Source organism: Streptomyces capitiformicae (assembly GCF_002214185.1).
Taxonomy (GTDB): Bacteria; Actinomycetota; Actinomycetes; order Streptomycetales; family Streptomycetaceae; genus Streptomyces; species Streptomyces capitiformicae.
This window is the reverse complement of the sequence record NZ_CP022161.1, coordinates 2886489-2944159: the sequence shown is the minus strand read 5'-3', so window position 1 is coordinate 2944159 and position 57671 is coordinate 2886489. Positions and strand designations below refer to the sequence as shown.

The window sequence follows — 57671 nt, the reverse complement described above, 5'->3', positions numbered from 1 at the left end:
CCCTTCCTCGCAGCCCTGCGCTACAAGCCCACCGGCCTGAGGAAGCGCGCCGACTGGGAGCACGTCTGGGACCTCCAGCGCCAGGAAGACGCCGCCCCAGACGAGCCCGCCAAGCGGAGGATCCGGGACTCGATCCCCGTACCGCCGAAGTACGCGTCGGCCGACTTCCTCAAACCGTCCTACTGGCGTGCCCGCGGAAAGCTGGACGTACCGAAGGAGCGGTTCATCTCCTACGCCACGGGCTCGATCTCCGGCACTCCGGACCTGTTCGGCTGGGCGGGCTGGGACCACCGTGAGCAGGCCCAGGCCCTTAGTACGTACTTCACGAACCACGACGAGCTGTCCGACGAGCAGATGACTCCGCTGCTCGCCGGCCTCCTCGAACTCCAGCCCTGGCTCACCCAGTGGCACGACGAGTTCGACCCGCTGTACGGCGGCTCCCCCGCGGCCTTCTTCGCGGGCTACCGAGCAACCAAACAGGGCGAACACGGCCTGACCGACGACGACTTGCGTGCCTGGCGTCCCGGGAAGCCAACCAAGGGCTGATCACCCGACGTGCCCTGTCCTCACCCGCCCACGGTCGGGACGGGACAGGGCACACCCAAGCCACGAAGGCCTCCGTCAGCTCTTCGACTCGTTGCCCGCGTCGTCGGGAGTGATGGGATGATCGCTACCGCTGGCGGGTGCGGCTGTGGCGCGTACACGTACACAACGGTGAGGCCTGGCATGTCCTCGCGTGGTTCGAGTCGGGTCCGGTAGACGACCGTGTCGCCGATACCCTGCACCAGGCCGCGCCGGATGCCGAGCTTGGGTTTGACCTCCAGCTCCTGCCACAGCTCTTCGAGAGCCTGCTGGGCGACCAGACCGAGCACTTGGAGGCGCGCTTTGCCGCCGAGGCCGTGATCACGGCGATGACTCGGCCCACTCCTGGTTGCCTTTCTTGATCTCGGCGATCAGGCCGAGCCCCTCCAGCAATGCATCGTCGAACTCAGGGTCACTGGACGCACGGATGCTGCCGGCATACGTCTTGATGACGTCGGCAATCTGGTGGAGGTCGGTGGCGGTGGAAGCGTCCAAAGCGCGCGCAAGGTCGGCCTCGAAGCTCTCGGCGTCCCCTGGGAAGCCACGCCCGTCCCGCAGGGCGGCGCGAATGTCGGCCACGGTCCTGAGCGGAGGCGATGATGCGTGCGGTCTCTCGGTGTGCTGCGCACTCATGAGTCCTCCTCGGGCCAGGTATGCGCTTACGACCATAGTCGCGCTCCCGGATCGATCACGAGCTGGACGGCCATACTCATGAGTCCTCGCCCTGGCGTACGGCCAGCGGCTCGGTCGCCTGGACACGCAGCGCCGGACCTTCGTCCAGGCCCAGCACCACGGCGGGGTTACCTGCGTCGCGCTGTTCACCCCGCACGCTGACGACCACACGCCACTCCCCCCGCACCCTCACCCGCTGTCCGGGCCGCACCATGACCGCCGCGACCTCTCTCGCAACGGGCTCGGCCACGATGTCCGGTGCCTTCAGCTCAGCCCACACGGTCTTCCCGAGCCCACCCACGCGCTCATCAACTCCCCAGCGGTGAGCCAACGCCTCCACGAGCAACAGCCCGCGCCCGCCAGGCTCGTCATCACCAGGCGCCTGCACTTCAGGCCTGCCTGAGCCCGCGTCGCTGACCTCAAGCCTCAGAAGCCCGTCCTCCAGGGATCGCGCGATCCGTACGCCCACCTGTCGGTCACTCGGCACACGTACACGCAGCGCATTGGTCACCAACTCCGAGAGCAGCAACTCTGCGTTGTCCAGGACATCTTGGTCAGCACCCCAGTCACTGAGCACGGCGTGCAGCATGGCACGAGCCCGAGGGACGCTGGCGCGACTCCGAGGGAGTCGACAGGTGATCTCGTAGGTGGATGCGCTGGCCTGCTTGGTCATGGCGACCCCCGAGGGTTCGGCGACAGTGGCGAAGTCTCCCCGCACTGCAGCCCCGGTTGGCGCTGCGTGCCTGCTCCATCAGACTGACCGTCCAGAAACTCAACTCGCAACGTTGACAGACAGATTCGAATCTTTTCTCATCCTTTCGAGTGAGACCAAGAAGCAAGAGGACACGTCTCTGCTACAAGAGAGCTCATGAGCATGCGCGGTACGACCGACCGACCTTCCACCGTTCTAGGGCGACAGTTGGGCGACGAGTTGCGCAGGTACCGAGAGGCTGCGGGCCTGTCCACGATCGGGGCCGCGGAGGCACTCGACTGCACCAAGGGCAAGATCAGCCGCATGGAGAACGGCCGCGTCCTGGTACGCACTCCAGATGTAGTCGCCCTACTGCACGCATACGGGATTACTGACCCCGAAACTCACGAGCGCCTCACCGTCCTCACGCGAGCGGCCAACCGCCGGCGCCGCCAAGGCTGGTGGCATCAGTACGGGTCCGTGCTCGGTGAGACTTATCGCGACCAGATCGAGATGGAGGCCATCTGCGACAGCATTCGGACGTACCAAGTCCAGCTGATTCCCGGGCTCTTGCAGACCGCGGAGTATGGACGCGCGGTAACGGTCGCTTCGCGCGCCTGGCAGACACCTGAGGAGATCGACCAGTTCGTTCAGGTGCGGCTCGCCCGACAGGAACGGCTCACTGGCGAAGACCCTTTGGAGCTCTGGGCCGTACTCGCCGAGGGTGTTCTGCACCAGCAGGTCGGAGGGCCAAGCGTGATGCGCGACCAGCTCGACCACTTGGCACGTATGGCCGAGCAGCCCAACATCACCGTTCAGGTGCTGCCGTTCTCTCGCGGAGCGCACTCAGGTATGTTCGGGCCGTACCTGCTGCTGAGCTTTCCGCAGATGGCATCGCTCGACCTCGTTCTGACAGAGACGCCGACCGGCAACATGTGGATGGAGCAGGAGCCTGAAGTCGCTCGCTACCGCGCACTCTTCGACGACGCACGGACGGGGGCACTGCCGCCAGCGGAATCACTCTCGCTGATCCAACGTGTAGCCAAGGAGTATCAGTCATGAGCCATGAGCCTGGTATATCGCTGAGCGTAGAAGCGGTGTGGCGGACGAGCAGCTACAGCGGCGGACAGGGCGACTGCGTTGAAGTCGCCAACAACATCCCCACCCTCGTCCCCGTCCGCGACAGCAAGCGCCCCACCGGCCCAGTGATCGCCTTCACTCCCCACGCCTGGACCGCGTTCCTCGACCACCTGCGTTGAGCGGCGCTCATGCGGTGAGGCGTGGGCCCCAGCCGGGGCGTACGCACCTCACCCCATGCCGCGATCCCGCTCCCTGAACCGCCACAGACGCGTGCCCCTCACGCCCCGGGCGGGCGCCATTGCCCCGATGTGAAAGCGCTCAACAGCTGTCGGCTGGCAACCGTGAACGGGTGGTCGGGGCCCAGGCCGCGTTCCCGCCTGGCCACGACATCCGTCATCAGCTCGATCCCCGCGTCCACGTGGCCAAGCGCGGCCTGAGTCCGGGAGAGGAGCTGCTGAGCCGAGAGCGCGATCGGGTAGTCGGGGCCGAAGCGCCGCCTGTAAGCCTCGGTGACCAGTTGTATCTCCTGGTCGGCCTCGTCGAAGAGGCCCAGCAGGTACAGCGCCCAGGCGCGGTTGTGGCGGGCGCCCAAGGTCACCGTGTGGTCCGGGCCAAGGAACCGGACGCATTCCGAGGGCAGGTGAAGCAACGTGCCGTCTTCCTCAGTGACGACCTCGGAGGCGGACAGCAGTACCAGAAGGCTTGAGCGGGAACGCAGAGTCAAAGGGTGCGTGGGGCCCAGCGTCGTGCGTCGGCCGACGATCGTGGACCGGAGAAGGGAGAGGGCATCGTCCCGTCTGCCGAGATTTCCGAGCACGAGTTGAAGGCCATGGCCGCTGTCCAGGGTGTCGGGATCGTTGGCCCCGAACAGACGCTCCTGAGCAGCGCGGACGCGCTCGAGCAGCAGCTCGGCCTCGGTATACCTACCCAGACGAAAGAGCGCCCGGCCGGCCCTGGAGCGGGTGGCCAGCACGAGTCGGTGCTCCGCGCCGAGCCGCCGCTCGCTGAGGTCCGCTGCGGCTCGGGCGGTCTCCCAGGCGGAGAGGTAGTCTCCAGTGCGGTGCAGGGCGACGGACAAGCGGTTCGCCACGGCCAGTGCGTCAGCCAACGTCGGCGGGTCGTCGATGCGGCGCAGTAAGGCGAGCGCGTGGGGAACGAGCAGCCGGAGCAGCGGATCGTAAGGGCCCGCGTCGGGGAGACCGGGCACGGCTGCGTCGAGCAGTCGGACGGCTGTGGTGTTGAGAAGCGGCACCTTTTCCACCGGAGTCGCCGCCGCGACGCTGTCGAGCAATACCCCATGGCTCTGCGCGCAACGCACACCGATGTCGACCAACTCGGTCAACGATTGGTCGAGCAGTGCTCTCAGGGCGGTCTCGCAACGCGCGCGGGGAAGAACATCGCTGATATCGGCATGGTTCAGCAGAGACAGCGGTAGCGGTTCGGGAGCGAGGCGAGCCAACAGCCTCAGTAGCGTGGCCGCTTCGGGCAACCCTCGCGCCTCGAACGCGTCGAGGGTCAGTTGCCACGTCAGGCCGACCAAGTGCCGTGGATCCTCCCCGGACAAGGCATCGGCTCCTTGATCGATGAGTTCGACGCGTTCCCCCTCGTCGAGATGGCGCCCGTAGGTCTCCATCGTCCAGGGATCGAGCACCTGTTGGGAAAGGAAACCGCCTGCCAGCGTGAGAGCGAGCGGCAACCGGCCGAGCCGTTCCGCGATCTCCGCCGCCTCCTCCTGTGTGCCGCTGTGCGGGGCGAGGTCACGCAGCACCTGCGCGGCGTCCTCGCGCGGCAGTACGCCGATGTGCTGCAGCTCTGCCCCCGGCCACCAGCGGGCGGCCGACCGGCGTGTGGTCACCACGACCGTGCCGCGTGGACTGGTGCGCAGCCAGCTGCCGTCACGAAGGATCTCGGGTTGGTCGGCGTTGTCGAGTACCAGAAGCCAGGGCTCGGCGGAGCGGTCGAGATACTGCCAGACGAGGTCGGCGGCGGGACGGAGTCCGTTGCGGGCGGCCAGCAGTTCGCCGTCACCGGCACCTCGGTCGGCGGCGACGGCGAGCATGCCGGCGCGCAGGCTCGCGCGGTCGGAAGCACTGACCCACAGGCCCACCCTGCCGCACTCGTCAACGGCCAGCTGGAAGAACGTGTAGGCAACCGCGGTCTTGCCGCAACCGCCCATGCCGTACAGCACGTAGGCCTCACCGCCCCGGCCCTCCCGCACACCTGCTCGTAGACGTTCCAGCACTTCGAAGCGATCACGCAGAACGGCCGGAGGCCGGCCGACCGCCGGACGGCGAACCGAGTCGGGGCCGCTGGGCGTGGCCGCTTCATCGCCGTAGTGGTGGTGTTCGCTGATGTGCTGGTCACCCGACGCTTGGTAGACACGGCCACGGTCCTCGGCATGGCCGTCCATCGCGCCTGTCATCGCTCCGCGATGTGCTGGTCTCGCCCCGCCTGATAGATCCGGGCCTGGCCGGACGCGCTTGCGTGCTGGGTGACCACAGGGCCGGTCGAGCCCCTCGGATCAAGTTCGTCGAGGAGTCCGCGTAGTTCCACAGCGGCGCCGGGCTGGGCGGCGAGCAGGCGCCGAAGCCGCCCCTGCCACTCCAGGTGCAGTTCGCTGAGCGTCTCCTGGTCGTCGGCCTCTCCGGCCGCCAGAGCGTCTTCGCGGGTGGCTTCCAATTCAGCGGCGACAGCCTCGGCACGGTGCGGCTGCATTCGGCGCCACAGTTGCGTGATCCCGTCTCGGGTCCGATGCCAGGCGTCAGTTGTCATCAATGTGACCAGTGCGACTCCCGCGCTCTGCGCGAGTAAGGCCGTCTCCGGGTCCACAGTTCCCCCTGAATAAAATTTTCCGGATTTTCTGACTATATGCCGAATAGCCAGAATCTATCACTCTTTGATACCTTGTCGTTTCGTGACCACTTATCGTCGCACTCTCGAGCCTGATGGGACAACAAGAGGCCGCACGCGCCCTCTTCAGTAAGTCCATTTTTGACGTGGTCAAGCCGATACGTTGAGCGCTACAGTAATGACACTCTGGCCCAATCGAGGGGGCGATGGCCATGACCAGGCCGTGGGAAGCCGATCTGACCACGACATTCAAGCGGCGCCTGGGGAAATCACCGCAGGAGTTGGGAAACACGACCGATAATCCCGACTGCCCCGACATCTGGGAACTCGATAACGGGGACATCGCCGTCATCGGCCGGGACCTTACGGAGTCCCTGGGCAGGAAACTGCCGACAGGGGTCTCCATCGGAGCGGACGAACGACTCGTGGTCGTCCCAAGGAACATGTTGATTTCAGCGAAACCGGACATCCCGAATGTTTGACTCCTTTCCGAGTGGCGTTTCCGAACGCATGGATCGCCCCACGTACCACGCGGACTTCCGCCGGGTCTACGAGAGCGGAATTCGCCAATTGAGCAAGCTCGAACGAGGACAGAACTTCAAAGAACGCGGATTCGCCAGCTGGGAAGCCTTCGCCGTCGGAGAATGGGACCGTGCAGTGTCCCTCATCCAGGAGAAACGCGATGGCTACGCACAGCAGTTCCGCGAGGCGGCACGGCTGAACATTCTGGGGCGCCGTCTTCGCGTGGTGGAGTTCCCGGTGACCCCGTACGTGCAATGGGAGCTGTTCGTCCTGCGTCTGCGCGTGGAGCTGGGCGACAACATCAAGGTGCTCGATGCCCGCAAGATCTCGGACATCGAGAAGGACCACCCTGTTCCGGAGGTGGTGATCCTCGGAGACGTCGTCATGTACGAGGTGTGCTACGACGATGACGGGAACGCGGCGGGAGCCAATCGCTTCGCCGATCGAGCACTGATCCGGGAAACGCTGTCCGGATTCGATGCGCTGTACGAGCGCGCGGAAGACTTCCACGACTTCTTCGGCAGGGAGATCGCTCCCCTTGCCCCACCCGTAGTCGCCTACTGAGCCGAGCCGACCGCACGCGGCCAGGTCCACACCCCCAGCGCGACTGTCCAGCCAGCGCCCTCATCAGGCGCCCCTTCGCGTCCAGCCGACCGCAGCATGCCCGATGTATCCAGTTCATTGCTCCACGCAATGGTTCCGTTACTCTGATTCTCCATACTATGGTTCACTTGAGTATGTTCAGCACGAGCAAACTCGAAGGTGACCCATGCCAGGCTTCGTAGGCCGCACATCCGAGCTGGCCACCCTGAACCGCCACCTCGCCTGGGTGCGCGACGGCCGGGGCGACCAGCGCGGCCGGGCCCTGCTGCTCCGCGGCCGGCGTCGGGTCGGGAAGTCCCGGCTCGTCGACCTCTTCTGTGAGCGCGCCCAGGTGCCCTACGTCGTCCACCAGGCCACCCGAGGCGAGGATGCCCAACGGGAACGGGCCCGCTTCCTCGCCGAGGTCCAGCACTCCTCGCTCCCCGACACCGCCCTCCTCGCCGGCGTCACCACCGTCGCCGAATGGGACACCGCCCTGCGCCAGCTCGCCGCAGTACTCCCGGACGACGCCCCCAGCATCGTCGTACTCGACGAGCTGCCCTGGATGCTCGAAGGCGACCCGGTTCTCGAAGGCACTCTGCAGACCGTCTGGGACCGGGTGCTGAGCCGGAAGCCCGTGCTGCTCATCCTCATCGGCAGCGACCTCGCCATGATGGAACAGCTCTCCGCCTACGGCCGCCCCTTCCATCAGCGAGGGGTCGAGATGGTCCTCGCACCCCTCTCCCCCGCCGAGGTCATGGCCATGACCGGGCTCCCGGCCGCCGACGCCTTCGACGCCCATCTGATCACCGGCGGTCTGCCCCTCATCTGCCAGGAGTGGCGGGAAGGCGAGAGCCGCACCGACTTCCTCACCCGCGCCCTCGACGACCCCACCTCCCCCCTCCTCGTCTCCGCCGAGCGGGCACTGGCCGCCGAATTCCCCACCGCCCTCCAGGCCAGGCACGTGCTCTCCGTGATCGGCAGCGGTGAGCGGACCTTCGGAACCATCGCCGCGAAAGCCGGGGCAGCCGACCGACCGCTCCCGCCCGGCTCGCTCAACCCGGCCCTGCGCACCCTCGCGGACAAGCGGCTCATCGCCGTCGACACCCCGCTCTCCACCCACCCCGGAGACCGCGACCGCCGCTACCGCGTCGCCGACCCCTACCTCCGTTTCTGGCTGGCCTTCCTGGAACAGGGGATCCCGGAGATCGAGCGCGGGCGCAGCCGGATCGTGGTCGAGGCGATCGAACGCGGTTGGACCTCGTGGCGCGGGCGGGCGATCGAACCCGTCGTGCGGGAGTCGTTGGCCAGGCTGCTCCCCGACGAAACGTGGCCGCACGTCCGGGAAGTGGGCGGCTGGTGGCCCCGTACCAACAACCCCGAGGTCGACCTCGTGGGGGCGGACCGGTCGCCGGCGCGCGAGATCGGGTTCGTCGGCTCGATCAAGTGGCACGAGCGCGGCTCCTTCGACCGCCGCGCGCTGGCCTCGCTGGCCAGGGACGCCCTCGCCGTACCCGGTGCCGACGAGGACACCCCGCTGGTCGCGGTGTCCCGCTCCGGGTTCACGGTGGACGGGCTGGCGGCGACGTACGGGCCCGAGCGGCTGATGGAGGCGTGGGCTTCCGCTGCGTGAGCTCCCTCCCCCATGTCAGACACGCCCGATACGATCGAAGGCCGTCCCCACGTGTGAACAGTGGCGGACGGTTGCTTCCGGGGCAGCGAGCGGTGCGGGCACCGCTCGCCGTTCCGGTCGACGGGGGACGCGCCGCGCTGCCCGGTGGACGTAGACGTAGTACACGGCAAAACAGGAGACGCGAGACAGAGATGGCCCCGACCGCCGCCACGGCCCCCCTCCTCCGCGATGTCATCGACATCAAGACGTCCATCTCCACGTCCGACTTCGTCCTGAAGCTGGCCGAGGCCGTCACCAAGGAGGGCGCTGAACGGGCGCTGCGGGACTACGTCGTCACCGAGCGCCTTCTCGAAAACTTCGACGAGGCGCTGAGTCTGATCAAGACCGCGCTGGACGGGCAAACGTCGAAGGCCGCGTACCTGCACGGTTCATTCGGTTCCGGTAAGTCGCACTTCATGGCCGTGCTGCACGCCTTGCTCAGGGGTGATCAGGCCGCGCGTGCCCGGACCGACTTCGATCCGGTGCTGGCCAAGCACGAGTGGCTGAGCACCGACGGGAAGCGGTTCCTTCTCGTGCCGTACCACATGCTCGGGGCCAAGTCCCTGGAGCAGCGGGTGCTCGGTGGGTACGTCAGCCATGTCAAGGCGCTGCATCCCGAGGCGTCCACTCCGCAGGTCTACCGGACCGACTCCCTCTTCGCGGACATCCGCGCGCTGAGGGATCGTATGGGCGACGACAAGTTCATCGAAGGGCTCGCCGGAGCCGCGGCTGACGGAGACAGCGCCGATGCCGACGACGAGTGGGGGGACTCCTTCGCCTGGACCCCGGCGCTCCTCGAGACCGCCCTCGCCGCCGAGGAACTGGACGGCGCCGAGGCCAACCTGAACCTGGTCAACCCGACCACCCCGGCCGAGCTACGCGCCAAGCTGGTGCACGACGCGAGCACCAGCTGGTTCCCCGGCTTCGCGCAGAACGCCGCCGAGGACGAGCACGGCTTCATCTCGCTCGACGCCGGCCTCGCTGTCATCGCCGAGCATGCGAAGTCCTTGAATTACGACGGACTCATTCTGTTCATGGACGAGCTGATCCTCTGGCTCGCCAACCGCATCCACGATCAGAAGTTCGTGTCCCGCGAAGCCGACAAGATCACCAACTTCGTGGAGGGCGCTGACTCTCGCCGCGCCATCCCCATCGTGTCGTTCATCGCGCGGCAGCGCGATCTTCGGGAGCTGGTCGGCCAGGAGGTCTCCGGGGCGGCCGAGACTGCCATCCAGGACAGCCTCAATCTGGCCTCCGGTCGCTTCGACAAGATCACGCTGGAGGACCGCAACCTCCCGCAGATCGCCCACGCCCGCCTCCTGAAGCCCAAGGACGCGGAGGCCGCCGCCAAGCTCGACGCGGCGTTCGCGAAGATCAAGCGGGTCGGGCCGCAGGTATGGGACGTGCTGCTGGGCTCCGACGAGGGGACGACCGGCGCCGACGAGGCGTCGTTCCGGCTGACCTATCCCTTCTCGCCTTCGTTCATGGACACCCTGGTCCACATCTCCTCGGCGCTGCAGCGCTCCCGTACCGGTCTGAAGTTGATGGGCCAGCTGCTCGCCGACCACCGCGACGACGCGACGCTGGAGCAGCTCATTCCGCTCGGCGACCTGTATCCGGTCATCGCCGACGGCGGCGACCGGCCGTTCGTCGACAGCCTGAAGGTGGAGTTCCAGGCCGCGGACAAGCTGTACCGCACCAAGCTGCGGCCTTATCTCCTGGCGATGTACGACGTCTCGGAGGAGGACATCGAGCGCTATCGCCATCGGCGCGAGACGATCACCGAGCAGGGACTCCTCCAGCGGTGCAAGGCGTTCGTGGGCGACGACCGGCTGATGTGCACGCTCCTGCTGTCCGCGCTGGCGCCCAGCGTGCCCGCGCTGCGCGACCTGACGATCCGGCGGCTCGCAGCCCTCAACCACGGCTCGGTCATCTCCCCCATTCCGGGCGCGGAGGTCGGCGCGATCCAGTCCAAGGTCGACGAGTGGGCATCGCGCTTCGCGGAGATCAAGCCCACCGGCACCAAGGTCAACCCTGGCGTACGGCTCGAGTTGGCCGGCGTGGACGTGGATTCCGTCATCGCCAACGCCAACGTCAACAACAACCGCTCCAACCGCCGTGCCCTCGCCAAGCGACTCCTCGCCGAGGAACTGGGCATCGACCTCCAGGAGCGGCTTACCGCCGACGAGTTGAAATTCGTGTGGCGTGGTTCGAACCGCACGGTGGAGGTCATCTTCGGCAACATCGCCGACCACGACGACCTGCAGGACCACGACTTCGCCCCCAGCCAGGACGGGCTGTGGCGGATGATCATCGACCTGCCGTACGACGAGGGCGAGTACGGACCGCGGGAGGACGCCAACCGCATGGCCGAGCTCCGCCGGCTTCCCGGCCATCGGCCACGGACGGTGGGGTGGATCCCCACGCATCTGTCCGCAGGCCGCTTCCAGGACTTCCAACGACTCGTCGTCATCCACTACGCCCTCGCCGACCAGCGGCGCTTCGACACCAGCTACGCGCAACACCTGAACGCCGACAACCGGGCTCGCGCCAAAGCACTGTTGGAAGACCAGCGCGAAACCCTCACCAAGACGGTGAAGGCGGCCTTCAAGCAGGCCTACGGCCTTGCGGCCAAGAAGCCCGGCGACGTCAACCCGGACTTCAACGACCATCTGGAACCGCTGCCCGACGTACCGGATCTGCGCGTCTCCATCGGACAGTCGCTGCATGACGCGGTCCGGCACGTGGCGGGCAAGCTGCTGGCCCACCAGTTCCCCGCGCACCCGGACTTCGACCCGGACGGCACGGGTAGCGTTGTCAAACTCGCCGACGCGCGGGCAGTGTTCGGGTACATCCGCGCTGCAGCGGAGGCCGGTGAACGGCAGGCCGAGATCCCGGCCAAGGAGCGTCCCCTCATGCGGCGCATCGCCGCGCCGCTGGGGCTCGGCCAGCAGAAGGAGGCCTACTTCCGGCTGTCCACTCGCTGGCCGGAGCACTTCGCCCTCCAGGCGCGCGGCGAGGCCGGGCCGGGTGACCTCAGCGTCGTACAACTCTCCGAGTGGATCGACCGTCCCGCGCCGATGGGGCTGGAGCCGTTCCTCGCCAACCTGGTCATCGCGTCGTACGCGGAGATGGACGACCGGGTCTGGGTACGGGCAGGTGCCCTGCTCGACCCCTCGCCCGAGCTCTCGGCGATCAAGCCGCAGGACGCTCTGCGTTCCCAGCCGCTGCCGGAGGAAGGCGTCTGGGAGGAGGCGGGGCGCCGCTATTGGGAGATCTTCGGCGAGGAGCCCCCCAGGCTGCGCCGGGGCCGGATGGTCGGGCAGTTCGCCCGGCGGATCATGGAGCGGGCCCGCACGTACCAGCCGCACGCGGCCGATCTGGTGGCGCAGTTGGAAAAGCACGCGACGCTGCTCGGCCTGGACGGCACCGACGAGTCCGGCCGACTGGCGATCGCCCGCCGGGCCCGGGACCTGCTGGATGAACTGCGCGGGCTGGATCAGGGTGCGGCCGGCGGTTCCGCGGCGGCCAAGCAGGTCATCTCCGCCTTCGCCGGCTTCGATCTCGGCGACGTGCCGACGAGCCGCTACGGTGCGTCGATCAAGCAGGCCGAGGCCGTCGCGGCGGCCCTGGCCACCGCGGCCTGGGACATGCTCAAGCTCGCGCCCAACTACGGGCCGCAGGGTGAGGCGGTGCTGGAGGAGTTGCGCGGCGCGGCGCGTGTCGATCAGCGCACCAAGGACCTCAAGGACGCTCTGCGGGAGGCACGGCGCGCCATCGTCGCCGTCATCGAGCGCAGTCAGGCGCAGACCGCTGACCCGCGTAGGGCATACACCGCGCCGACGCCGGCCGAACCACTCACCAAGCCCGACGCAATCAGTCTGAGCACCGACACCAGCCAACCGCCCGTGCCTTCAACCCACCCTGACACCGGCGGCGGACGACGTGCGGGACGCCGCTCGGGCGGGGGCCGGACCACGGCCTCCCGTGCGCTGGCCGAGTTGAGGGCCGAACTGGCCGAACTGGCGGCTGCCGAGCCGGACGTAGAGATCGAGATCAGCTGGCGGGTCGTGGAATGAGCGGAAGGCAGCGGGCGAAGAAGGTGTGGAAACAGTGAGCACGACAGCCGTGACCACCACCAGCGCGGTCCGGCTCAACGCCGCGACCATCACCCAGTACCTGGCATCGCAGCCCGGTCTCGGGCCGGGCAAGCGTCGGGTCGTACTGCTGCGGGCCGCGCCCTCCTGGGACGGGCCGCACGAGCTGCCCTGGGGTGAGCGGCGGCGGGCCACGGTGGCAGCGGCGCCTTCCCCTCTCGGCGTGTACGAGTTGCTCCTTGCGCACCAGAAGCCGTCGTCCACCGGGCCCGATGTGCTGGTAGTGCTCACCGACCGTGAGGAGGCAGAACTCGGGCCCGATCTGCTGGCCAAGGTGCACCGGCAGCGGGTCAACGCCGTCGACACCTGGGACGTCGTTCGCGAGGCGTTCGGTGCGAGCGCCTCCGACCACCGGTTGTTCGAGGAGAACTGGGCTGCCGAGGCGCTGCTGGACGCCGCTCCGCCGCACGGCGGATGGCCGAAGCTGGCGGGCGGCGTCCTGTCGCGGCGCGAGGCGCTGACCTCGCTCGCCCTGCGCAGGCTGGGAATCGGCCGCTACGACCCGGACGCCGAAACCTCCCGCTCCGTGGCGGGAGTCGGTGACGAACTGGACATCCACACCCTGCTGCGATGGTCCCTGGTGCCTGGCGGCCCGGAACGGCTCATGGCGCTGCGAGCCCCAGAGCGAGACGGGCTCGTGCAGTTCCTCGGCGAGGAGGAGCAGGCCTGGCACGCTGGGCAGGCCCTCCTCGCCCTCGTGACGGCGGAACACGGTTCGGACGCGGTCGCGTTCGGACTGGTCTGCGCGGCGCTGTGGGGGCACGCCGACGCCGCCGCGGACGCGGAGGACTACCGGGCCCGTGGGCGAGCCGAGCGCTGGTTCGGAGAGGATCCGCCAGCCCAGGGTGAGCACCTGGATACGCTCGCCGCGGCCTTCGGACGGTCCTGCGAGGAGTTCGTCTCCGCCCTGCTGCTCACGGGACGGTCGGACAGTGATGAAGCAGCGGCAGAGGCCCGGCGACTGACCGGCTTCGTTCTCGGTCGGGCGTCCGCCCTTGCGCGCCAGTTCGGGGCGGAACGGGCCGCAGGGACAAGTCCCGTACTGGCGGCAGGACTTGAAGCACGCTTCACGGCTGCCGGCGAGGCACTGTTGAGCGGCGACTCCGAGCGCATCACAGCTGTGGTGAAGGCCCTCAGTCGACACCGGCTCGCCCGGGATCCCGACTATGGCGTCCGTATCGAGCGGGTGCGCATGGCGCAGCGGCTTGCACGTTGGATCGCGACCGACCCGCCGGTGGAAACCAACACGGTGGCGGATGCCATCGCTCGTCACATCACCGAGACGGGCTGGGTGGACCTGGCGCTGGAACACATCGAGTCCGGAGGCGACCCCGATCCGACGCTCCAGTCCGCGTACGACGCTCTGTGTGCCTCGGCGCGCGACCGTCGGCGCGAGATCGACCGGCACTTCGCCCAGATGCTTGCCGCCCGGACGGCGACCGACCGTGGTCCCGGCTCGATGCTGGCCGTTGAGACGTTCCTCCCCGAGGTCGTCGCCCCGGTGGTGAAGACCGGCGAGCGGAGAGTGCTGCTCCTCGTACTCGACGGGATGAGCGCCGCCATCGCCGCTGAGCTCGGCGAGGAACTGCGCGACCACTGGGCCGAGTACGACCCGCGGCCTGGAGCGAAAGACACTCCGCAGCGCCGTGCAATGGCAGCCGCGCTCCCCACGGTCACGGCTGTGTCGCGAACGTCGCTCTTCGCCGCGCAGCTGATGAAGGGCACACAGGCCGACGAGAAGAGGCTGTTTCCCGCTCACCGATTCTGGGGCGGGGAGGATGTGGCGGTCTTCCACAAGGACGATCTGCGCGCCGAGAGCAGTGGTGAGCCGTTCGGGCCCGAACTACACGACGCGCTCGTCGGCGACCGTACGCATGTGGCCGTGGTCCTCAACACCGTGGACGACCGGCTGGCCTCCGAGCAGAAACTCGGTGACGGCGCTTGGCGGCTGTCCGACATAGGGGGGCTGCGGGCGCTGCTTCGGTCTGCCGCGGACCAGGGTAGGGCGGTGATCATCACTAGTGACCACGGCCACGTGATCGACCGGCGGGCGGTGCGGGTGGATGCCGAGGACGTGCGGTCCGCGCGACACCGCGGCCCCGGAGGTCCGCTCGTGGAGCAGGAAATCGTGCTGACGGGTCCTCGGGTTCTCGACCCGGAGCCGGAGAGCCGGATCGTCGCCCTCTGGGATGCCGACACCCGCTACACGTCTCGCAAGGCCGGGTATCACGGCGGGGCATCCCTGGCCGAGTTCACCATCCCGGTGCTGGCCTTCCTGCCTTTTGGGGCTAAGCCGCCAAGCGGCTGGCGGGAGTTGGGGAACCAGCAGCCGAGCTGGTGGTCACTGGACCCGCGGGTGGAGGAACAGCCGCGGGTTCAGGGGAGCGCGGTCTCGGCACCGGTACAGAAGAAGCCACCCAGGAGGACCAAGAGCGAGGTGGAACTCGCCCGGAGCCACGAGACGCTGTTCGACATGGCGTTGGTCCCTGCGAAGGCCGAAGACGGCGCCCTGCTCTCCGCCGCTCCCGTATCCCCAAATGTGGTCATGGTCGATGCGCTCCTGAAGTCCGAGGTCTTCGCCGCACAGGTGCAGTTGCTCGCCCGCAAGCCCGACCTTGCTCGCGTGGAAAGGGCGATCAACGCACTGCTGGACGCAGGCGGCACTCTGTCCATGACCGCCTTGGCCCAGCGCATCGGGCTCCCTGCGAACCGGCCGGCAGACGGCTTCGCCGCCGTACTCCGGCAGTTGCTCAATCACGACGGTGTCCAGGTGCTGGAGACACTGCCGGACGGGCGGACCCTGCGGCTGCACCTCGGACTCCTGCGGGACCAGTTCGAGTTGGGCTGAGTGAGAAAGGTGAAGTCGGCCCCGGAATACCCGGAGCCGACTTCACTGTGTCAGGTGAGCTGGCGCAGCAGCCCCACGAACTGGCGCAGCTCCTCGCTCCGCTGCGGCGACAGCGGCTCAGGGTCGAAGTGAGCGATCTGGTTGCGGATGCTGCGCACCCGATCGAGCTGGTACACGAACTGGACACGGTTCACCCCGGTCCAACCCAGGGTCTGCCAGTTCTGATCCGCCGCGGCACACAGCCCCTCTTTGCGGTGTCCCTGTTTGTTGCGCTGATCGCCGTCGAGCAGCATCACGTACTGGCCGAACATGAGGTCGGCGATCTTCCCCGTCTTCCTGTCGTTGTGCTGGACGGCACGGATGGCGTCCTCATCGAGCTTCGCGCCGAGGCACTTGCGCAGTCGGAACTCGATCTCGCCGACGACGAAGAACGGCCAAGCGGTCGCGTCGAAGCGCTCCGTGATGTCCGCTGCGGTGACGATGCCACTTATGCGCCCGTTGTGTGCCCTGACCAGCACGTATCCGTGCTCGCAGACATTGGAGAGCACGGCGAAGAAGTCGTCGCGGGCGTGTACCTCCGGCGGATCCTCCACGATCGCGTTGGCCAGTACAGCCTCCGCTCCTGTGGCGTACATCTTGGCCACGGAGCGCCATGTGACGACGCCCGCCACCGTGTACTGATCCTCCAGGACCGGGACCTGGGAGTAGTTCTTCGTGTGCATGATGTACGTCGCCTCGGTGAGATCCGAGGCGGGCGTGACCGAGTCGACGCCGGCGTGCGCACACGGCAGGTCGCCGATTCGGAAGGGCTGCTGCGGCAGGGCACCGGGCAGCAGCCCGGCCTCGTCCTCCTGCTCCTCGTCGGCGCTGTCTCCCTGGTCCCCCGCCGCGGATTCCTGCGCGACGATGTGGATCTCGGACTGGCTGCCGCAGGTGGCGAAGTACGGCAGGGTCGCGAGACCGAGGTCCTTCAGCCGCTGCTCGATGAGCAGGATGGCCTGGTCATTGCGGAACCGAGTGTTGAAGCAGGTCAGAAGCTCGATGAGAGGCACACGCCGGCCTTTGAACGCCAGCAGCTCATCGTCGGGAGGTGTCCGGAGCACGAGCGCCTCACCCGGCCTTCGTGTCACGGAAGACCGTGCGCTTGCCCATGGCCGACATGACCAGTTCCAGCAGTTGCTTGGACCTGTTCTGGTAGAACTGCTCGAAATCGCCCGCGTGCAACGCCGCCGGATCCACCAGATGCGTGGCTACAACGTCGTCGAACCACTCGGGACGCATGCCCGACTCGAGCGCGAGCGTCTTGAGATAACCGGCGGGCGATCCACCCATGCTCTTGCTGGCCCGCAACGACAGAGGCGTCTTGTTGACGATCGAGTTCGCCCTGCCGCTGTAGGACGGCTGGTTCTTGTCGATCCATGCCTTCGGGAAGATCTGACGCACTTCCACGCTGTACTCAGCCAGTCGCGCCGCGTTCAGGGGTGCTTCGGTGAAGTACCAGTCCACCGCCCCCTGCTTGACCAGGAGGGCGTAAATCCCCTTGTAGGCCGCGCTGTTGCGGGTACTGAGGGTGTCCAACCGGTCGTCCAGGAAAGCCGCCTCGGCAATGGTGTCGGGGACCACCTCCGCGTTGCCCAGCAGCCGTTCGATGAGTTGCTCCACGTCACGGGTGAAACGGCTCTCCGTCGAACCGCCGTACATCTCGCCGAGCACACCGCACCAGAACCACTGGGTGAGCAGCTCGTCGGCCGCCTCGGTGTCGGTCTCCGCGCCCAGGATGGTGCGTACGGCAGCCAGGGGGACGAGTTGGGTGCGATACGGCAGATCAGGAGCGCGCACGATGCACTGGCGCTCCAGAAAGGCTCCCACCCACTCGAAGGCCTCCGCCACGCGGGGAGCCAGCAGGCTGAAGTCGGCGAGCGGAAGTTCCAGCAGATCACGGCGCTTACACGAGACCGCGGCGCGCGGCTCCTGTCGCTTGCGTTCCCAGGTTCTGACGAGCGCCACGGCCTGGAGAAAGTCACTGCTGCTGAGACCGTCTTCGACGCCGGCCTCCATGCGCCCGAACACGGGGTACGACGACGTCAGGCCCTTCTTGATGTCCAGCCAGACGTCCGGGAGCTTGTAGTAGTCGTCATGCTGGGCCACGTACTCCTGATTGCCCGCGTAAGTGGCTGTCAGCAGTTCGAAGACGTTGAGCGGCACTCCGCCGGTGTTCACCCGCTCGAACACCGCGCAGACCGCGTCCATGGTCGTGGAGGCCGCAAGCTTGATCATCGGGACCTGGAAAGACTGCATGCGGTTGAGTACGTGAACCTGGAACTGACCCCACAGCCCCCAGTTCGTGACGTCGACCTTCACGAACTCCTGGTGCCAGTCGTTCACCCGCTCCGTGTCGAAGACGAAGTGGAGCGGGAAGTAGCCGGCCACGCATTCGCCTTCGACGGTGCTGAGGTCTACGACCTCCCTGCGGTTGAAGCCGGTCTTGAGAATCTTGTCTTCCGGCACGGAGACGATGGCGTCGTCACGATCGGCCGGCGTCCCGATGGCTTTCTCGATGTCGATGTAGTACCAGCGCCTCAGCTCCTTCCCCCGCGCGTCCACGGTCTCGACCGGACGGTCGCGGTGAAGTGCCTGGAAGAGGGAGGTCAGGCGCTGCTGCCCGTCGAGCAGCAGGAGCTCGGGCACCCTTGCCTCCGCATCCTCGGCACCTTTGAGTGTCCGGGTGCGGAACGGTGACGTGCCGTTGGTCTGCAGCGCCATCACCACGCCGAGCGGATAGTCGAGTGTCACCGTAGCGATGAGGGCCCGGATGCGCTCGTCGTCCCACTTCCACTCACGTTGGAAGTCAGGGAGCTGTAAGGCGCCGGAAGCGACGTCTGCGAGAGCGTCGCTGAGTTTCAGACTGTCGAGTGCCACGCTGTGTCTTCCCGTATCGAACCTGAACGGCGGGTCGCCGCCGGTCACCGGCGGTGAACATGCAATTGCATCAACGTGGTTGGGCTCAGTCAAGGCTGTTGGCCAACCCTGGCCAGGTCACCGACCGTGGGGCATCCTTCGCCGGCCGAGTGAGGGCTCGGCCGACCAGGCTGCGTACCTCGCAGTGCGGTCTCCCACTATCCGGCCAAATGGGAGACTGTCCGGGTGAGGACAGACAGCCCTGGTGGAAACGGACCCGTCAGTGCCGCCCGGCGTCGCGACGTGATCGACGCCCTGCGCCGAGGAGCCGTTCCGGAAAGCGGACTGGATCTGCTGGCGACCGGCCTGGATCGGTTCGAAGCCGCGCTCGACGCGGAACTCGAGGCCGTCGTGTCCGGAGCCTCGGTGTTCAAGGCGGTGCGGGGCGAGTACGGGTCGGGCAAGACATTCTTCGCCCGGTGGCTCGGTGAGCGTGCCAAGCGGCGTAACTTTGCCGTCGCTGAGATCCAGATCTCGGAAACCGAGACTCCGCTGCACAAACTCGAGACCGTCTATCGCCGCCTCACCGAGCGGCTGACCACCTCTGGTTTCCCGCCAAGCGCGCTCCGGCCGGTTGTGGACGCGTGGTTCTACGTCCTCGAGGAGGACGTGCTGGCCGATGGAGCTGCCGAGGAGGACTTGCCCGACCAAGTGGAAAAGCTAATGACTGCCCGGCTCACCGAGGTGTCCCGGCACGCCCCGTCGTTCGCGGCGGCCCTGAGGGGATACCGGACTGCAGTTACCGCGGGTGACGAAGCCACCGCTTCGGCGGTAATGGCCTGGCTCGGCGGACAGCCACACGTGGCCGCAGCGGCCCGCAGGGCAGCCGGCGTGCGCGGCGACCTGGATCACTTCGGTGCGCTCGGCTTTCTGCAGGGGCTACTCACCGTGCTGAACGGCTCGGGCCACCCGGGACTGCTCGTCGTCCTGGACGAGGTCGAGACTTTGCAGCGGGTCCGCTCGGACGCTCGCGACAAGGCGCTGAACGCACTGCGCCAGCTCATCGACGAGGTGCACTCCGGACGCTTCCCGGGCCTCTACCTGCTGATCACTGGCACGCCGGCGTTCTTCGACGGTCGGCAGGGTGTGCAGCGCTTGGCCCCGCTGGCCCAGCGCCTGGCCACCGACTTCACCACCGACCCGCGCTTCGACAACCCACGTGCCGTGCAGCTCAGGCTGCCGGGCTTCACGCAGGACTCACTGATTGCACTCGGCCTGACGATCCGGGACCTGTATGCATCCGGTTCGTCGGTCGCTGAAAGGATCAAACAAGTCGCGGACGACGACTACGTTGCCGACCTGGCCAAGGCTGTCGGCGGGGCACTGGGGGGCAAGGTGGGGGTCGCCCCCCGGCTGTTCCTCAAGAAGCTGGTGGGCGACGTACTCGATCGTGTCGACCAGTTCGAGGACTTCGTCCCGCGCAAGCATTACGCGCTCACTGTGAGTGCTTCGGAGATGACCGAGGTGGAGCGCAACGCCGCTGCGGTCGACAGCGCCGACGATGTCGACCTGGACCTCTCGTGAGCGACGTCGCACCCGACCCGATGGATCTGCTCCACCCTGGCCTGGTCCACCACATCGTGAACACCCTGGGCTGGCCCGGACTGCGATCACTCCAGGAAGAGTCGATCAATCCCCTGACGAACGGCACTGACGCCGTGCTGATCGCCCCCACCGCCGGAGGGAAGACCGAGGCCGCCTGCTTCCCCCTGCTCTCGCGGATGGCTCAGGAGAAATGGGACGGCACCTCGATTCTCTACGTGTGTCCGCTGAAGGCGCTGCTCAACAACCTGCTGCCCCGGCTGGAGACGTACACATCCTGGCTCGGGCGCACAGCAGCCCTCTGGCACGGCGACGTCACGCACTCCCGCCGCAAGCGCATCCTGCGCGAACGACCGGACATACTGCTGACCACCCCCGAGTCCCTCGAGGCCATGCTGGTCAGCGCAAACGTCGACCACCGAGCGTTCTTCTCCGGGCTGCGGGCGATCGTCGTCGACGAGGTACACGCTTTCGCGGGCGACGACCGAGGGTGGCATCTGCTGGCCGTACTGGAGCGGCTGGAGCGGGTGGCCGGGCGCCCAGTTCAACGCATCGGCCTGTCCGCCACGGTGGGCAACCCGGAGGAACTCCTCGCCTGGCTGCAGGGCGCGAAGACCGGTCAGCGCGCGGCGCGGGTGGTGGCTCCGCATCTGAAGGAGAAAGAACCGAAGCTGCCTCCGCCTGGAGACATCCAGCTCGACTTTGTTGGGTCACTGGCCAACGCCGCGACAGTGATCGCCGCGTTGCACCGCGGCGAGAAACGCCTGGTGTTCTGCGAATCACGTAAGCAGGTCGAGGAACTCGGCGCGGCGCTGCGTGCGAAGGGCGTGACCGCTTTCCTGTCACATGCATCGCTGTCCGTGGACGAGCGACGGCGGGCAGAGGAGGCCTTTGCGGAGGCTCGTGACTGTGTGATCGTCTCCACCAGCACCCTGGAACTGGGCATCGATGTCGGCGACCTCGACCGGGTCATCCAGATCGACGCACCAAACACGGTGGCCTCGTTCCTGCAGCGACTGGGCCGCACCGGTCGGCGGCCGGGCTCCAGCCGCAACTGCCTGTTCCTCGCCACTGACGACGCAGGGCTTCTGTCCGCGGCGGCACTTCTGTTGCTCTGGTCTCGCGGCTGGGTGGAGCCGGTCATCGCTCCTCCGGAGCCCAGGCACATCGCCGCGCAACAGGTGCTGGCGCTCTGCCTCCAGGAGCACCAGGTTGGTGACCGACTGTGGCAGGAGTGGTGGGGAGGCCTCGGTCCGTTCGGCCCCTCCGCCGAGCCGATCGTGCGCCACCTGGTCGAGGAGGGTTACCTCGACCGGGACGGCGAACTACTGTTCATCGGCCCAGAGGCCGAAAAACGGTTCGGCTACCGGCACTTCATGGACCTCACCGCCGTCTTCACCGCAGCCCCGGAGTTCACCGTGCTGTCGGGCCGCACCGAGATCGGCACCACAGATCCCGTGCTGCTCACGGACGAGGTCGTCGGCCCGCGCCGACTGCTGCTCGCCGGACGCAGCTGGCAGGTGACGTACATCGACTGGTCGCGCCGCCGCTGCTTCGTCGAGCCGGTGGAGAGTGGCGGGCGGGCCCGCTGGGGCGGCGTCGGCCTGACGCGCACGGCGTCGTACGAGCTGACACGGGCTGCCCGAGAAATCCTGCTCGGTGCCACCCCGCCGGTCAGGCTCACCCGCCGTGCCGAAAACAGGATCGCTCGCGTGCGCGATGAGGGCGCCGAACTCGTGTACCGCGACGGCACCATCATCATGCGAGGTGGTCACGACACGAATGTGCGGTGGTGGACATGGGCGGGCTACCGTACCAACGCCACCCTGGCGGCGACCCTCTCCAGCGTCGCCGACCCCCTGCAGCGTCCTACGGACACCTACGTCCGGCTACGCGAGGACATCACCCGCAAAGACTGGAGGAAGGCGGCCGCCCAGGCTGCCGACCGTTTGTGCCTCCCGGCGGTGGATCCCCGCGCGCTCGCAGGACTGAAGTTCAGCGTTGCTCTTTCGCCGCGCCTCGCCGAGGCCACGCTCGCAGCCCGGCTGGCCGACCTGGGGGGAGCCACCGACTTGCTCAACGAGGCTGTCAGGTTCACGGTCAAATGATGGAAAACGTTTACGCAGGGGTAGAGGTCGCGAGCATGGACGCCTGGAACGTGATGGGGCCATGTACACGAAGAAGGAACCCGGCCAGGCCAAACTCGTTGGCCTGAGCCCGGCGGCAGACGAGTCGGGCTGTACGCCGGGTTCTGCCTGCTCAGGGAGCGATCATGCTCTGACCCGCATCTTCACGGGCATCCGACGGCACGTACCGCCCTCTGGGACTTTCAGCCGAAGTGCGTGAACCACGCCTCGAAGGCAGACAGCCCGCGAGCGCCCGGCCTGCGACATGAAGTGCGTGTGCGTCCGGAGCGGGACCGCCGGGCCGGACGAGCCGGTCACGTCCCGTACAGGGGTGACGGGGGTGATCCTTCTTGTCGGCACGGCTGCCCATGGGGCTCCTGTGGCGTTCCCTTGCGCTGCTGTGGCCGGTTTCGCGCTATGCCGACGGGCGCAACTCGCCGCCCCGCAGGGACGCGAGCACCACGTCCGCGATCTCCCGCACATGGTCGTTCAGATAGAAGTGACCGCCAGGAAAGACGCGGAGCCCGAAGTCGCCCGTCGTGTGGTCGGTCCAGCGGCGCGCTTCCAGGAGGGAGACATGGGGGTCGCGGTCGCCGGTGAGGACAGTGACGGGGCAGGTCAGACGCAGGTTGGGGTCGGGGTGGTGCGTCGCGACGGCCTTGTAGTCGCTGCGGAGCACGGGCAGGAACAGCTCCAGCATCTGCTCGTTCTCGAGCAGGGCGGGCGCGGTGCCGCCGAGCTCGCGGACCTTGGCCTTGAGGCCCTCGTCGTCCAACAGGTGCGTGTCCTCGCCCCGTTGGCAGGAGGGCGCGCGACGCCCCGACACGAAGAGATGGGCGACGGAGCCGGGGCCCTCGGTCCGCTCCAGCCGGGCGGCCACCTCCCAGGCGAGCAGCGCGCCCATGCTGTGCCCGAAGAGGGCCACGGGCAGGTCCAGTCGGCCACGGACGATCGCGAAGAGGTCGTCGGCGAGCCGGGCGAGGTCCTCCACGCACGCCTCCTCCCGGCGGTCCTGGTGGCCGGGCAGTTGGACGGCCAGGGTGTCGACAGCCGGTGCCAGGGCCTGGGACAGCGGGAAGTACTGGGTCGCCGAACCGCCGGCGTGCGGCACGCACACGAGCGGGGGGCCGCCCGCACCGGCCGGTGCGTATCGCCGGAGCCAGAGGTCCTCCGTGCGCGTGCCGGGATGAACTGCCATGGTCTGTTCCGTTCTTGTACGTTTCTCGGAGTTCCTCGGAAGGCTCTCGGTCAGTGCTCAGGCAGGTCGACGACCACCCAGTCGGATATCTCCCGCCATTTCTCCACGGATTCCTGGTGGAACGCGTTTTTCTGATACTTCTCCAGCGCGGCCAGATTCGGCAGCACGCCCACAACGGCGAAATCGTAGGCGATATCGCGATCTACGCAATTCCATCCCACACGCCAGCTGAGGAGTTCCGGCACCTGACGGCCGACTTCCCGGGCGAACTTCTCTGCTTCCTGGACGTCAGGAGACCTTCGGTCGATCCCGTCCTTGAGCTTGAAGAGAACTATGTGTGTAATCACCATTCGATCCTGCCCAAGGCTTCACGGCGATTCAACGGTGAATTCCTGATGCGGTGGATCGAGGAAAGCAATGCACCTGGAGGGTGTGCAGCAGAAGACGGAACGCCTCCCGCGCGTGGTCCTCCGCGAGCCGGTCTCGTTCCCAGACCAGACGGATCAGCAGATCCTCGCCGTGTGACGCGGCGATCCCGATCGGCGCCACGTATCGCAGCGGCACCGCCAGGTGGGTCTCCTGCCCGGTCACCCCGGCCAGGGAGAGGGACGGCCGCCGGCCGAGGTCCTCGAAGGTGAGGATGGCGTGCAGGGCTCCTGACCAGGTCCCGCCGGCCAGTCGGGCGGCCCGCACCACCTCGTCGTAGGGGGTGGTGGCGTGGTCCAGGTCGTCCCACCAGTCGGCGGTGACGTCGGTGAGGTCCGTGGAGCCGGCGGAGGCGGGGTGGACGAGGGTGTTGATGAAGCAGCCCATGACCTCCGGCGCGCCGACCGGCCGACCGCCCCAGGGATAGCCGAGCGCCATCGGCCGACCGACATCGGCGCCGGCATCGGCGCCGGCATCGGCGCCGGCATCGGCGCCGGCATTGGGGCCGACGCCTGGCCGGGTGTGCAGAGCGGCCGAGACCGCGCTCAGCAGGGCGGGGAACAGAGTCCCGCGACTGCGCGGGGGGACCGCGGGCAGTCGGTGGGTCAACATGCCTTTCTCCAGCCCCTCGTCGTCGTCACGCTCGGCCGGAGAACGCCCTGCCGAACCTGCCGAACCTGCCGAACCTGCCGAATCGGGGGAGGCGGAGCCTTGGGGGGTGGTGGCCTCGGGACTGCTCAGCCCGCTCAACCGTCTTCCCCAGTACGCCAACGCCCCCTCCCGCGACGCCTCACGCTCCGCCGCGAGCTGACTCTCGACCACCTCGCGGTAGGCGACCCCGTCCCGCGCCCCCGTCCACGGCGCGATGGTGTGCTCCGCCCGGCCGTACGCCTCCGAGAGGCCCGCGGTGACGGCGCCGAGCGACTGTTCGTCGCAGACGAGATGGTCGAGCACGAGGGCCAGCAGCTCGTGTTCCTCGTCCTGACCACGCGCCAGCAGCAGCCGCAGGAACGGACCGCGCGGGTCCCAGTCGCGCAGCTCCCGCCGTACGGCCTCCCGTGCCGTCCCGCCCGGCGGTACCGACACCCGCCGGACCTCGACGGAGGGCTCACCGGCCCGCAGTACGGGGGTGCCCTTGAGCAGGCCGACGCCGCCGCACAGCACCGTGTGACGCCCGGCGAAGTCGATCGCGGCGCGCCGCAGCCGTGGTACGTCGACGGCGCCTTGCGGGAAGTGGAAGAACAACGGCACGATGTCCGGCCGCCGGAGCGGGTCGAGGTTGCGGGAGAGCAGGAACCTGCGCTGGGCCCCGCTCAGCGGGAAGACGGCCGCCGGATCGGCGGCGGCGCGCGTGACGGCCCGATACCGCGTCAGGTAGTTCTCGGTGATGCTGTCGCTCACGTGGGACGCGCCTCTCCGTGCTCGGGATCCTGGGCTGCGGTTGTCTCGGGAGGGGTTCCCGGGGACACGGGGGTGTGCTGCTCGGCCGACCGGTTCGCCCGGCTCCGGAACGGCGACAGCAGGAGCAACGGCGGCAGGGAGAGGAACCCGGCCGCGCAGACCCACAGCGCCGCTCGCGGGCCCCACGCGGAGGCGAGCGCGCCGCCCACGAGTGCCCCCAGCGGCATGACGCCCAGGGCCACGAACCGCATGGTGGCGTTCATCCGGCCCAGCAGCTCGTCCGGGCAGACCAGTTGCCGGAAGGTGAGCTGGGCGACGTTGTAGACGACCGCGCCGAACCAGACCACCGCGAGGCCGAGCGCGAACATGTACGGGGCCAACGGTCCGGAGGACAGGGGCCACAGGATCGCGAACGGCGAGGTCGTCGCGACCGAGAGCAGGATCAGCGGCACCTGTCCGAACCGGCCGGCCAGCCGCTGGGCGAGCAGCGCTCCGGCCAGACCGCCCACGGCGGAGGCGGACAGCACCAGGCCGATCTCCAGCGGCGACAGCCGCAACACCTGTGTCCAGAAGGCGATCTGGACGGCGAGCAGGAAGGCCGTGAAGAGGTTGGACAGCCCTGTCGTGATCGCGATCACCCGCAGCAGGGGATGCCCGAAGACGAAGCGGACGCCCTTGACGATGTCCCGGCCGAGCGAGCGGTCGTCGGTCGGCGTCGGCACCGCCTCGCGAAACCGGATGCCCAGCAGCAGGACCGCGGACACCAGATAGCTGATCGCGTCGGCGAGCAGCGCCAGCGGCGCTCCCATGGCCTGAACGAGCCCGCCGCCGATCCCGGGTCCCACGACTTCCGCGGACGACTGCACCGTCGCCACCGCCCCGTTGCCGGCGATCAGCCGGTCTCGGGGCAGCAGGGCGGGCAGGAACGACTGACTCGCGATGTCGGAGACGACCGTCGCGGCTCCGGTGATCGCCGCCGCCAGATACAGATGGGCGAGCGTCAGCCGGTCCACCGCCGCCGCCACCGGCAGGGAGCCGATCACCACACACCGCAGCACGTCGGTCTGGACGAGCAGCGGCAGCCGCCGCACCTTGTCCACCCATACACCCGCCGGTAACCCGGCGATCAGCATGGCCCCGGTCTCCACCGCCGTGATCACGCCGAGGTGGAAGGGAGACGCGTCCAGTTCCAGCGCGGCGACCAGCGGCAGCGCGAGCAGTGTCACCTGGCTGCCGGTCTTGCTCGCGGCGAACCCCAGCAGGAACAGCCGGAAGTTCCGATGCCCTGAGAGGGGGCCGCGCAACAGGCCCCGGGACCCACCCATGGCCGTCACCCCGCCGCCGCGAGGGAGACGAGCCGGGTGCCGACCGGATACGGGGCCGTGTCGTCGCGCAGGACGGCCTGCATCAGCGCGCGCAGCTCCTTGCCCGGTTCGATGCCCAGCTCCGACACGAGGACGGAGCGCACCCGGTGGAAGACCTCCAGCGCCTCTGCCCGACGGCCGGACCGGTGGAGCGCGAGCATGTACTGCCCGAGCAGCCGCTCCCGGTACGGGAAGCGGTCCACCAGCGGCCTCAGACGCACCGTCAGCGGCAGCCACCTCCCCAGCGCCAGCTGGGCCTCCGCCAGGCCCTCGACCGCCGCCAGACCCATGTCCTCCAGCCAGGGCCCGTGCAGCCGGTCGAGCAGCGGCGACCCCGTACGGCAGGTGAAGGGCTCCCGCCACAGGGCGAGCGCCGCGGCGAACCGGGCCTCGGCCGCCTCGTGGTCGCCGACAGCCAGCAGCGCACGTGCCTGGTCCGTCTCGCTCTCGAAGACGTGCAGGTCGAGGTCCGTCCGGCCGACGCGCAGGACATAGCCGCCCGGTTCCGTCAGGAGGTCGGCGCCGGCCTGCCCCATCCGCTTGCGCAGTTGGTGCACATACAGCCGGACGAGACCGTGCGCGCTCTTCGGCTGGTCGTGGTCCCACAGCGCCTCGGCGATGTGGTCGACGGACTGGAACTCATTCGCGCCGAACAGCAAGGTGGCGAGCAGGGTCCGGTGTTTCGCCCCGCCGATGTCCACTTTCTTCAGGTCGCTCAATTCGACGCGACCGAGCAGTCGATACTTCACGGGAAGACACCTCAACTCCGTACGGATGCCGCGGCGGTGGCCCTGGTGCCGACCAGCTTCGCCATACTGCGCAGATCGGGCTGCTGGAGCAGTTCGTGGGCCCGCAGCCGTACGCCGCATTCCTGTTCCAGCGCGGTGATCAGCCGCGCGCCGCCCAGCGAATTGCCTCCCGAATTCAGGAAGTTGTCGTCGAGGAGGATGCCGGAGTCGCCAAGGATCTCCCGGCACAGGCTCAACACCGTCGCCTCCGTGGGGGAGAGACCCGCGTCGACACCCTCGGTGTCCTCGGCGGGGCGTGCCTCCCACCGGGCGAGCAACGCGGCCCGGTCGATCTTCCCGTTCGGGTTCAGCGGGAAGTCCTCGACGGACTCATAGGCCACCGGGCAGGCCTGTTCGGGCAGCCAGGCGCGGGCGTGGTCCCGCAGTTCGGCGGGGGCCGGTGCCTCGGTGCCCGGGGCGGTCTCGACGAAGGCCACGAGGGAGGCCGTACCGCTCGGGTCCCGGCGGAGCGCCACAACGGCCCGGCGGACACGCGGCTCCCGTTCCAACGCCCGCTCGACCTCGGCGAGTTCTGTCCTGACGCCGCCCACCTTGACCTGGTCGTCGAGCCGCCCCAGGAACTCCAGCACGCCGTCCGGTCGCATCACCACGCGGTCCCCCGTGCGGTACACCCGGCCGGTGCCGGGCCCCGAGGACGGGCCGGGGACGAACCGCTGCCCGGTCAGGTCCTCGTCGAAGTACCCCAGGGCCAGGAGCCGGCCGCCGATCCGCAGCTCGCCCGGCACCCCGCGCGGCACCGGACGCCCGTCCTCGTCCGTGACGAGAACCGTGGCCCCCGGCAGCGGCAGACCGATCGGCGGATCACCGGCGGCCTCCTCGCCGCCGGAACCGCCGGAACCGCCGGGCCCGCCGGAACCGTCGGGCCCGCCGGGCGCCAGCGGGTACGCGCTCGTCACGACGGTGGCCTCGGCCGGCCCGTACGCGTTGTAGACGCGCGCCGTGACGTCCGCGCCGGGCCACCGGCGGAGACGGTCGCCGCCGATGCCCAGGTGACGCAGGGGCAGGCCGGTGGGCCAGGGACGGTCGAGCACGGGCTCGGCGAGGGGCGTCGGCAGGAAGCCGACCGTGATGCCCGCGGCGCGCCACCAGTCGGTGAGCGCGTGGGTGTCCCAGCGGACGTCCTGCGGGCTGACGCTGAGCGCGGCGCCCGAGGTGAGCGTCGCCCACATCTCCATCACATGGGCGTCGAAGGCCACGCCCATCAGGAAGCTGTGCCGGTCACCGGGGCCCATGTCCGAGTGCCGCCGGTACCAGTGGAGCAGGGAGGCGAGCGACTCCTTGCCCACCGCGACCGCTTTCGGCTCGCCGGTCGAACCCGAGGTGAGAACCGTGTAGAACGTGCCCTCCGGTGCCCCGACGGAGGTGGTGCCGGGCGTCAGCACCGCCGCGACGACTCCGCCGACACCCTCGGTGCCGGCGACGGGAACGGGCAGGGGCAGCTGCGCCGAGCGACACGCCTCCGGCAGCCGCTCGGGCGTGCCGACGAGGCACCGCAGCCGCAGGGACCCGGCGACCGCCTGGAGCCGCTGCTCGCCGGCGTCGGGACCGAAGGGAAGGTAGACGGCGCCCAGCCGGGCCACGGCCAGGGCGACGACGGCCAGGGCCGCCGAGCGGTCCAGACATACGCCGACGAGATCGCCCGGGCGGACCCGTTCGGCCAGGGCGGCCGCCGTCTCGTCGGCCAGGCGGTCGAGTTCCGCATAGTTCCAGTGGTGCTCCCCGTCGATCACCGCGGGCGCGTCCGGGGTGCGGGTCGCCCAGTCGTGGAACAGCTCGTGCACCCGTCCGTCCCGGGCCGCCTCGTCGGCGGGGGTGCTGAGAAGCGAGAGGGAGGGGGAAGATGAAGTCACGTCGTCTCCGTGCGATCGCGTGGGTCAGTGCAGGCCCATGGCCTTGGCGACGATCACCTTCTGGACCTCCGAGGTCCCTTCGATGATCGTCATCATGCGGACGTGGCGGTACAGGAACTCCAGGGGATGGCCGCGCACCCAGCCCGTGGCGCCGTGGATCTGCAGCGCGCGGTCCACCGCCCGGACGGCGGTCTCGGAGGCGGTCAGCTTGGCCAGAGCCGCGTTCTCCGGCGCCTCCCTGCCCAGGTCGAGCAGTTGGGCGGAGGCGAGGGTGAGCAGTTTCGAACTCTCGACCTCGGCGTGGCTGCTGACCAGGTGCTCCTGGATGTGCTGGTAGGTGCCGATCCGCTCACCGAACGCCGTACGACTGCGGGCGTACTCCAGGCCCAGCCGCACGGCGTGTTCGGCGATGCCGTTGCATGTGGCGGCGACGATCAGCCGGCCGCGGGACAGGCTGTCGATCGCGAGGGCCGTGGCCGCCCCGACGCCCCGGTCGCCGCCGATGACGGCGTCCGGGGGGAGCCGGACGTCGTCCAGCAGCAGCTCGAACATGGGCTCGCCCGACATGCCCTCGTACCGCTGGCCGATCCGCAGCCCGGGCTGGTCCATGGGGACGACGAACGCGGTGGAGCCCGTCGGCCGGTCGTCCCCGAGGTCCGTGGCGGTGACGATCAGTGCGATGTCGGCGCGGTCGGCGTTGCTGACGAAGGTCTTCCTGCCGTTCAGCACCCAGCCGTCGGTGTCCCGGACCGCCACGGTGGTCAGCCGGAAGGCGTCCGACCCGGCGTGCGGTTCGGTCAGCGCGAGGCAACGCGTCATCTCACCCCGGACCAGCGGCACCAGATAGCGCTGGATCTGCTGCTCCGTGCCGTTGCGCAGGAGCGGGCTGGGGCCGTCGGAGCCGCCCAGCGCGTACGGCGCCAGCGCGCAGCCGCTGCGGCCGGCCGCGTGGTGCAACAGGACGACCGCCGTCAACGGCATGTCGGAGCCGCCCAGTTCCTCCGGGTACTCGCCGGCGTAGAAGCCGAGCGCGGCGGAGCGCTTGCGGACGTACGACCGCAGGTCGGCGGGGGGCAGTGCCTCGGTCTCCGGCATGTCGGCGGCCAGGGGCACCAGTTCGCGCCGGATGAAGGTCTCGAAGGAGTCCACCAGCTCGGCGTGGCCGCCTTCGAGGATGCTGGAGGGGGCGGCGCCGCTCGCTGTGATGGTCACCGCCGGCACGCCTCTGCGCCGGAGGAGAGGGCCAGGACGTCGGCCTGGTCCGCCAGTACGGGGTGCTGGAAGAAAGTGCGCAGCTGGGGCCGGCTGTCCAGGTGCGGTTCCAGCCAGGCGGCGAGCTGCGCGGCCAGCAGGGAGTGCCCGCCGACCTCGAAGAAGTGCGAGTCGGCGGCGAACCGGTCGTGGCCGAGGACCTCTCGCCAGGCCCGGGCCAGCAGGGCCTGTCCGGCGTCGGTGAAGTCGGCGGCGCTGTGCGAGGGCTCCGCCTCGGCCGCGCCGAGTTCCGTCGCGATCCGGGTGAGGGCGGCCCGGTCCGGCTTGCCGCTGGCCATGGTGGGGATCTCCGCCAGGCCGAACCACCGGCTGGGCAGCAGGGCGCCCGGCAGGGTCCGGGTCAACGCGGCCGTCAGCGCGCTCTGGTCGGGCTGTTCGGCGCCCTGCACGAAACCGATCAGCCGTGGGCCGTTGTCGCCGTCCTGATCGAGGATCACCGAGCAGGGACGGCCGCCGAGTTCGGCCGAGGCAGCCGCCTCGATCTCCTCCAGTTCGATCCGGTGACCGCGCAGCTTGATCTGGTTGTCCCGGCGGCCGAGGAAGAACAGCCGGCCCTCGACGTCCCGGTAGCCCCAGTCGCCGGTGAGGTAGACCCGCTGCCCGCCGAGCGCGGGCGGACTGACGAACCGGGCCTCGGTGAGATCGTCCCGGCCGAGGTATCCGTCGGCCAACGCGACTCCGGCGATGGCGAGTTCACCCACGGCGCCCGGCGGCAGCGGCTGCCGTGCGTCGTCCAGTACGTGCACCTGTACACCGGGCAGTTCGACGCCGAGCGGGATGTCGCCCGCGGTGGCCAGATCCTCGTCGAGGATCTCGTGCACCGTGGAGGAGACGGTGGCCTCGGTGACGCCGTAGGCGTTGAGCACCACGGCCCCGGTGTCGGCCTTCAGGCCCCGCAGGCTTCGGGCCGGCAGCCGTTCCCCGCCGAGCACGATCAGCCGGGGCGCCCAGCGGCCGTCGCGCAGGGCCTCGCGCAGGGCCTCCTGGGAGGCGAGGAAGTAGTTGGTGGGCAGGTTGGCCACGGTGACCCCGCGCAGGGCGAGGACCGCGGCGAGTTCGGCCCCGGTGGGGATCTCGCGCTGAGGAAGGACCAGGGCGCTTCCTGCTGCCAGGGCGGGCAGCACCTCTTCGAGCGCGACGTCGAAGGAGGGCTGCGCGAACAGCAGCACCTTGTCCCGCGCGGTCAGCGCGTAGCGCCGGCCGATCGCGCCGGTGTAGTGGGCCAGTGCCGTCCGGCCGACCACGACGCCCTTGGGCACTCCGGTCGAGCCGGAGGTGTGGATGACGTAGGCGGCGTCCTTCAGCGGGGTGGCCGGCGCGGCCGGGGGGAAGGCGGGCCCGTCCAGCAGGGCGGGAACGCAGTCGGCCGGCAGCGCGAGGGAGCTTTCCCGGGTAGCGAGCACCAGGGCGGGCCGCAGCCGTTCCAGGAGCGTGCCGAGCCGGGCGGCGGGGTCCCGGGGCGAGAGCGGCGCGTACACCGCGCCGGACCGCAGACAGGCCAGCAGGGCGACGACGCTGTCGACGCCCCGCGGCAGCACGGCGGCCACGGGCTGCCCGGCGACCACCCCGGCGTCGTGCATCCGCTCGACGAGTTCCGACACCCGGCGGTCGAGCTCGCCGTAGGTCAGTTGGCCGTTACCGGTGATCAGCGCGGGGGAGGAGGGATCGTGCGCGCCGAGCGGGTCGAGCGCCTCCGGGGCGATGGGGCTGTCGGTGAGCACCGCCGGCGAGTCCGACAGAGGTACCGCGAGGGCGCTCAACGCCGTGTCGGGGGCGTCCAGATAGGCGCGTACGAGTTCCAGGAACCGCTCCGCGAGCAGATCGGCGGCGGCGGGGGTGAACAGGTCGGCGTCGTGGTCCCAGATCAGGATCATCCCGCCGGGGCCGCTGCGGGGGCCGACGGCCCTGCGGTCGTCGGGAAGGAGGACGACGTCGAGGTCGAAGCGGGTGGTGCCGGTGTTGAACCCCTCGAAGAGGGAGACGTCCAGGCCGGGGGTGTCGAGCTCCGGCAGCGCCGCGTCGTGCGCGCTGAACATGACGTTGAACAGCGGATTGTCCGCGCCGCTCGTGTGCAGTCCGAGCGTTCGGGTGAGTTCCTGGACGGGCACGTCCTGGTGCGGGAGCGCCCGCAGCAGGGAGTCGGTGACGTCGTCGACGGCCGTCGTCCCGGTCGCGTCCGGTCGCAGACTCACCCTGAGCGGCAGCGTGTTCACGAACATGCCGATGGACCGCTCCGCCCCCGGCGGTCGGTTGCCGACGGCGGTGCCGATGACCAGCTCGCGCTGTCCGCTGTGGCGGCGCAGCAACTCGCCGAAGAGGGTGAGCAGTGTGCTGAACGGCGTGTGGCCGCTCTTGCGGGAGCGCTCCCGCAGGCGCTCGGCCAGCTCGGCCGAAATTCGCTGGCGGAACTGCCGGCCGTGGTGGCGGCGCACCGCGCCGGGTGTGGTGAGGCCGGGCAGGGCGGCGCTGAAGGGGACGTCGCGCAGCTGCTCCTGCCAGTGGGCCAGGCTCCGCTTCCGGTCGTCCGTCCTGTCAGCGGACGCCGCGCGAACGAACTCCTCGTAGGAGCGAGTGGGGAGTAATTCGGGGCGCTGTCCCCGAACATGGGCCTGATAGGAGGTGAATACATCGTGCAGCAGAATGGCGAAGGACCGGCCGTCGTGCGTCAGATGGTGTTCGACCTGGATCAGGCGGTGAAAGGACTCTTCTTGTTTCACCAGATGCCATCGGAGCATCGGCGCGCGGTCGGTCTCCAGGGGCTTCTCGGCCTCCTGGGACAGCAGGCTCAGGAAGGCGGCCTCCGGGTCGGATTCGCCGGTCAGGTCCGTGGTGCAAAAGCGCGGTTCGGCGTCCTCCCGGACGCGCTGGGCAGGCAGTTCGCCGACCCTGTTCACCAACTCCAGGCGCAGTCCCGGGTGGTGGGCCATGACCTCCGCCAGGGAGGTCCTGAGGGCTGTCACGTCGAGTGTGCCCCGCAGATCCAGTACCCCGGTGAAGTTGTAGCTGCGGCTGCCGGGAAGCATCTGTTCGTGCAGCCAGACGATTTCTTGGGAGGTGGACAGATTGAACACTCGGTCACTCCTTTTCGGCGCGTGGGGGAAATTCAGTGATTCAGCCGCCCCAACCGCTGTCCTCCAGGTCGGCGCCGTTGGAGAGAAGAACGTCCGCGGCGGCGAGGGAAAGGGGGCAACGGTAAGAATTCACGGGGTACCTCGGGGGAGAGTGGACCTTGAGCTTTCAACAACTACTCTCCCCCGAGCAGGAGTGGTTACTGGCAAGTAGCACCGTTCATCATGCTGCACGACAGCAAAGTGAGGGGCCTGAGCGCGATCAGAACGGAGCGGGCAGGCCCTTGCGGTCGACCTTGCCGTTCGAGGTCAGGGGCAGCCTCGGCAGCACCCGCCAGACGTCGGGAACCATGTGCCCGGGGAGCTGGTCCCGCAGCCAGGAGCGCAGTTCGGACAGCGCTGTGCCCGGGGCAGGCGCGATCGCGGGGTCGAGCACCGGGTAGGCGACGAGCAGACGGGTCTCCGGGCTGTCGCCGTGCGCGGCCACGGCCACGTCCCGGACCGCGGGATGGCATCTGACCGTGGCCTCGATCTCGCCCAGTTCGACCCGGAAGCCCCGCACCTTGACCTGGCGGTCGATCCGGTCGAGGTACTCGATCGCGCCGTCGGGCCGGCGGACGCAGAGGTCCCCGGTCGCGTACAGCCTGCTCCCGCTCCCGTCTCCGTAGGGGTCGGGGACGAACCGCTCGGCGGTGAGGGCGGGTCGGTGCAGATAGCCGCGGGCCAGCCCGGCGCCGCCGATGAACAACTGCCCGGGCTCGCCGTCGGCAACGGCCTCCAGGCGGTCGTCCAGGATGCGGAGGTCGGTGCCCTCCACGGCCGTGCCGATGGGGACCGATCTACCGGTCCCCGAAGGCGAGTCGACCGTGTGCGTGGCCGCGAAGATGGTCGCCTCGGTGGGCCCGTAGCCGTTGATGAAGCGCATACCGGGATGGGCGGTCAGCGCCTTGCGTACGTGCACCGCCGACGGGGCCTCGCCCCCGGCGAGGAGCTGCCTCACCCCCCGCAGCGCCTCGACGCCCTCGTCGACCACGGTATGGAAGAGCCCGGCGGTGAGCCACATGGTGGTGACACCGTGGTCGCGGACGACCCGGCCGAGGGCGCGCAGCGAGGTCGTCGCGCCGGGTTCCACGACCAGGCACCCGCCGTTGAGCAGCGCCCCCCAGATCTCGAACATCGAGACGTCGAAGCAGATCGACGTCAGCAGGGGGATGACCTCGTCCGGGCCCAGCCGGACCCACACCGGCTCCCGCACGAGCCGCACCACACCGCGGTGGCTGACCATGACCCCCTTGGGGCGTCCGCTCGACCCCGAGGTGTGCACCACGTAGGCCAGGTCGTCGGGGTCGGCGGGCAGATCCGGGTTGCTGTCGTCCGCGACCGCGAACAGCCCCGGCTCGTCGTCGAGCAGGACGGTACGGATCTCGTGGCCGGCCAGTCGCGGCAGCAGCTCGCGGCGGGTGATGACCACCGTGGCCCGCGTGTCGTCGAGGATCGCCGTCAGCCGGGCCGCCGGATACCCGCTGTCGAGGGGCACGTAGCAGCCCCCGGCCTTCAGCACGGCCAGCACGGTGATCACATAGTCGGCGGACGGCTCCAGCAGCAGGGCGATGCGCTGCTCGCCGCCCACTCCGAGGCCGCGCAGGTAGTGGGCCAAGCGGTTGGCCCGTTCGTTGGCCTCGGCGTACCCGACCTTCGTGTCGGCGGTGGCGAGCGCCGTGGCGTCGGGGCTCCTCTTCACCTGTTCCTCGAAGGCCTGATGGATCAGCATCGGCTCGGTGCGCGTGACGGTCACCGTGTCACCCCCGCTGTTCGTCGGAGAGCGCCAGCAGCTCCTGCTCACGGATCTCGGCCTCCACGGCCACCGTGAACGCGGCGAGCGTGGGGTGCCGGAAGAGCACGGCCATGGGCAGATCGATGTCGAACGCCTCGCCGGCCTCGGCCGTTATCCGCATGGCCAGGAGTGAATGGCCCCCCAGCTGGAGAAAGTCGTCGTCGAATCCGATTTCCTCCAGGCCCAGCGCTTCGGCCCAGATGGCGTGCAGCACTTGGGGAATCGGGGTATCGAGGGCAGAGTCTTGTTCCGAGGTATGCGTCACGGGGGTCAAGATAGCGGCGACATCTTCAGTTTCCGTAGAGAAAAGATTGATGGACGATTTATACCGTATTCCTTGACATCGGGCGGCTGCGAGCAAGATGCTTTGCGGAAAATGCACGACAAGGGGAGGCATCGTGCCGGAAACGCGTGCGGGTGTTCGGCGAGGCAGTCGCCACTCCATTCCCATCTTCGACCGCTCTTCACCTGCTAAGTTATCCTTTGCTCAACAGCAGCTCTGGTTCCTCGACCGGCTCTATCCGGGCAGCTCTGCCTATAATTTCGACGTGACACTCCGTCTGCGCGGAGAGCTTTGGAAGGACGAGCTGCACCGCGCCGTACAGTGCATCGCGGCACGTCACGAAGGACTCCGCACGGTGTTCTTCACTCTTCCCGACGGAACCCCTCGGCAGCGCATGTACGAGGACATGGAAATTCCGCTGGATTTCGTCGACCTGACGTCGCTTCCCGCCGAAATCCGTCATTCCACGGCACATTCCATGTTGACCGAGTGGGCGAGAATTCCGTTCGATCTGGAGCAGGGCCCGCTGCTTCGCCTCCGGCTGGTGCGCGTCGACCCTCTGGAACACCTGCTGTGTCTCTCGTTCCACCACGCCGTCTGCGACGGCTGGTCGGTCGAGGTGCTCTACCGGGAGCTGGAGCACCACTACTCGCCGACGGGGGCGACCGCCCCGCTGCCCGAGCCCGCCGTACAGTACGCCGACTACGCCGAGTGGCAGCGCCGCCGGCTCTCCGGCGCGTATCTGGAGCGTCAACTCGCCTGGTGGCGCGGCCACCTCGACGGCGTGCCCACTTCGCTCGACCTGCCGGAACGCGAAGGCACCGTGAACCCTGCGGCCGCACACGGCGCCCAGGTGGTGTCCGCACTGCCGTCGGCCACCGTGGACGCGGTCGCGGAGCTCGCCCGAGCCACCTCGGCCACCCCGTTCACCGTGCTGCTCTCGGCGTACGCGCTGCTGCTCGCCCGTCACACCGGGATGCGAAGTCTGCTGATCGGGACCCAGGTCGCCGGGCGTTCGCGGCCCGAACTGCACGACCTCATCGGCCTCTTCGTCAACACCCTGCCCATCAGGGTGGATCTCGATCAGGCCCGTACGTTCACCGAACTGATCGCCCACGTCCGGGAGTCCGCGTGGGACACCTTCACCCATGACCAGGTGCCCCTCGAAACGATCGTCGAAGCGGTCCGGCCGCGCCGAGTGGTGGGCCGCACGCCGCTGGTCCAGGCGGTGTTCGCCGCCCCGGCGACGCCCCTGGCACCGCCCGCGCTCCCCGGGCTGACGGCGGAGCCCCTCACCCTGGCGCCGACGACATCCAAGTTCGATCTGGGCATGGCGGTCGCGCCGGGGGCCGACGGCGGCGAGCACACGCTGTCCCTCACCTACAACACCCAGCTCCTCGACGACGAGTCGGCCCAGCAACTGGTCGGCCGGTACCGGGAGCTGCTGGCGGCGGTCCTCAAGGCCCCTGACGCCGACCTCGCGACGGCGCTTCCCGACCGGCCCGCCCGCCCCGGCACCACCGCCCGTCCCGCACCCGCCGAGGCGGCCCCGGCCCGGGAGGAGGCACCGGCGGAGGCCCGGGCGCCGTTCCGTTCGGACCTGGAGCGCCTGCTGACCGACCTGTGGCGGGAGGTGCTCCACAACGAACACATCACCGTCCACGACAACTTCTTCGACGTCGGCGGACAGTCCCTGGCCCTCGCCCGCATCCACGCGCGCCTGGAGCGCCGACTGGACCGGGAGCTTCCGATGGTGGCGTTCTACGAGCACCCGACCATCGCCGCCCTGGCGGCCCATCTGTCGGGCGACAGCGACCAGGCGTCCACCGGCCCCGCCCCCGACACCGCCTCCGACCTGCGAACGGCACGGCTGCGGGCGGAACGCGCCCGCTCCCTGCAACGGCGCCGCGCGGCGACCTGAGACGCGGGACCCACAACGCGGCGACCGACCACTGAGCGCCCATGGGCTCAGGGGACACGGCGACCGACCACTGAGCGCCACGGGCTACGGCGACCGACCACTGAGCGCCACGGGCTCAGGGACACGGCGACCGACCACTGAGCGCCACGGGCTCAGGGACACGACAACACACCGGACGAGTCAGGAGAAGAAGAACCATGCCGTTCGAGAGCTGCGAGGACTTCGTCGTCGTACGCAACCACGAGGACCAGTACTCGATCTGGCCCGCAGAGCTCTCCCTGCCGCGGGGCTGGACCGCGGAGCAGGTGCGCGGCCCCCGGGCCGACTGCCTGGAGTACATCGACCGCGTCTGGACCGACATGCGCCCCCGGGGCCTGAGGCAGGCGACCGACCGGTCCGCGGACTGACCGCCCCTGATCCGGCGGCCCTGCCCGCACCTACGAAAGGCAATCATGAGCGACACGCACCCTCCCGGCGACGACAGCGCCGCGGTCGCCATCATCAGCATGGCGGGGCGCTATCCCGGCACGGCGGACACGGACGACTTCTGGGATCACCTCCTGGCCGGCGACGAGCTGATCACCCGCTTCCCCGAAGCCGGGGACGGCCGGGCCGTGCCCGCCTACGGCATCGTCCCCGACGCCGAGTGGTTCGACAGCGCGTACTTCGGCTACTCCCCGGCGGAGGCACTGCTGATCGACCCGCAGCAGCGCATCTTCCTCGAATGCTGCGCCGAGGCCCTGGAACGGGCCGGCTGCGTCCCGGCCACCTATCGCGACCCGATCGGGGTGTACGCGGGCTCGGGCGCGTCCTCGTACGTGGACCAGCTACGGGCGGACCCCTCGGTGAACGGCGTGGTGCCCGACTGGCATCTCCAACTCGCCACGGGAGCGGACTTCCTGACCACCCGGGTCTCCTACAAGCTCGGACTGACCGGCCCCGCCATCACCGTTCAGACCGCCTGCTCCACCTCCCTCGTCGCCGTGCACGTCGCCGTGCAGGCGTTGCTCACCGGTGAGTGCGGCCTCGCGCTGGCCGGCGGCGTCAGCATCCGCACACCCCACCCGGTGGTCGTCCCGCCCGAGGGAAGCATCTTCTCCCCGGACGGCCACTGCCGCCCCTTCGACGCGGCGGCCCAGGGCACCGTGGGCGCGGACGGCGCGGGCGTCGTCGTACTCAAACGGCTCTCCGACGCGCGCGCCGACGGCGATCACATCCACGCGGTCATCCGCGGCTCGGCCGTCAACAACGACGGCCTCGACAAGGTCGGTTTCACCGCCCCCAGCGTGACCGGCCAGACCACCGCCATCCGTACGGCCTACGCGGTCGCGGGCATCGACATGGGCACGGTGGGCTACGTGGAGACCCACGGCACCGGTACTCCCATGGGCGATCCGATCGAGATCAGTGCCCTCACCAAGGCGTTCCGGGCCGACACCGACCGCGTCGGGTACTGCCGGATCGGGTCCGTGAAGTCCAACATCGGGCACACCGACACGGCCTCCGGCGTCATCGGCCTGATCAAGGCGGCGCTCGCCGTGGAGCACGGCCGGATCCCGGCCAGCCTGCACTTCGTGACGCCCGGCAAGGAGATCGACCTCGACTCCAGCCCTTTCGTGGTGAACGCCGAGCTGACCCCGTGGCACGACAAGGACGGCCCACGACGGGCGGGCGTCAACTCGCTCGGCATCGGCGGGACCAACGCCCACGTCGTCCTGGAGCAGGCCCCGCCGCCCGCGCCGCCCCGGCAGCGGGACGCCGACACGGGCCCGCAGCTGCTGCCCCTGTCCGCGCCGACCCGTGAAGGGCTGGCCGAGTCCGCCGTACGGCTGGCCGACCATCTGACGAAGCACCCGCAGACCCCGCTCGCCGACGTGGCCCGGACCCTGCAGACCGGCAGGCGCGAACACCCCCACCGGCTGCACGTGGTCGGCGCGGACCACACGGCCACCGCCGGGCTGCTGCTCACGGCGGCCGGGCGGGCCCGGCGCCGCTCCGACACCACGCGGCTCACCTTCCTCTTCCCCGGGCAGGGCGGCCAGCACCCGGGCATGGGAAGGGAGTTGTACGCGTGGTCCCCGGCCTTCCGGGAACGTGTCGACCTCTGCGTCGACCTCCTCGGCCCGGACCTCGGAGCGGCCGTACGCGCCGCGCTGCTCGCAGACCCGGACCGGCCCGAGGAGTTCACGGCCGCACGCGAGAGCCTGGTCCCGATGCAGGTGGCCCAACCGGTGCTGTTCACCCTGCAACACGCGCTGGCCGGGCTGTGGCAGTCGCTCGGAATCGCTCCGACGAGCGTGCTCGGCCACAGCCTCGGGGCCTACGCCGCCGCGTGCACCGCAGGGGTCCTCTCGGTGGCGGACGCGCTGACCCTGGTCGTCGAGCGCGGCCGGCTGCTCGGCGCCCTGCCCGCCGGAGCCATGCTGGCGGTCTCCCTCTCCCCCGCCGAACTCGACCCCCTGCTGACCGACGGACTGTCGCTCGCGGCAGTCAACGGCGCCGCGCAGTGCGTGGTGTCCGGCCCCGTCGAGGCGATCGCGAGTTTCCAGGAGGCCCTCACCGAACGGGACATCGACTCCCGGCGGCTGCACATCTCCAGCGCGGCCCACTCCCACCTGGTCGACGCCGTCCTGGACGAGTTCGCCGACATCCTGCGGACCGTGGAACTGCGGGAACCCGTCATCCCCTGGATCTCGGACACTCATGGGCGGGCGGTGACCGCGGACGAGGTACAGGATCCCCGGTACTGGGCCGCACATCTGCGGCACACCGTCCGGTTCGACGACGCACTGTCCACGGCGCTCGACGGCGGCAGCGGCGTCCTGCTCGAAGTGGGACCGGGACACACCCTGTCCACCTTGGCCCGTCGTCACCGGGCCCTGTCGGACGGCCACGGCGTGCTGTCCAGCCTGCCACACGCGGTCGAGGGGACCTCCGCGCGCGCGGCGGTGCTGGACGCCGCCGGCGGCCTCTGGTCCCACGGCCTGCCCCTCACCTGGGACCTGCTGCACCAGGCCGACCGGCGCGGCGCGGCGCTGCCGACCTACCCCTTCCAACGACGGCGCTACGCCCCCACCCCGGCCGAGCAGCCCACGCGGACCCCCGCGGCCGGGGCACCGCAGCCACAGCCGACCCACTCGGCGGCCGGGACGGCCCACCAAGACGTGGCCCCGGTGACCGAGGCGACGACGCCCACCCACGACGGCGACCTGGCCGAACGGCTGGCGAAGGCGTTCTGCGAGGTCCTCGGGCTGCCCGAGATCGACGCCGACGACAACTTCTTCGAGGCCGGTGGCGACTCGCTGATCGCGGTCAGGCTGGCGTCGCTGATCGACCGGGAGTTCGGCGTGAAGGTCACCGTGCGCACGATCCTCCTCGCGCCGAGCGTCGCCCAGCTGCTGGCGCACCTCACCCCCGAAGAGCGAGAAGAGTGAACGGAGTCCCGATGCACCGCCGAGCATCCCCCTGGCTGCTGCGCCGCAAGCCGCACGCGGAGGCCGGTCTGCGGCTGTACTGCTTCCCGCACAGCGGCGCCGCCCCCAGCGAGTACATGAGGTGGACCGGCCGGCTGCCCGGAGTCGAGGTGCTCGGCGTGCAGGCACCGGGCCGGGGCAGCCGCCTCGACGAACCGCCGTACACCTCGATGGACCGCCTGGTCGACGCGCTGGTCTCCGAGGTCGAGTTCGAGGCGCCGTTCGCGTTCTTCGGCCACAGCCTGGGCGCCCTCACCGCGTACGAGACGACCAGGGCCCTGCGGGAGCGCGGACGCGCGCAGCCGGTGGCGCTGTTCGTGTCCGCCATGGGCGCCCCCCACCTCCAGCCCCACGAGCCGCCCACGCACCACCTGGACGACGAGCTCTTCCTGCGCACGGTCGAAGCCGCCGGGCCCCTGCCCGCCGTCGTGCGCGAGGACCCCGAACTGCGGGACATCGTGCTGCGGTCCCTGCGCGGGGACGCCGGCGTCCTCGACACCTACCAGCACACACCGGGGCGCCCCCTGGACCTCCCCGTCATCCTCCTGGGCGGTGCCGAGGACCCGGAGACCGAACTTCTCCAGTCCTGGGCGCGGTACAGCACCTGCCCGCCGCGCACCCATGTGCTGCCCGGTGACCACTTCTACCTGAGGGAACACAGTGAGGAACTCCTCGGCATCATCCTCGACACCGTCCGCCCGCACCTCGGAGCCGGGACCGAGCCTGTCCAATGAGCTCTACCTCGGCCTGCTGCGCTGGGATCTGCTCGTCCCCTTCCCGCACCAGGACGACGACGACCGGCGCACGGGCGACGAGGCCGTGGCGGACTTCACCCGGTTCCTGCGCGAGAAGGTCGACCCCACCGAGGTGGACGCCTCCCGCGAGCTGCCCAAGGACGTGATCGAGGAGCTGCGCACCCGGGGCTGTCTGCGGCTGATGGCCGCTCAGGAGGACGGCGGCCGGGGGCTGTCCGCGTTCAACGCCTTCCGGCTGATCGAGACCGCGGCGAGCTGGTCGCTGCCCGTCGCGAACATGATGGGCATCGGCAACGGCTTCGGGGCGGGCGCCTATCTGAACATGCTCGACGACGGTCCCCTGCGCGAGACGATCCGCGCCCACGTCGCGGCGGGCAACTTCTCCGGCAGGGCCGACACCGAGCCCGCCGGAGCGGGCAACCGCCGCCAGACGACCACCGCGACCCCGGTGGACGGCGGCAGCGCGTACATCCTGAACGGCGAGAAGGTGTTCATCGGCAACGGCGCGGTCGCCGACCTCCTCGACGTCACCGCCACCGTGGTCGACGACGACGGTGTGGCGCGCGGCGCGTCGTTCTTCGTCGACGCCACGACGCCCGGACTCGAGGTCGTCGAACGCCAGGACTTCATGGGCATGAACGGCGCCCCCATCGCCAACCTGAAGCTGACCGACGTCAAGGTGCCCGGCTCGCGCATGCTCAGCGGCACGGAACTCGACCGTCTCGCCCGGGAGATGAAGGAGTTCATCTATCTGGCCCGCACCCTGAGCGTCGTCCCGCCGTCCCTGGCCATCGCCCGCCTCTGTCTTCAGTGGTCACGGCGGTTCACCAACCGCAGGACCATCGACGGCCGCCCACTGGGCTCCCTCCCGGAGGTCCAGCGCATCATCGCCCTCTCCGTGGCAGACACGTACGCCATCGAGAGCCTGGTTCGCTGGACCATGCTGGGCCGTGGAGCGGACCTCCTGCACGAGCACGCGGCGCTGAAGAACGTGGCCTCCGTGACCTGCTGGCGGATCCTCGAACGCACGATGGGGTTGCTCGGCGGAGAGGGATACGAGACCGCGGCCAGCAAGGCCCGCCGCGGCATCGAGCCGCTCCCCCTGGAGCGCTTCCACCGGGACGCCCGAGGGCTGCGCATCTCCGGCGGCGTCGACTACCTGGTGGACTTCCTGGCCGGACAGATCCGCCTCACCGACTGCTACTACGACGGGAACTACCACCGGACACCGGCCGGGGACGGCGCCGACGCCACCGAGCGCGTCGTGAAGGCGCTCACCGGCCCCTGCGCCGAGCACGCCCGGTACGTCACCGAGCAGGCGGCCCGGCTGGCCTCGACCTGCCGGGAACTGACCGAACGCCACCAGGACCGTACGGAGCTGTTCGGGCGCCAGCACACGGTACTGACCCTGAACCGGGTGGCCAACGAACTGCTCACCATGGGCGCCGTCCTCGCCCGCGCGGCCACCGACGCCGTCGACGGGTCGTCCGGCGCGCGGGAGCTGGCCCACGTGTACTGCGCCTCGGCACGGCGGCGGCTGGCCGGGCTCTGGACGGAGCTCGACGAGGGATGCGCCGGCGACTACGCGGACGTCACCGCCGACTGGCTGGGAGGCCTGCGGTACGAGGCGCTGCTCGGGGACACCCTCACCACCGTTCCGCGGGCCGGGCACGGGTCTCGCGGCGACCAAGGAGACGCCGAATGACCGACCCACGACCATACGGCCCCGGCGCCGTGGCCCTGCCCGCCGACCGGCCGCGCCCGGCGACCCGCTCCTCCGAGCGGCACCGGCTGGCGTTCGAGCTCCCGCCCACGGACACCGGCGCCCTCGAAACGCTGGCTCACGCGTCCGGGAACTGCCTCCACGCCGCCCTCCTGGCGGGCTTCGAAGCAGAACTGGCCCGGTGGTCGGGCCAGTCGGACTTCGTTCTCCATGTGTCCCCGGCGGACGGCGGGCCCGCCCTCGCGTCGGCCCCCGGCACCTCCCCGGAGCCCCTGCTGCCCCTGAGCGCCCATGTGCCGCCCACCGCGTCCTTCAGGAGCCTGCTGAGCGCGATCTCGCCGCACGCCATCCTCGCCCGGGGCGCGGCGGCGCCCGAGGCCGCCGCACCCCAGGGCCCGGCACAGGTGACCTTCACCCGGAACGAGCCCGCACGGCCGAGCGGTGACGGCTCGTCGGCGGCACACGTCGACACCGTCGGCCAGGACCTCGCCCTCGACTACACGCGACGGGGCGACGGCGGCCTCGCCTTCCGTGTGCACTACTCCGTCGACCTCTTCGAGCGGTCGACCGTCGAGGCACTGACCCGGCGCTACTCCCTGCTCCTGCGCTCCGCGTCGGCGCGGCCCGACGTCCCACTGCACCGGCTTCCCGTGCAGGAGGAGCGGGACGAGGCGGAGGTGGCCGGTCGAGGCGTGGGAGCAGCCCCGACGCGGACTCCGGGATACGTCCTGGACCGCTTCGCCAAGGCGGTCGAGGAACGGCCCGACGCGGTGGCGGTCGTCGAAGGGAAGACCGTCCTGTCCTTCGCGGAACTCGACCTCCGCGCACGGTCCGTCGCCCGGCGGCTCGCCACGCGCGGAGCGGGGGCCGAGACGGTGGTCGCCGTCTGCCTGCCCCGCTCGGCGGACCTCCTCGCGACGATCCTCGGCATCCTGCGCACCGGCGCGGCCTACCTCCCCCTGGATCCGGCCTACCCGGCGGACCGGCTGGCGTACATGGTCGGCGACAGTGGCACGAAGCTGCTGGTGACCAGGGGTGACCTCCTCCCCGGCGAGGTCTGCGGCGGGGACGTCGACATCATCCGGCTGCACCCGGACGCGTACGAGTGCGCGTACGACACCACGGACGAACACGAGCGGGCTGAACCCGGCGCCCCCGCCCACCCGGACAACTGCGCCTACGTCATCTACACCTCCGGGTCCACGGGCCGCCCCAAGGGTGTGCAGGTCAGCCATCGGTCCCTGGCCGCGCTGCTGGCCGGGCTGGAGGAGTCGGGCGCGATCCGCGTGGGAGCCGGACGCGTGGGCTGGAACGCGAGCCCCTCCTTCGACGCCTCGGTGCAGCAGTGGATCCGGATCTGCCGGGGCGACACCCTCGTGCTGTTCGACGACACCGTACGGCTCGACCCGAAGGGCCTCGCCCGGGCGCTGGCCGAGGAGCGGCTGACGGACTTCGACATCACGCCATCCCACCTGGAGTACGTCCTCCCGCACCTCGGTCCCCTGCTCGGCGACGACAGCGGGCTGCGGCTGTGGGTGGGCGGCGAGACCCTCTCGCCCACGCTGCAACGGCGTATCGGCTCGCTGGCGGGCCGGCTCGACGCCGTGAACGTGTACGGGACCACGGAGACGACCGTCGACACCACCGCGGCGTTCATCCGGGGCGACGAGGTCCCGCACCTCGGCAGCACGCTCCCCGGCCAGACGATCCGGGTGCTGGACGACTGGCTCCGGCATGTCCCGGTCGGGTCCACCGGGGAGATCTACATCAGCGGCCCGCAGGTCGCCCGGGGCTATCTCGGCCGGCCGGGCCTCACCGCGGCGAACTTCCTGCCCGACCCGTGGGCCGGCGACGGCTCGCGCATGTACCGCACCGGTGACCGGGCGCGCTGGACGTCCGACGGCCGCCTGGAGTTCCACGGCCGCGCGGACCTCCAGGTGAAGATCCGCGGCTACCGGGTGGAGCTGGGCGAGATCGAAGCGGTACTGGCCGAGCATCCCGAGGTCCTGGAGTGCGCGGTGGTCCGGCGCCGCCGGGGCGACGGTTCCCTCCTCGACGCCTATCTGCGGATGACGGCCGCCGGGACGGCCCGGCAGGTCCGCGAGCGGGCCGAGCGACTGCTGCCGCAGTGGATGCGCCCCGCGAGCTACACCCTGCTCTCCGCCATGCCACGCACGGCGGGAGGAAAGCTCGACCGTGCGGCCCTGGCCGAGGGCCGGGTGCCTTCGGCGCCCTGACCCGGGAAACCGATCTTCGATTGCGCGGAGAGAACCCCTGCCCGAGACAAAGGAAGATTCGTGTGAGTAATCGGCCCGAATTCAGCCTCACACAGCTGCTCTACTTCGTCACCATCGCCGAGACGGAGAACATCTCCGAAGCGGCGACCCAGCTGCACGCGTCCCAGTCGGCGGTGTCCTCCGCCATGCAGCGGCTGGAACGCCAACTCGGCGTCCAACTGCTGTTGCGCCAGCGCACCAAGGGGGTCGTCCTCACTCCGAGCGGGCGGCTGCTCCTCGACGACGCGCGCAAGATCCTCCGGCAGGCACGGGAGTTGAAGGACTACAGCAGCCGGCTCCAGGGAACGACGGCGGGCCATCTCGACGTCGGGTCGTGCTGGACGATCACCCCTTTCCTGATCCCGCGGACCCTGGCCGCGCTCGCCCTGTCGCGCCCCGGTCTGAAGGTGAGCGTCCATGACACCCATACCCCGAACGACCTGCTGCGCGACGGCGTCTGCGAACTCGTCGTGACCTACGGTTTCGCCACCACGGAGGAGACCAGGTTCACGGAAGTGGTCACACCGCCCCTGTACGCCGTCGTCGGCGAGAGGCACCCTCTGGCCACCGCGACCTACGCCACCCTGGACGAGTTCGCGGACCAACCGCTCCTGATGTTCAACCTGAGCGGCACGAATGTGCACTACAACTACGTCCAGGGTGTCTTCCGGAAGAGCAAGGCACCCATGCCCCCGGTGATCCAGGTGACGGGCCTGGAGTCGATGCGCAGTCTGGTCAGCGCCGGAGTGGGGTTCATGCTCACCCATCACCCTCATCCGACCGAGACCCTGGGCGGCGGACGGGTCGCCCTGGTGGAGATCGTCGGAGACCGTCCTCATCTCGCGATCGGCGTGAAGACCCTGGCGGAGACCCGGCTGAGCCGACGGGCGCTCGCCTTCGTGGAATCCCTTCGCGCGGTGGCCGAGCAGGTGTACGCACCGATCCCAGCCTCCCCGGTTCGCTGAGCTGGTGATTCGGGTGGTGCCGCAGCGGAGTCTCCGCGGCGGGCGCCAGGTCTTCAGGGTCGCTTCCCGTGCGGATCGGCGATGACCTGTTCGTTCGGTCCCGGACATGTGCCGCATCGTCGGCGGTGTATGACGACGACCCACTCCGGCGCTCCGGTCGCGGCCGCTCTCATCGAGCGGCCGCGACCGACGCTTTCCCCAAGGGGTTGGCAACTGTTCGCCGAGGAGTGCGCATCAGGCCGCTTTAACTCGATCGTGTGATGGTCAGCTCGCAGGCTTGCTTGCAGCACCGTGGGCCAGTCGGGTTGGCGTTGCCGTGCGATCTGGGACACCGGGTACGGCGCCGGCGTGCGGGGCCCCCGCTCCACCAGAGAGATGGTCCGGGGCCTCCCCGTCGCCTCTGGCCGAACCCAACTGGCCAGGTCGCGTCAGGGCAGTGTCCACAGCGGCCTCCGGCCGCGGGGGCCTCCCGGGATCGGACCACGCACAGGATGCGTGTCGCCGCCCCGGGGTTGAGTACGCCGGGGACCTGGGGGTCCCCCCGGACGAAGTCTGGGGGGACCCCCAAGACCGTTCGGGGCGCGCGGCTGGCTGGGACCACTCCCGCTCAGTCCCCAGGAACGGTTCCTCATCGGCCCGGACGCCTCACTGCGGACCGGCGGTGAGCCCTCGCAGCGGATTGAGCCGGTCCTCACCGATGCGCTCGCGCAGTTCGGGATCGGTCACTCCGAGGCCGGGGCCCGGTGCCATGCAGAGCACCGCGATCTTGCCCACCTGCTGGTTGGTCTGCAGGAGGCGGCAGGCCTCGGCGGCCTCGGCCAGCGGGTAGACCGCCGACACGGCCGGCACGATGTGCCCGTTCTCGAACAGCTGGTGGGTGGCCTGCTGCTCCTGGTGGTTGGCGCCGTGGCTGCCGATGATCTTCTTGAGTTTCATCCACAGGTAGCGGTTGTCGAAGGTGTGCTGGTACCCGGAACTCGAGCCACAGGTCACCACGGTGCCGCCCCGCCGCGCCACGATCACGGAGATGCCGAAGGTGGCCCGGCCCGTGTGCTCGAACACGATGTCGGGCTCGCGGCCGGCCCGCTCGACGATGAGCTTGCTGAGCCTGCGGCCCACCTCGATCACCCGCTGCGGATCGTCGCCCGTCTCGTCGGTGATCCCCAGCTCGGACCGGTTGATCACGATTTCGGCGCCGAGCGCGCGTACCGCGGCGGCCTTGCGCTCGTTGCTGACGACGGCCACGGGCACACCGCCGCCGTTCTTGACGAACTGGACGGCGTAGGAGCCAAGACCGCCGGACGCGCCCCAGATCAGCACGATATCGCCCTGCTTCATCCGGGCGCCGCGGTCGCTGACGAGCATCCGGTAGGCCGTTCCGGCGCACAGCGGATTGACCGCGGCCTCCTCCCACGTCAGATGTGCGGGCTTGGGCAGCAGCTGGTTGGCCCGTACGACCCCGTACTCGGCGAGCGCCCCGAAGTTCGTCTCGAAGCCCCAGGCCCGCTGCTCACCGCCGAGCATCCCGTCCCCGTGCGTGGCGGGCTCCTGCTCGTCCACATGGGCGGGGTGGACCACGACATGGTCGCCCGGCTTCCAGCGGCGTACGCCGACGCCCGTGCGCACGACGACGCCCGAGCAGTCCGAACCCACCACGTGGTACGGCTGGTCGTGGCGCTCGGCCCAACCGCCCTGCCGCGCGTTCTGCTTGAGGAAACGGAAGGTCGGGATCGGCTCGAACATGGCCGACCACACGGTGTTGTAGTTGATGGAGCTGGCCATCACCGCGACGAGGACCTCGTCCGGCGCGAGTTCCGGCATGGGCACGTTGCCGACCCGCAGCGACTTTCGGACGTCCTTGTCGTCGACGCCGTCGAACATGTCGACATCCTCGACCCGCAGATGCAGGGCCAGATAGTCCTCGGGCACCTCTGCCGCGGCGATCTCCTCGGCGGAGGAGCCGTTCAGTACGGCTTCGGACAGCTGGCTCATGTTCCTCTCCTCATGTGCAGGGTGCTCGTCGCGAGGCGGGTGTCCCCGTCGGCGAAGCACTTCGAAATGATCTTGTTGACGGCGTCCGGCCGCTCCAGGTACCCGAAGTGCCCGGCGTCGTCGACGACGTCGAACCCGGCGTTCGGGATGCTGTCGGCGAGTTCGTGGCCGTAGCGCGGCGGGGCGATCAGGTCGTGCGCGAACGAGATCACATGGCAGGGCACCGTGATGTCCGCGTAGGCCGCCCGCCGGTCCGGCATGGGCTGGAGCGCCAGTTGGGCCAGGGTGCCCGGGCCCGGAGCCGGTTCCATGGCGAAGAGCGCGAGCCAGTCCTGGATCGCCGTCTCGTCCTCCATCGTGCGGGGAGACAGCATCTGCAGGGCACGCACCACCGCCCGGTACGACGGAGGCAGGACCGGGCCCGAGTCGCCCAGTTCGACATCGGCGAGCGCCAGTCGGGCCCGCAGTACGTCCGAGCGCGCCCGGCCGGCCAGCAGCACCGCCTGCCGGACCAGATCGGGCCTGGCGAGGGCGAGTTCCTGGACGACGTACGCGCCCATCGACGTGCCCACCAGCCGCGCCGGCCCCAGGCCGAGTTCCTCGATCAGGGCGGCCAGGTCGGCGACCAGGTCGTCGACCTCGAACCCCTCCGGGCACTCGTCGCTCGGCGGGATGCCCCGGGAGTCGTAGACGTACGCCCGGTACCCCTCCTCGACGAGGAAGGGCACCTGGTGCAGCAGCCATGAGTTCCCCGAGGCGCCCGCCCCGCTGACGAGCACCACCGGCTCTCCCGAACCATGGCACGTGTAGTGCAGCTTGACTCCGTTGACGGATACGAGAGGCATTACCAGGCGGTCCCCGCCTGCTGCCGGGCAGCTCCGCGGCCGGTGGAGCACAGCTCTATGTGGTCCAGCGCCGTTTCCCGGTCGGTGGCGGAGAAGACGATCCGCCAGCCGGCCGGGAGCCTCAGGCAGGCTCGCCAAAGGGCGTACCGGCCCTGGTTGTTGAGGACGACCTGCCAGTCGCCGGAATCCTCGTCGAAGGGGTTTCCGGTCACCGTTTCACCTCTCTTCGTTCGTCGTCGGCTCGTGCCAGCCCGGCCTCGTCCGGGAAGAAGCGGACCGGCAGGCTGTGGAACCCGTTCAGCAGGTTGGAGTGGACCCGCGGCGCCTCACCCGTGCGCTCGAAGCCCGTGGTGAAGTCCCGCAGGGCCATGAGGAGTTCGGATATCTCGATCTTGGCGAGATGGGAGCCGACGCAGAAGTGCGGGCCGTAGCCGAACGAGATGTGCTTGTTGGGGGTGCGTCCCAGGTCGAACACCTCCGGCTGGTCGAACACCCGCTCGTCCCGGTTGGCTGAGGAGTGCCACAGGGTCACGATGTCGTTCTCGCCGATGCGGACACCGCCCACCTCCGTGTCACGCACCGCGCTTCGCCCGAAGTGCATCGACGGGGACGCCCAGCGCAGCACCTCGTCGACGGCCGTGTCGATCGAGCAGTCCCCGTTCTTGAGCCGCCGCCACTGATCGGGGTGCGCGGCGAGTGAGTACACGCTGTCGATCATGGTCAGCCGGCTGGTCTCGTCGCCGCCGATGACGAGGCTGTAGCAGTTGAGGACGACGTCCTCGTCACTCAGCCGGGCCCCGTCGACGTCGCTGAGCGCCAGCGTGCTGATCAGGTCCTCGCCCGGCGCCTTGCGCCGTTCCTCCACCAGATCCAGGAAGTAGAGCAGGATCTCGTTGCGCGCGACGGCCGACTCCTCCTCGTCGAGGACGTCACCGTCGGCGCTCAGCGCGGCCTTGGTCAGGGTCAGCAGATAGTCCCGGTCGCTTTCCGGCACACCGAGCAGATTGGAGATGGTGGTCATCGGGATGCGGTTGGCGATCTCCAGCGCGAAGTCGCACTCATCCCGCGCCACCGCTTCCCGCACCAGCCGACGGGTGTTGGCGCGGACGGCCGCCGCCACGGGGTTCAGTACGCGGGGCCCCAACGATCTCAGCAGGATCTTGCGCAACTGCTCGTGCCGCGGCCCGTCGGTGACCGCGAGCATCTTGCCCGCCCCCGCGTCACCCCCCTCCAGCAGGGTCACGAGGACGTTGCCGCGCTCCGAGGTGAAGTTCTCGTCGTCGCGGTGGACGGCCATGATGTCCTCGTGCCGGGAGAGCACCCAGAAGCCGCTCCGCTCGGCCGTCGGCGGGTTCCAGTGCACGGGCCTGGTGTCGCGCAGCCGGCGCCAGAAGCCGCTGAGATCGTGGTCCGCGAAGGTGGCGGGGTCGGCGAGGTCGACCGTGTCAGGGTCGAGCGTGTCGGCAGTGACCGCAGAAGACGTCATTCCGGGGCTCCGGCTGATCGTGTCGTGGAATATGTGGACAAGACCGGCTCACCAGTGGGTGCGCCAGAAGCGCCGCCGCTCGAACGGATAGCCCGGCAGGGGCACCCGGCGGGCCGACCCGTTCTCGTACAGCGCGGCGAAGTCCACCGGCCGGCCCCCCGTCCAGGCCTGGGCGAGCCGGAACAGCGTCTCCTCGTCACGGCGTCCGTCGGACGTGTCCGGCACGAGACCGCGGTCGGTCTGCCGCAGCCCGGCCAGGTCCGTGTGCGCCGCCGGACCATCGGAGGTCACCCGGCCGCCGGACTCGGTCGCAAGTGCCTCGGCCAGCTCCTCCTTGGTGCTCACCACGGCCGCCCAGCGCCGGTCCATGATCCGGCGCCCGAGCCCGAGACTAAGACAGATGTCGTCGAGCCGTGCCTCGGGATGGGCCGCGATCCACTCCCGGAGGGCCGCGCGCCGCCGGACCAGGCCCCGCTCGTCCAGCGCGGACAGCGCGACGAGCCTCGCCACCCGGGCCTCGGGGTCCCGCTCGGGGCGGGTCGGCGGCTCCTCCAGGACGAGGTGCGCGTTGTAGCCGCCACCGCCGAGCGCGGTGACGCCCGCGCGCCGCACACCGGCCTGAGGCGTCCAGTCCGCGCCCTCCAGCTGCGGCACGAACGGCGTGTTGGGGAGGTCGAGGTCCTCGTCCACCTCCGTCAGATTGATCGTCGGGACCAGCTGCCGGTGGTACAGCGACAGCGCCGCCTTGACCGTGCCGGAGCCGCCGGCGGCCACACCGGCGTGCCCGATGTTCCCCTTGACCGAGCCCAGGGAGGTGGGGCCGGTCTGCTTGCCGAAGGCGAGGTGCGCCGCGCGGACCTCCAGCCCGTCGGTGATCGGCAGACCGAAGGTGTTGGCCTCGTACAGGGACACGGTGTCCGGTGTCACGCCGCCCACGTGCATGGCACCGGCGATGCAGGCACTGAGCCGCTCGGGCTGGGCGAAGCCGTACGACACCGCGCTGGCGCCGTTGTTGTTGATGGCGGTGCCCTTCACCGTCGCGTAGATGTGGTCGCCGTCGGCGACGGCCTGCCGCAGCGGTTTGAGCAGGAGCGTCGCGACACCGCTGGCGAGCCGCGTCCCCGTGCCCTTGGCGTCGAACGGACGGCAGTGTCCGTCCCGGGACCCGATGCGGCCCTCCTCCCACAGATAGCCGCGGCGCTGAGGGAGCCGGACCATGGTCCCGCCGGCGACGGCCATGTCCGTCTGCCCCAGCAGGAGCGACTGACACGCGAGGTGCACCGAGTAGTGGAAGCCGGTGCACACCGCCGTCACGGTGACCGCCTCGCCGGTCAGGCCGAGGTAGAACAGGGCGTTCGACGTCATGGTGTCCGTGAACCAGGAGTTGCTGCGGTCCATCACCTCGGGCCCGACGGACGCCCAGTCCGGCGGGGAGCTGTACTGCGCCGGGGTCATGGGATTGGCCCCGGCGTAGATCCCCACCTCGCCCTGGATACGGTCCGGGTCGTAGCCGGCGTCCTCCAGGACGTCCCAGACGCTCTCCAGGAAGAGCCGGTGCTCGGGCGTCATCAGCGTCGCCACCCGGTCCGAGATGCCGAAGACCGCCGGGTCGAACTCGTCGTAGCCCTCAAGCGGCGCGCACGCCCGTACGTAGGCCGGGTTGTTGAGCAGCGACTCGTCGCCTTCGATCTCCTCCGTACGGAGAAAGGTGATCGATTCCCGTCCGTGGACAAGGTTGTCCCAGAACTGCTCCTTGTCCCGGGCGCCGGGATAGCGACACGCGATACCGATGATCGCGACGTCGCCGTCGTCGTATTCCTGTTCCTGCTCGGGGCTGTCGTTCATCAGTCTCAAGGTCTCCCATGGTCACGAAGGTTCGGGCGGACGTCTCAGCCGCCGGCCGGGCGGCCTCGGCCGCGTACGACGGACCGGCGGGCCGAGGCGCGGCGCCTGGCCTCCGCTACCGCGTCGGGGGTCGCGTCGCCGCCGTCCTCGTCCAGCCACTTGGCGAGCGACTCGATGTCGCGGAACCGGAAGAGATCCGACACCCCGACCCGCCGGTCGAAGCGCCGGCTCATCCGCTTGGCCAGCCGGACCAGCAGCAGCGAATTGCCCCCGAGGTCGTAGAAGGCGTCCCGCACGCCGATCGTCCGCGGCTCACGGCCGAGGAGTTCGCCCCAGAGTTCGGCGAGCGCCGTCTCGGTCGGGGTGGTCGGTGCGTCCAGCGCCAACGGCGTGTCGGGCGTGGGCGGTTCGGGCAGGGCCGTCCGGTCGAGCTTGCCGTTCGGGGACACGGGGAACGCGGCGAGGAACACCACCGTCTCCGGAACCATGTAGTCGGGCAGCAGCTCGTTCAGCCGGTCCGTGATCCGGGACTGGAGGGCGGGATCCAGCCAGGGGCCGGAGCCGGTCGCCGCCGTGTCCGGAAGGTCGTTCGGTACGACGTAGGCCACGAGCGAGGCCGCGTCGGGCCGCTCCTCGGCCGTGTGGACCACGACCGCCGCCTCCCGGACCTCGGGGCAGCCGGACAGCCAGGCCTCGGCCTCCTCCAGTTCGATACGGTACCCGCGCACCTTCACCTGGTGGTCCGCGCGTCCCGCGAACTCCAGCTCGCCGTTCGGCAGGAAGCGGGCGAGGTCGCCCGTGCGATACATGCGCTCGCCGTCCAGGTGCGGGTCCGGGACGAAGCGTTCCGCCGTCAGCCGGGGCCGGTTGACATAGCCCCAGGCCAGGCCCGCCCCGCCCAGGTACAGCTCGCCCGGCTGCCCGTCCGGCAGCGGGCGCAGCCGCTCGTCCAGGACGTAGAGCCGGGCGGTGGACGAGGGAGCGCCGATCGACGGCTCGCCGGACTCGTCGGGCGGGACCAGCTTGAAGGTGCAGAAGACCGTTCCCTCGGTGGGGCCGTAGCCGTTGAAGACCCGGTCCGCGCGCGTCTCGCGGTACACCCGGTCGACGAGTCGGCGCCGCACCGCCTCCCCGCCGAGGACCACCGTCCGCAGCGACGGCGGCAGGCCGCCGGCGTCGAGCAGGCCCGCCATGACGGAGGGGACCGTGTTGAGGTGGGTCACCCGGTGCAGATGCGGGCTCTCGGGCAGGTGCACCGCGCTGTCCACCAGGACCACGCCACCGCCTCGGGACAGCGGTGTGAAGATCTCCATCACCGCCAGGTCGAAGCAGATGGAGCTGACGGCGGCGACACCGCTCAGATCGCACTCCGCGAAGAGCAGGTCCGTCTCCGCCAGCATCGCCGCGCAGTTGCCGTGCCCGATCGCCACCCCCTTGGGCTGTCCGGTCGAGCCGGACGTGTAGATCACATAGGCGATGTCGTCCGGAACGGTGGCCACGGGCCGCCCCCCGTCCGCCCCCGGCACGACCGTGACGCTGTCACCGTCGAGCACCAGCACCGCGGGCCCCTCCGGGCAGCGGTCCCGGGCCGCGGGCGTCGTCAGCAGCAGCCCGGTCCCGCTGTCCCGCACCATGAACCGCAGCCGCTCGTCCGGGTACTTCGGGTCGAGCGGCAGATAGCTCGCCCCCGCGCGCAGGATGCCCAGCAGACAGACGAACAGGTTCGCGGCGCGCTCGACGCACAGGCCGACGACGACGCCGGGGCCGGCGCCCTGGAGCATCAGCTGTTCGGCGAGGAGCGCGGACCGCCGGTCGAGTTCGCCGTACGTCAGCACACCCGCGTCGCAGAACACCGCTGGCGCGTCGGGGGTCTTCGCCGCGTGCTCCAGGAACCTGCCGTGCAGCGTGTTCGCCGCGGGCCTCACAGGTCCCTCTCCTTCGAGCCGTACCTGGGCGACAACTGCGCGATCGGCAGCTCCGGCCGGTCGATCGACTGGAAGAGCACGGAGTGGAAGCACTCCAGCAAGCTCGTCACGGTTCCTCTTTCCATCAGGCTCGGTTTGTACTGGACCTGGCCCACCACCTCGTCCGAGACGTCGGCCATGGTGATCTCCAGATCGAATTTCGCGATGTGCCGCCGCAGCGGAACGGGCACGAGAGGCAGCGCCCCGGACGGCTCCTCGGCCTCACCGGCACCGTGGAACAGCGTGTTGGCGTAGGTGAAGGCGTCGCCGGACAGCCAGTTGACGGCGAAGTCGAACCAGGGGGAACGCCCGTCGATGCGGGGCGGGTTCAGCTCCGACACCAACAGGTCCAGGGGGTAGTTCATGTGCTCCAGCACGCCGAGCGAGAAGGCGTGCACCTCCTGGAGCAGCCCGCGGAAGCTGCTCTCGTCGCCCGGCCGGGCCCGTACCAGCGCCGTGTTGAGGTAGTAGCCCACGGCGGACTCCCGGCCCGCCTCGCCCCGCTGGGCGATCGCCGTGGCGACGACGGCGTCCTCGGCGCCCGCGAACCGGTTCAGCGTCGCGAAGAAGCCGGCCAGCACGAGGGTGCTGAGGGAGACGCCCTCCCGCACCGCGAACTCCCGCAGCCGGCGCGCCTCGTCCACGGTCCAGCGGAACGTCAGGTCCGCACCGGCGTAGCTGACGCCCGCGGCGCGCTCCTTCGCCGGTGCCTGTGCCCCGGCCCGCGGCGGCAGGTCGAGGTGGGCGGGCGGCGCGGCCAGGCTGTCGGCCCACCAGCGCAGCGCCTCCTCGGCCTGCGGACCGCGCAGCCACGCCTCCTCCCAGGCCACGAAGTCCGTGTAGGGGGCCACCGGCTCCTGGGGCGGTAGATCGCCGTGCAGGGCCCGGCCGTAGAACTCACGCAGATCGCGTACGACGACGTCCACGGAGGCGGCGTCGGCCGCGACGTGATGGATGACCAGAAGCAGGTAGTCGTCCCCCGCCTCACGAGACACCAGCACCACGCGGAACACGGGGCCCTGGTCGAGATCGAGCGGCACATGACCGTGCTCCATGAGCAGGTCGCGCAGCTCCTCGTCGTCGAGGCCCGAGCCGTCCTCCGTCAGGAACTCGTACACCGGGTCCGCCCAGATGAGCTGGTGGGGCCGTCCGCCCGCCTCGACGAAGCTGGTGCGCAGCGCCGGATGACGCTCGACCACCGCGGCCACGGCTTGTTCGAGGGCCCGCTCGTCCACGGTGCCGCGCACCCGCGCGGCGCACATGAGGTTGTACGCCACACCGTCGGGCGACAGCTGCTGCATGAACCAGATCGAGGCCTGCCCGTGCCCGGTGGGCGCCACCTCGAAGGACGCCTCGCTCTCCAGCGCGGCCCGCAGACTCTCCCGCGCGGGCGTCCGACTGTCCGGGGCGGGCGGATCCAGCAGTTTCCTCGCGACGAGTTCGGTCAGCAGCTCTTCCGCGTCCTCGTCCGACAGGTACGCGACAGCGGTCGGCCGATCGTCCGCCGGGGTCTCCACCGCGCCGTCGCGCGGGACGGTCTCCTCCGGCCGGCCGACGAGTTCGAGGATGCGTTCGAGCATGTCCTTGACCGTGCTGCCGTTGAGGAACTCCACCGGCGACACCCGGTGTCCGAAGAGCGTCTGCATCCTGTTGCTCAGGCGGATGGCCAGCATGGAGTCCAGCCCGAAGTCCTGCAGCCGGGTGGCGGGTTCAAACATCCGGACAGGAATCCCGAGCATGTCGGCGATCTCGCCGAGGACGACGTCCCGCGTCGCCTGCGGCGCGGCCGTGTCCGCCGAGGCCGTGCCGGTCGTGGTCGGCTGCGGCGTCTCGGCGGGGACGCCGCCCGACTCGCGCGCCGTCGACGTCCCCAGCCAGTAGCGCTCCTTCTGCCAGCTGACGAGCGGTGTCTCCACCACCCGCGCGCCGTCCGGGAACAGCGTGGTCCATGACAGGGGCACACCGTGCGTGAACAGGGAGGCCACGGAGCCCAGCAGACTGCGGGTGTCGCTCTCGCCCCGACGCAGGGAGTCGACCACATGGACGGACGTGCCCTGAGCCAGGGCCGTCTCCTCGACGGCTCCGCGCAGGGTGCCGTGCGGGCCGATCTCCACGAAGGTGTCGACACCGTCCTCGACGAGTGCCGCGACAACGGGCGAGAACCGCACGGGATTGCGGAGGTTGTGCGCCCAGTAGTCGGCGTCGACCCGCGGGTCCACAGCGCCGTCGAGCGCGGTGGAGTGGAACGGCACTTCGAACGGCAGCGGCGTGATGTCCCTGATGGCCTCCCGCAGCGGTGCGAGGATCGGGTCCATGAGCACACTGTGACCCGCCCTCTCGACCCGGAGCGCGCGGGTCGAGGTGCCCGCCCGCCGCAGCTCCTCCTCCAGCGCGCGGATCGCGTCCGGCGCGCCGGAGACGGCCACGCTGGTGGGGCTGTTGTATGCCGCGATCGATGCCTCGCCCTCGTACCGGGCGAGGAGGGGGAGGAGGTCTTCCGACCACTCCACGACGATCATGGCGCCCCGGCCGGCCTCGTGCTGGATGAGGTGCGACCGGGCCGCGGCGATCCGGGCACCGTCCTGAAGCGACAGCGCGCCGCCCACGCACGCCGCGGCCACCTCGCCGACACTGTGCCC

40 protein-coding genes (2 of these 40 cut by a window edge) are annotated in these 57671 nt (G+C 69.8%); 17 read left to right on the top strand and 23 right to left on the bottom strand.

What is annotated here, in order from left to right:
• Positions 1-546, top strand: partial view of a BREX-2 system adenine-specific DNA-methyltransferase PglX gene (gene pglX / locus CES90_RS13060; protein WP_189784312.1) — the 3' portion only. Its footprint begins 3186 nt before the window's first position; the window shows 546 of its 3732 coding nt (coding positions 3187-3732); the start codon falls outside the window, past its left edge; its stop codon occupies positions 544-546.
• Between the two features lie 357 nt (positions 547-903).
• Here pglX and CES90_RS13055 read toward each other — a convergent pair whose 3' ends face one another.
• Together CES90_RS13055 and CES90_RS51240 are read right to left on the bottom strand one after the other, a co-directional pair.
• Positions 904-1215, bottom strand: coding sequence for a DUF6247 family protein (locus CES90_RS13055; protein ID WP_189784311.1), 312 nt, complete (start codon positions 1213-1215; stop codon positions 904-906).
• A gap of 76 nt (positions 1216-1291) precedes the next feature.
• Entirely contained in the window at positions 1292-1927 is a 636-nt protein-coding gene (locus CES90_RS51240; protein ID WP_189784310.1) for an ATP-binding protein, read from the bottom strand.
• A gap of 195 nt (positions 1928-2122) precedes the next feature.
• Here CES90_RS51240 and CES90_RS13045 point away from each other — a divergent pair, with 195 nt between their 5' ends.
• Both CES90_RS13045 and CES90_RS13040 read left to right on the top strand, forming a co-directional pair.
• Positions 2123-3007 carry a helix-turn-helix domain-containing protein gene (locus CES90_RS13045; protein WP_189784309.1) on the top strand — a complete coding sequence of 295 codons (885 nt, stop codon included), beginning with the start codon at positions 2123-2125 and terminating at the stop codon, positions 3005-3007.
• Positions 3004-3204 (top strand): DUF397 domain-containing protein, encoded by a 201-nt coding sequence (locus CES90_RS13040; protein WP_189784308.1) that lies wholly within the window; start codon positions 3004-3006, stop codon positions 3202-3204. The genes CES90_RS13045 and CES90_RS13040 overlap by 4 nt, the downstream gene beginning before the upstream one ends.
• Positions 3205-3302: 98 nt before the next feature.
• On the opposite strand, the gene CES90_RS13035 is transcribed toward CES90_RS13040, so the two are convergent.
• Both CES90_RS13035 and CES90_RS13030 read right to left on the bottom strand, forming a co-directional pair.
• On the bottom strand, positions 3303-5447 hold the full coding sequence (locus CES90_RS13035) for a tetratricopeptide repeat protein (RefSeq protein WP_229913963.1): 2145 nt from the start codon (positions 5445-5447) through the stop codon (positions 3303-3305).
• Positions 5444-5740 (bottom strand): hypothetical protein, encoded by a 297-nt coding sequence (locus CES90_RS13030; protein ID WP_373313416.1) that lies wholly within the window; start codon positions 5738-5740, stop codon positions 5444-5446. Before CES90_RS13030 ends, CES90_RS13035 begins: the two co-directional genes overlap by 4 nt.
• Positions 5741-6087: 347 nt before the next feature.
• Here CES90_RS13030 and CES90_RS13025 point away from each other — a divergent pair, with 347 nt between their 5' ends.
• The 5 genes from CES90_RS13025 (at position 6088) to pglZ (ending at position 15656) form a co-directional block, all read left to right on the top strand.
• Positions 6088-6357, top strand: a complete 270-nt coding sequence (locus CES90_RS13025) for a hypothetical protein (protein WP_189784306.1) — start codon at positions 6088-6090, stop codon at positions 6355-6357.
• Complete coding sequence (locus CES90_RS13020; protein WP_189784305.1) at positions 6350-6961, top strand: DUF6879 family protein; 612 nt, start codon at positions 6350-6352, stop codon at positions 6959-6961. The genes CES90_RS13025 and CES90_RS13020 overlap by 8 nt, the downstream gene beginning before the upstream one ends.
• 205 nt (positions 6962-7166) lie before the next feature.
• On the top strand, positions 7167-8612 hold the full coding sequence (locus CES90_RS13015) for an ATP-binding protein (protein WP_189784304.1): 1446 nt from the start codon (positions 7167-7169) through the stop codon (positions 8610-8612).
• Positions 8613-8803: 191 nt separating this feature from the next.
• On the top strand, positions 8804-12730 hold the full coding sequence (gene pglY / locus CES90_RS13010; protein WP_189784303.1) for a BREX-2 system ATPase PglY: 3927 nt from the start codon (positions 8804-8806) through the stop codon (positions 12728-12730).
• A gap of 34 nt (positions 12731-12764) precedes the next feature.
• Positions 12765-15656, top strand: a complete 2892-nt coding sequence (pglZ, locus tag CES90_RS13005; RefSeq protein ID WP_189784302.1) for a BREX-2 system phosphatase PglZ — start codon at positions 12765-12767, stop codon at positions 15654-15656.
• A gap of 50 nt (positions 15657-15706) precedes the next feature.
• Here the strand turns inward: pglZ and CES90_RS13000 are convergent, their stop codons facing one another.
• Entirely contained in the window at positions 15707-16759 is a 1053-nt protein-coding gene (locus tag CES90_RS13000) for a CBS domain-containing protein (RefSeq protein WP_189784301.1), read from the bottom strand.
• Between the two features lie 7 nt (positions 16760-16766).
• The gene (locus tag CES90_RS12995; RefSeq protein WP_189784300.1) at positions 16767-18575 is read right to left on the bottom strand and encodes a GmrSD restriction endonuclease domain-containing protein; all 1809 of its coding nucleotides are present in this window, start codon (positions 18573-18575) and stop codon (positions 16767-16769) included.
• A gap of 225 nt (positions 18576-18800) precedes the next feature.
• Here CES90_RS12995 and brxD point away from each other — a divergent pair, with 225 nt between their 5' ends.
• The gene (brxD, locus tag CES90_RS12990; protein ID WP_189784299.1) at positions 18801-20138 is read left to right on the top strand and encodes a BREX system ATP-binding protein BrxD; all 1338 of its coding nucleotides are present in this window, start codon (positions 18801-18803) and stop codon (positions 20136-20138) included.
• A 20-nt stretch (positions 20139-20158) separates the two neighbouring features.
• Positions 20159-22264, top strand: coding sequence for a DEAD/DEAH box helicase (locus tag CES90_RS12985; protein ID WP_189784341.1), 2106 nt, complete (start codon positions 20159-20161; stop codon positions 22262-22264).
• 433 nt (positions 22265-22697) lie between these two features.
• Here CES90_RS12985 and CES90_RS12980 read toward each other — a convergent pair whose 3' ends face one another.
• From CES90_RS12980 to CES90_RS12935, 10 genes are all read right to left on the bottom strand, one after another.
• Positions 22698-23480, bottom strand: a complete 783-nt coding sequence (locus CES90_RS12980; protein ID WP_189784298.1) for a thioesterase II family protein — start codon at positions 23478-23480, stop codon at positions 22698-22700.
• Between the two features lie 50 nt (positions 23481-23530).
• Positions 23531-23830 (bottom strand): Dabb family protein, encoded by a 300-nt coding sequence (locus tag CES90_RS12975; protein WP_229913962.1) that lies wholly within the window; start codon positions 23828-23830, stop codon positions 23531-23533.
• Positions 23831-23858: 28 nt separating this feature from the next.
• Positions 23859-25307, bottom strand: coding sequence for a condensation domain-containing protein (locus CES90_RS12970; protein ID WP_189784297.1), 1449 nt, complete (start codon positions 25305-25307; stop codon positions 23859-23861).
• The gene (locus tag CES90_RS12965; RefSeq protein ID WP_189784296.1) at positions 25304-26632 is read right to left on the bottom strand and encodes an MFS transporter; all 1329 of its coding nucleotides are present in this window, start codon (positions 26630-26632) and stop codon (positions 25304-25306) included. The genes CES90_RS12970 and CES90_RS12965 overlap by 4 nt, the downstream gene beginning before the upstream one ends.
• A gap of 5 nt (positions 26633-26637) precedes the next feature.
• Positions 26638-27420 (bottom strand): AfsR/SARP family transcriptional regulator, encoded by a 783-nt coding sequence (locus CES90_RS12960; protein ID WP_189784295.1) that lies wholly within the window; start codon positions 27418-27420, stop codon positions 26638-26640.
• Positions 27421-27431: 11 nt separating this feature from the next.
• Positions 27432-29330, bottom strand: a complete 1899-nt coding sequence (locus CES90_RS12955; protein ID WP_229913961.1) for a non-ribosomal peptide synthetase — start codon at positions 29328-29330, stop codon at positions 27432-27434.
• Positions 29331-29354: 24 nt separating this feature from the next.
• On the bottom strand, positions 29355-30542 hold the full coding sequence (locus tag CES90_RS12950; protein ID WP_229913960.1) for an acyl-CoA dehydrogenase family protein: 1188 nt from the start codon (positions 30540-30542) through the stop codon (positions 29355-29357).
• Positions 30539-33673 carry a non-ribosomal peptide synthetase gene (locus CES90_RS12945; protein ID WP_189784294.1) on the bottom strand — a complete coding sequence of 1045 codons (3135 nt, stop codon included), beginning with the start codon at positions 33671-33673 and terminating at the stop codon, positions 30539-30541. Before CES90_RS12945 ends, CES90_RS12950 begins: the two co-directional genes overlap by 4 nt.
• A 259-nt stretch (positions 33674-33932) precedes the next feature.
• Positions 33933-35465 carry an amino acid adenylation domain-containing protein gene (locus CES90_RS12940; protein ID WP_189784293.1) on the bottom strand — a complete coding sequence of 511 codons (1533 nt, stop codon included), beginning with the start codon at positions 35463-35465 and terminating at the stop codon, positions 33933-33935.
• A 4-nt stretch (positions 35466-35469) separates the two neighbouring features.
• The gene (locus CES90_RS12935; protein ID WP_189784292.1) at positions 35470-35718 is read right to left on the bottom strand and encodes a phosphopantetheine-binding protein; all 249 of its coding nucleotides are present in this window, start codon (positions 35716-35718) and stop codon (positions 35470-35472) included.
• Between the two features lie 148 nt (positions 35719-35866).
• Between CES90_RS12935 and CES90_RS12930 the strand changes: the two genes are divergently transcribed.
• The 7 genes from CES90_RS12930 (at position 35867) to CES90_RS12900 (ending at position 46900) form a co-directional block, all read left to right on the top strand.
• Positions 35867-37708, top strand: a complete 1842-nt coding sequence (locus tag CES90_RS12930; protein ID WP_229913959.1) for a condensation domain-containing protein — start codon at positions 35867-35869, stop codon at positions 37706-37708.
• Between the two features lie 197 nt (positions 37709-37905).
• Positions 37906-38115 (top strand): MbtH family protein, encoded by a 210-nt coding sequence (locus CES90_RS12925; RefSeq protein WP_189784290.1) that lies wholly within the window; start codon positions 37906-37908, stop codon positions 38113-38115.
• A 45-nt stretch (positions 38116-38160) separates the two neighbouring features.
• Positions 38161-41142, top strand: coding sequence for a type I polyketide synthase (locus CES90_RS12920; RefSeq protein ID WP_189784289.1), 2982 nt, complete (start codon positions 38161-38163; stop codon positions 41140-41142).
• A gap of 11 nt (positions 41143-41153) precedes the next feature.
• Positions 41154-41915 carry a thioesterase II family protein gene (locus CES90_RS12915; protein WP_189784288.1) on the top strand — a complete coding sequence of 254 codons (762 nt, stop codon included), beginning with the start codon at positions 41154-41156 and terminating at the stop codon, positions 41913-41915.
• The gene (locus tag CES90_RS12910) at positions 41842-43641 is read left to right on the top strand and encodes an acyl-CoA dehydrogenase family protein (protein WP_189784287.1); all 1800 of its coding nucleotides are present in this window, start codon (positions 41842-41844) and stop codon (positions 43639-43641) included. Before CES90_RS12915 ends, CES90_RS12910 begins: the two co-directional genes overlap by 74 nt.
• A complete protein-coding gene (locus CES90_RS12905; protein WP_189784286.1) occupies positions 43638-45896 on the top strand; it encodes a non-ribosomal peptide synthetase in 2259 nt (752 codons plus the stop codon). Before CES90_RS12910 ends, CES90_RS12905 begins: the two co-directional genes overlap by 4 nt.
• 62 nt (positions 45897-45958) lie before the next feature.
• Positions 45959-46900 (top strand): LysR family transcriptional regulator, encoded by a 942-nt coding sequence (locus CES90_RS12900; RefSeq protein WP_189784285.1) that lies wholly within the window; start codon positions 45959-45961, stop codon positions 46898-46900.
• A 645-nt stretch (positions 46901-47545) separates the two neighbouring features.
• Here the strand turns inward: CES90_RS12900 and ccrA are convergent.
• The 7 genes in view from ccrA to CES90_RS12865 are tightly spaced (at most 48 nt apart) and all read right to left on the bottom strand, a layout consistent with a single transcriptional unit that may run on beyond the window.
• Positions 47546-48892, bottom strand: a complete 1347-nt coding sequence (ccrA, locus tag CES90_RS12895) for a crotonyl-CoA carboxylase/reductase (protein WP_189784284.1) — start codon at positions 48890-48892, stop codon at positions 47546-47548.
• The gene (locus CES90_RS12890; RefSeq protein WP_189784283.1) at positions 48889-49737 is read right to left on the bottom strand and encodes an alpha/beta fold hydrolase; all 849 of its coding nucleotides are present in this window, start codon (positions 49735-49737) and stop codon (positions 48889-48891) included. The genes ccrA and CES90_RS12890 overlap by 4 nt, the downstream gene beginning before the upstream one ends.
• Entirely contained in the window at positions 49737-49949 is a 213-nt protein-coding gene (locus CES90_RS12885; protein WP_189784282.1) for an MbtH family protein, read from the bottom strand. The genes CES90_RS12890 and CES90_RS12885 overlap by 1 nt, the downstream gene beginning before the upstream one ends.
• Positions 49946-51223 (bottom strand): cytochrome P450, encoded by a 1278-nt coding sequence (locus tag CES90_RS12880; RefSeq protein ID WP_189784281.1) that lies wholly within the window; start codon positions 51221-51223, stop codon positions 49946-49948. Before CES90_RS12880 ends, CES90_RS12885 begins: the two co-directional genes overlap by 4 nt.
• 48 nt (positions 51224-51271) lie before the next feature.
• Positions 51272-53068 carry a beta-ketoacyl synthase N-terminal-like domain-containing protein gene (locus tag CES90_RS12875; RefSeq protein ID WP_189784280.1) on the bottom strand — a complete coding sequence of 599 codons (1797 nt, stop codon included), beginning with the start codon at positions 53066-53068 and terminating at the stop codon, positions 51272-51274.
• Between the two features lie 44 nt (positions 53069-53112).
• Complete coding sequence (locus CES90_RS12870) at positions 53113-54993, bottom strand: non-ribosomal peptide synthetase (protein ID WP_189784279.1); 1881 nt, start codon at positions 54991-54993, stop codon at positions 53113-53115.
• Positions 54990-57671: the end of a type I polyketide synthase gene (locus CES90_RS12865; protein ID WP_189784278.1), read on the bottom strand. It continues 3453 nt past the right edge of the window; only the last 2682 of its 6135 coding nucleotides appear in the window; the start codon falls outside the window, past its right edge; the stop codon is at positions 54990-54992. The genes CES90_RS12870 and CES90_RS12865 overlap by 4 nt, the downstream gene beginning before the upstream one ends.

What these genes read in the sequence shown, in the direction of transcription:
- CES90_RS13055 (WP_189784311.1), bottom strand. Translation starts at nt 1,215, where the DNA reads ATGAGTGCGCAGCACACCGAGAGACCGCACGCATCATCGCCTCCGCTC.
- CES90_RS51240 (WP_189784310.1), bottom strand. Translation starts at nt 1,927, where the DNA reads ATGACCAAGCAGGCCAGCGCATCCACCTACGAGATCACCTGTCGACTC.
- CES90_RS13045 (WP_189784309.1), top strand. Translation starts at nt 2,123, where the DNA reads ATGAGCATGCGCGGTACGACCGACCGACCTTCCACCGTTCTAGGGCGA.
- CES90_RS13040 (WP_189784308.1), top strand. Translation starts at nt 3,004, where the DNA reads ATGAGCCATGAGCCTGGTATATCGCTGAGCGTAGAAGCGGTGTGGCGG.
- CES90_RS13035 (WP_229913963.1), bottom strand. Translation starts at nt 5,447, where the DNA reads ATGACAGGCGCGATGGACGGCCATGCCGAGGACCGTGGCCGTGTCTAC.
- CES90_RS13030 (WP_373313416.1), bottom strand. Translation starts at nt 5,740, where the DNA reads ATGCAGCCGCACCGTGCCGAGGCTGTCGCCGCTGAATTGGAAGCCACC.
- CES90_RS13025 (WP_189784306.1), top strand. Translation starts at nt 6,088, where the DNA reads ATGACCAGGCCGTGGGAAGCCGATCTGACCACGACATTCAAGCGGCGC.
- CES90_RS13020 (WP_189784305.1), top strand. Translation starts at nt 6,350, where the DNA reads ATGTTTGACTCCTTTCCGAGTGGCGTTTCCGAACGCATGGATCGCCCC.
- CES90_RS13015 (WP_189784304.1), top strand. Translation starts at nt 7,167, where the DNA reads ATGCCAGGCTTCGTAGGCCGCACATCCGAGCTGGCCACCCTGAACCGC.
- pglY (WP_189784303.1), top strand. Translation starts at nt 8,804, where the DNA reads ATGGCCCCGACCGCCGCCACGGCCCCCCTCCTCCGCGATGTCATCGAC.
- CES90_RS12985 (WP_189784341.1), top strand. Translation starts at nt 20,159, where the DNA reads ATGGATCTGCTCCACCCTGGCCTGGTCCACCACATCGTGAACACCCTG.
- CES90_RS12980 (WP_189784298.1), bottom strand. Translation starts at nt 23,480, where the DNA reads ATGGCAGTTCATCCCGGCACGCGCACGGAGGACCTCTGGCTCCGGCGA.
- CES90_RS12975 (WP_229913962.1), bottom strand. Translation starts at nt 23,830, where the DNA reads ATGGTGATTACACACATAGTTCTCTTCAAGCTCAAGGACGGGATCGAC.
- CES90_RS12965 (WP_189784296.1), bottom strand. Translation starts at nt 26,632, where the DNA reads ATGGGTGGGTCCCGGGGCCTGTTGCGCGGCCCCCTCTCAGGGCATCGG.
- CES90_RS12930 (WP_229913959.1), top strand. Translation starts at nt 35,867, where the DNA reads ATGCTTTGCGGAAAATGCACGACAAGGGGAGGCATCGTGCCGGAAACG.
- CES90_RS12925 (WP_189784290.1), top strand. Translation starts at nt 37,906, where the DNA reads ATGCCGTTCGAGAGCTGCGAGGACTTCGTCGTCGTACGCAACCACGAG.
- CES90_RS12920 (WP_189784289.1), top strand. Translation starts at nt 38,161, where the DNA reads ATGAGCGACACGCACCCTCCCGGCGACGACAGCGCCGCGGTCGCCATC.
- CES90_RS12915 (WP_189784288.1), top strand. Translation starts at nt 41,154, where the DNA reads ATGCACCGCCGAGCATCCCCCTGGCTGCTGCGCCGCAAGCCGCACGCG.
- CES90_RS12905 (WP_189784286.1), top strand. Translation starts at nt 43,638, where the DNA reads ATGACCGACCCACGACCATACGGCCCCGGCGCCGTGGCCCTGCCCGCC.
- ccrA (WP_189784284.1), bottom strand. Translation starts at nt 48,892, where the DNA reads ATGAGCCAGCTGTCCGAAGCCGTACTGAACGGCTCCTCCGCCGAGGAG.
- CES90_RS12890 (WP_189784283.1), bottom strand. Translation starts at nt 49,737, where the DNA reads ATGCCTCTCGTATCCGTCAACGGAGTCAAGCTGCACTACACGTGCCAT.
- CES90_RS12880 (WP_189784281.1), bottom strand. Translation starts at nt 51,223, where the DNA reads ATGACGTCTTCTGCGGTCACTGCCGACACGCTCGACCCTGACACGGTC.
- CES90_RS12875 (WP_189784280.1), bottom strand. Translation starts at nt 53,068, where the DNA reads ATGAACGACAGCCCCGAGCAGGAACAGGAATACGACGACGGCGACGTC.